Genomic DNA, 57,671 nt, shown 5'->3' with positions numbered 1-57,671 from the left:
TTATTCCAGAAGGCGGACATAATGAAGTAGGTATTCAGATGTTATCCATCCTCACCGAGAAATATCTCACCGGGGAAAATTGGAACGGCGCTTAATATGCTGCAAAGCAATAGAACAGAAATCCAGGTTACGATACCGCGTAATCTGGATTTTTTGTTGATTCTTCATTTATAATAATCCCATAATTGAAAGGAGATCTCTCCCTATGGCTACTTTTGAAGAGTTCATGCAGCATGATATCCGGGTTGGTACAGTGGTGGAAGCCGAACCCTTCCCCAAGGCTCGCATACCCGCTATTAAAATGACGATCGACTTCGGACCACTTGGTCTTAAACGCTCTAGTGCTCAGATTACCCAACGATACACGCCTGACATGATCATCGGCAAACAGGTCGTTGCGGTAGTTAATTTTCCACCCCGGCGGATTGCCGGTTTTGTCTCTGAAGTACTCGTGCTAGGCGGTGTGCCTGGTGAAGGCGATGTTGTCTTGCTTACACCGGATAGCCCATTGCCTAATGGAACACCGATAGCCTGACTTTATGTTGAGTAAAAAGAATATGGGCTTTTCAAATGTTTGGAAATCGAGTATTCTTGATGTATTGATTATTGATGAAGGAACTACATATGTTGGAGACCTTAAAGCATAAGGCTATGAATCTGCGGATTCGTGGCCTTTTTTTGTGTTTTTTTGAGGGAATATAGGTCTAGAGAATTAGTGAGAGTTGTGTGGAGAGGAGAAAACATATTGATAAATCATACCAACAGCCTAGTATTACATGGTAGAATATTCATTAATATTACAAATTTAGTATCTAGTAACCTAACTCGTACATATCAAAAACAACAAACTACAATGGAGAGGAGTAAGATTCATGAAAAAAATGATGATTTCCGGCGCAACGGCATTGGCTATATTAACAGGGGGGATCGTAGGTTTTGGAGGCATTGGCAATCCTGTAGAAGCTGCACAAGCTACAACTAAATTCAAAGACGTTCCGGCTACACACTGGGCATCCTCAGCAATTAATTTGGCCGTGGAACAAGGTTATTTCAAGGGGTATGCTGACGGGACATTTAAACCAAGTTCACCGGTTACCAAAGCTGAAATGGCAAGTATCCTTGGCCGTTTAACCGACCAGCCTAATGCATCGACACAGGAACAAAATAATTTCACGGACATACCTGAGTGGGCAAAAAGTGGTGTCTCTACTGCTATTGCAAAAGGTTTTATCAGCCCTTCTAATTACAAGGGAAAATTGGATGCACAAGGTGCTCTTCAACGAGGGGAGATGGCTACTTGGCTGACGCAAGGGCTAACCGTGGTTGATCCTGAGTACAAACAAGCACTCTCTGATGTAACCAACACCGTTGTGCCTGCAAAGGAATATTTCACAGGTAAGCTCGCAAGCACTCAAAAAAATGCAGTCGCTGTTGCCCTGGGAACGGGACTGATGAGTGTAGCCAACGATAAAACATTTGGTGTAGATCGTAGGACAACACGAGCTGAAGTAGCTGTATTGATCGCCCGTTATGCAGCAGTTGCCAAGACAAAACCTGCTGATTTTCAGGGGCTGAATGAGCTGCGAGCGGTGGGTTTGACGGGGACGAATTTGAGTATTATTGCGCCATCGTACAAAAAAACACCAGAAAGAAAAATTATTCTATCTGGCAATCAGAAGTACGATGAAGTTGTGACTAATGACTTTTCGAAAGTTAGAAACAAAGAAATCGTTACAGATACTAATTATGCTGATCTTAAAGTTTTGAATTGGATTATTGTAGATACTAATGTTGCTAGCAATAACCGTAGTATTTATTATCCCGTTTTTGTAGATGAAGGAGTAAAGCTGCAAAATGATAGATACTTTTCTTTCGTTGAGTTTGCTTTAAATATTAAATCGGCATCCATGAACCAACCACAAGCCGGAAGTCTCCTTAATTCAGCTACCTTTAATCCTATGACTTCCCCTCAATCAAAATCATTTTTGTCATACGAAGCTCCAAAAACAGGAGATTACACTTTGAACAGAGGAGTTTTTGGAGTTACAAATCCTGTATATTGGGCACAAGGAATGTTACATTTTAATCAATCTGTGACAAGAGCTGTAACCTTAGAAACCAAAGAGGGGGCAATCTTTAGTGTCATCGATACAAAATAAGATAAAAGATTTAAGGTTGAAGCCAGCTATCAGTAAATTACTGATAGCCTTTCTAACCATCTGCTCTTTATTAACACCTTATTCTTTTGTGCACGCCGGTGGCGGACCTGGTACTAAACCTGTAATAAAGCCTCAATATATGGTGCCTGAAACACCGGCGAAATCTCAACTTAAAGTTATACCTGTTGAAGGACAGAAGATGACCAATCTCGGTATTTATATTTATCAAATTGATGATTTAAGATGGAGTGTTGATGGCGGATGTAGTGGGCCTAATGATCATATTTTGCTAACTAACGACCCCTCAACGAATCGTCCTGTTTCTTCGACAGTTTGTGTGGATCTTGATCTTGATAAGGAAGTATACAAACCTGCAGTATACATGGATAAAAACAGCGATCCTTATCCACGTTCAGAATTAACCGAGGTTTCCCTAACGCCTCATTATATGGACGACAACCAATATTACAATGCAGATTTAAATATGCCTAAACTTGTTTCTGTTGAATCCTTCAATGGTAGAAGAACAAAGTTTACAATGAAAATAGGCGGCGTTATTAATGCAACAGATGCTAGAGAATATAACTCCCCTAAATGGTCCGCAGATTACATCTTCAACACAGATCTTTACTGGAAAGGTCTCGTTGAAATAACCAAAGAGATCAACCTTACCGCTGGCGGGCAACTTAGCTTGAACCAGTCCAAACAATTGAATGCAACGGTCAAAACGAAAAATGGAGATGGGAACTTTGGAGCGGAGACCAATGTAAACACTGGCAGCGGGGGTACAACGACATGGGAATCTTCCAATCCTGGTGTCGCTACCGTGAGTAACTCCGGAGTAGTTCAAGCCGTTAGCAGAGGAACCACAACCATCACCGTATTATGGAAGAAGGATGATTTTGAGCTAACTACCACAACAAACATCGGTGTCGAAGAGAGCCCAGGTACTGGCGAGGGCGACGGTAACGGAGGCGGTGGAGGTTGCACACCAACGATTGGACCACCTTCTGCTGGAACCATCATGAGCATGAATGATCTGGATCCAAATACCAACGGTGTTATCAAGTCAGATAACAGGGACAATGAGACATTCAATGTGTTAAAAGGAATACCTACTTCCGAATCACTCTACACAAATGCCTTTGCTGACAATTATCTGTTTAAACAAGCCTGGGCGAAAATGAGCGGTAAAGTTACATACAACTGTAATGTTACAATCTCGTACGACAGAGAGTGGACAGTACCTGGACCAGAGGAATGTGATGAAGATGGTTGTAGACCAGGGACACCTGTACCTGCGAACGACACGGTACCCAAGCCATACAACTTCCAAATCACAAGAGACTACTCCTACTGGAAAATTAATAACCTGGAAGTATATAAGATCGCTAAAGCAACCATGAACAATTACGCTTTGCCCGGTGAGACCGTTACGATGAATCCATCAGGATACACACCACCAACACTGGAGTCTAAAAATGATGAATCCGTAGAAAGCCATGTACGACCAGGGCAAACCACTTCAATCTCATATACTCCACCCAAATTAACAGGTGGTTTGAACCAACCTCCCAGTGTGCCTGATGATACATCACGGTTAAAAGGGATGGCTGAATCCAACACACCTCAAAGTAAAGTGAATAATGATCTAGTGAAATTTAACAACACAACCATTATGAATGATGTAGAAGCAACCAAAGATGGCCCAACACCATCCAACATCCCTAATCCAACGACGATCGGTCGCGATGTGCTGTACAAACCGGGTAATATGATCAGCAATTCCCTGCTGAATAAAGCAAACACCACAAGCTCTGGTGAGATCTATTATGATTTGCTACCAGGCAACGTGAATGGCGGCGCCAATAAGCTATTACCGATTAACGGCATCAACACCGTCACGGTACATACCCCTGTCGTCAATTACGCCTGGGTATCGGATGATCAGCGGCATAATCAGAAAACCGTGCCGGACCCAACAAGCGCTGCACTTATTCTGGAACGTCCGTTCATTGTACGAATCCCCACATCGGGACAGCACTTGGACGCAGCAAGTTATCCTGGATATGGGAGTCGGGACTATGCCAAATATTTTCGAACCAAACAGGTGCAATTCCCGTTTGATGTCTACAACGCAGACCGGAGTCAGTTTATCCCTGCCAAGACATGGGTCGATATTCCGGTCAATCAACTGGATACCACATTTTATCTCCCTGTATGGGTAGACGAGGGGAAATACCATATTACATTCCGCAATATTGCAGAGAATGCACCTGCAAACTATACCGAGCAACAGGACGCCAATACCAATCTGGCCCATCATGTTGCAGCAGACACCGTACCGATAGATGTCATCGGAAGGTTATATGATTTTCACGTCACGGATATCTCTGATTACAACTGGGAAAATGTATTTCGCAAACGGCTGGGCAGTCCCGAACCAACGGGCCTTAGCTACTGGGCTGGAATGAATAGCATCGATAGTGATCCACGGGGTAATCTGGCTCCATTTGTATTACCCATTCGACCAGGAAGCCATCCGGTGCAGGGATTCGCTAACGCGACTGTAAAGACAGGGTACCATTTCAAGTTTGATCTGAAGACCAAGGGCAATATGTTTGGCAAACAGGATGGTATTCGAATTACACCCACTTTTGCTTTTGTGAGTAACGACGGTTCTTCCCGGCAAGAAGTAGATCTGTACTACCATCGAGGCCAGGAACGCCTGATTCGCATCGGATCGGTGCAGGATCTGGAGAAACGATTTGTTGTCCTGAACTCACGCCTTCGGAATATACCAGGCACAGAGTTAGGCGATACCGCGCGTTATCAGTATACTTATGAACTGTCAGCGGAAGAACGCAACCAACGTACGTTGGCGGAACATATGGTTCGCCTGGTCGATCAGACTTCCCATCAAAAAACATGGGTGGGTCGTTATGATTGGATGATCCTGTCTGCTCCGATTCGGACACTCATTGGACCCAAAACGGGCATTCCTTCCGGGGTCAATGTAGACCGGGCTAATGCAGCAATCCAGCGCTGGTACGGGGAGTACAGCTTGCCTGCGGATGTATATGCCGTACCAAAAGGTACGGATCTAGTGCCCCTCGCCCGACAGAATCAGCTGGATGAGAAATCGAATATTTTTCTGAAGAATGGTTACATCGTGGTGAACTTCAATATGGAGAGCTTGCGGAATGGAAATACAGAGACACCCCATCTGCAATACATTCATGCACCATTGATGAATCAATGGCAGATGGAAGGTTTCAACAAAACGCCATCAGACGTCCAGGGCAGAACCTGGCCTCTGAAGGATGGTGATATTGTCTTTTACCATGCCGATCAGTCCAGCAGGAACGATTTCCAATCCCAGGTACCACACTAGTACTACACTGCTCATGTCAATGAACTGGCTAAGCAGAGGTAGACAACTACATGTGGACAGAAGATCTATGTAGAGAGTTAATCTCCAAATTAGACCGACTGTGCATATAGAGATAACACCCAATTAAACAACAATTATCGATGCTGATGAAATAAGTATGAAATACGAGACAAAGTACTATCCGGCCTAAGCAAAACTATGATGAACTGAATGACATACGATGAGGCATTAATAAGCCCCTCCGGTATTACGGCCCAGCTACACACAACATACGTGTCATACAACATACCTGTTATCAACAAAAAGGTTACCCTGAAAGTCATCTATAGACTTCCGGGGAAACCCTTTTTTGTGTCTTTCTATTGGTATAATCTGCCCATAACGAAAAGCCGCCATCGGTTTCATCCTGACAGACTTTCCTGAAAAACCTCCACCTGCTCTTGTTCTTGCTCCTGCTCCCGCTGCTGCATCTTATGTTTCATTTCTCTCACGGACAACACCGAGGCCATCAGGCTCCGGGTATAGGGATGATTCGCTGAACTTGTCAGCTGTGAACTCTCCACAACCTCAACCACTTCACCCTGGTACATCACGGCAATCCGATCACTGATCTGTTGCACTACTGCAAGATCATGCGATATGAAAATAGATGAGATCCCTGTTTCTTTTCTCAACTCCACCAACAGATCCAGGATCTGCTGCTGAATGGAAACATCCAATGCGGAGGTGGCCTCATCGAACAGGATGATGTCTGGCTCTACTCCAATCGCACGAGCAATGACTGCTCTTTGCTGCTCTCCCCCGCTCAGTTCATGCGGATATTTATCCGCCGTAGCGGCAGACAATCCTACCCGTTCCAACAGCCTCAGCACTTCCCGATCCGCTTGTTGGCCCTTCATTACTTTATAATTAATGAGTGGCTCCCGAATAAAAGCTCCAATCTTCATTCGCGGATTAAAGATAGCCGAAGGCTCCTGAAAGACCATCTGAATCTGCTTTCGTTGCTGGCGTAGCGCCTTCCCATGCAATCGGGTAATATCCTGCTGACGATATCGAATCTTTCCTGAAGTCACTCGATCCAAATGGGTTACACATCTGGCCAGTGTGCTCTTTCCGCTACCACTCTCACCGACAATCCCCAGACATTCTCCCGGATATAGCTCCAAATGAACAGCTTTCAGTGCATCCACTGCCCTGTGCCCCTTTAACTCATAGGTTTTGCACAGATTTCTCAGTTCCAGAATGGGTAACCCCTCAAGAGCCATGATCATTTCCCTCCAATTCAGGTACAGCACTCAGTAGCTTGCGTGTGTACTCATGCTGAGGATCGGATATGACGCGGAAAGTATCTCCCATCTCAACCAATGTACCATTCTGCATCACACCAATTCGGTCTGCCATATGAGCTGCAACGGCAATGTTGTGCGTTACGATAATCATGCCTGTCCCTTGACGGGAACGAAGCTCGCTCAATCGGTTCATCACTTCATTCTGTGTCGTCACATCCAGCGAACTCGTCGGCTCGTCCGCAAGCAGAAGCTCTGGTTCCATCGTAACCGCCATGGCAATCGCTGTTCGCTGTTTCATGCCGCCACTGAGCTGCGAGGGGTAGGAACGCATAATTCGTTCGGGATCATCCAGTCCCATGTCCGTGAGCATATTCACAGCCATAGCTTGAGCTACTTTTCTGGACACGTTGAAATGAGTACGAATCGCTTCAATATACTGACTACCGATGCTGCGAATCGGATTAAGATACGATCCACTGTCTTGAAACACCATGGCGATCCGCTTCCCGCGCACTCCAGCCCAATCCAACCGCGACTCACGTAGAAGCCCTTTTTCCTGAAAAGAAATCTCTCCCCCCGTGTATTGACCACCTTCTGGTAACAGGCCAAGCAAAGCCCGAATAAGGGTCGACTTTCCGCTGCCACTTTCACCTACAATCCCGATAATCTCTCCCTTATTCATGGAGAAGGACAAGTCCCGTAGAGCCAGAGAATGCCCCTTGTAGGTTACGGACAGATGATTGACACGAAGCAAGGGCTTCATTACTGCCCAACCTTAATATTACGATCCAGCAGGTAGAAGTCGATGGGATACATCGTCGCGCCTTGCACGGTACTTTTACTTACGATATTAATCGGGGTATAGGTCAAAAACATATAGGCTGCGTCATCCAGAATCATCTGCTGGGCCTCTGCTGCAAGGGCATATCTTTTCTCCACGTCAAACTCGGAATGAAGGCGAGTAATTACCTCATCCAGCTTCGGATTGCTATATCCGCCCACATTCCATTCCGCACCCGTCATAAAGTAGAAATCCAGAATATACTGCGGGTCACCCGTGATGCCTGTATTAATACTTGTTAAAGCGAGGTCGTAATTTCCGCTCTTCTGATGATCGGTTAGATCCTCATAGGAGGTCATCTCCACTTGAACGCCAATCTCTTTAAGCTGGGACTGCATTGCAGCAGCCACAATCGAATCAGACTCGTAAGCGGAGTTGAGAATCAGCTGTAGCGACAGCTTCTTGCCGTCTTTTTCGCGAATGCCATCTCCATCTGCATCCTTGTAGCCAGCCCCATCCAGCAGCTGTTTGGCTTTCTCCGGTTCGTAATCATATCCTTTGATCTTGTCATAGCCGAAAGGCAGAGCTGATGTGAATGGTCCTTTGGCAGCCTGACCGCCCACCAGTGTATTGGCATACATCTCACGGTCAATACCATAAGAGATCGCCCGGCGAACCTCCGGATCACTCAGCAGCGGATTGGTCGTGTTAAACCACACGAACTGGGTACGCAGGCTAGGAATTTCATCTATGGTGTATTGACTCTTGTCCTGGAATAACGTCAAATTGCTACGTCCCACGTTACTGGCTACATCAATCTCTCCAGACTGCAGGGCAAGGGCACGTGTGCTATCATCCTTGATATATTTCAACGTCAATGTGTCTACATCTGCCGCGCTGCCCCAGTACCCGTCATACTTTTTCACCTGGATCTCCTGATCCGGCGTATAACCTGTCACCATAAATGGTCCCGTAGCGATAGGCTCGCTCTTGAATTTGGATGTATCTGCACTCGTATCCACAATGACAAACAGTGGCTCGGCAATATTACCAAGCAGGGACGCATAAGGCTCTGTCGTCTTAATCGTCAGATCTTGTCCTTCAGCAGTCATCGAGGCTACGGGTACAGTCGCTTGTCCTCTCTCGTTTAACTCAATGGAGCGTTCAATCGATTTTTTCACCGCATCTGCGGTTACTTTGTTTCCGTTATGGAAAGTTACACCTTCCCGAATATGAAAGTGCCAAGTCGTGTCATCCACTCGTTTCCAAGAATCTGCAATTTTAGGGACCAGCTTCATATCCTCGTCAAACTGGATCAGTGTCTCACCAATCGCTGCACGCGTCAGCGTCCAGCCATTCCATTCTTCTGCCGGGTCCAGACTGCTGCCAAGCCAGAACAGGGCCACATTCAGATGAGTTGGTACACTTGTCGTGCCCTTGTCCGCACCCGCCGACTTCTCCGTTGCATCAGACGAGGTCGATGGATTATTGGCAGTGCCACAAGCTGCAAGCAAGAACACAACCAACATGGATATGAGGGTGAGCAGCATTGATTTTTGAAAATTCCTCTTCATTCTGGTTCCTCCAGTTAAGCTGTATTTTTCTTGGGATCAAGCACATCTCGCAGGCTGTCTCCCAGTAAATTAAAAATAATGACGGTGCTAAATATCGCCAAGCCCGGATATATCAACAGCCATGGTGCAGTCTGCAGATATCTTCTGCCTTCATTTAACATGGCCCCCCACTCGGGGTTCGGAGGCTGCGCGCCAAGCCCAAGAAAGGACAACCCCGAGATGGACAGCATCATACCACCCACATCCATCATCGCCATGACGATGATTGGAGACATCATATTGGGCAGGATCGTCCTGCCGATAATCTGTAACTTACGTGCTCCGCTGAAAGCAGCGGCAGCGACATATTCCTTTTGCTGAAGGGAAATCACCAGGCTTCTCGCCATCCGTGCATACTTCGCCCACCAGACAACCGACAGTGCCAGCACCGTATTGAACAATCCCGGCCCCAGCATCCCCACCACAGCGATCGCAAAAATCAGGCCCGGAAATGCCATTAATGTATCAGACAGGCGCATGAGCACCATATCCGTCACACCCCGAGCAAAACCGGCGATGACTCCAATCGCTATACCTAGCACAAACACGATGCCAATCATCATAAAAGTGAGCAGCAGCGAGGTACGTGCACCGTACAGAAGACGAGATAATACACAGCGGCCTAGTTGATCGGTTCCAAGAGGATACTCGGCGCTGGATGGCTGCAACACTTTGGCAAAGTTCGTTGCAAGTGGATCGTGTGGTGCAAGCAGCGGTGCAACCATGGCAAGAATAATCCAGAAGGCGGTCAGAGACAGCAGGAAGGTGAACCAGCGATTCTGCAGTAATACAAGTCTGAAGGCTCTCATCTATATATCCACTTCCAGTCGGATTCGGGGATCACGAAGATGAGTCCATATATCCACCAGCAGATTCAGGGTGACATATATGATCGCCATCCAGATGACATACCCCTGAATCAGAGGATAATCCCTTGTGAAAATCGCATCTACAGCCATCTGTCCAACGCCCGGCCACACAAATAAACTTTCCACAATCGCTGCACCACCTAACAAAGCACCTGTTGTCATGCCCATAAGGGTAACGATCGGCAGCAGGGCATTCGGGAGAATATGACGCAAAATAATGATCGACTCCTTCACACCTCTGGATCTGGCTCCGATCACATAGTTCTGGCTTGTCTCCTCAAGCAGGACCGCACGAATCTGTCTGCTGTACTGGGCAACAAGTGGAATCGCGAGTGTACATGCAGGCAGAATCAGGCTATACCAACCGGAATTACCCATTACCGGCAGCAGCTTCAGCTGTACACCGAAGACCAACATGAGCAGCATACCCAACCAGAAGCTGGGCATCGATAATCCGGCAAAAGAGAACAGACGAATGACGTGATCAAGCCATTGGTTACGATAGACAGCCGACAGCATCCCCAGTGGAAAGGAAATCAGAATAACCAGAAGCATGGCACTTCCTGTTAGCAAAAGCGTTGCCGGGAGCCGTGCCATCAACACGTCCAGTACTGGACGATTGTATTTATATGATGTACCGAAGTCTCCAGTCACCACCTGTCCCAACCATGTCCCGTATCGGTAGAGAAAGGGCTCGTCCAACCCAAGCTCCGACCTCACCTGCCTGACCAGCTCATCGGATGGCGTTACCCCTGTAGACATAAGCATAAGTCTGGCTGGATCTCCAGGAGACAGATAGGTTAGCAGGAACGTCAGGAACGTGATGCCGAACAATACGACTACCAGTTGTATTAATCGTTTAACGATATATCTGCTCAAGTGCTCTAACGTCCTTCCCCAAAACTCTATGTATGTGTCATGATGTTCTTCGTCCATAACAAAAAAAGCGTCCCTCTCCGTGTACTGGATGAGGACGCCTTAAATAAACAGATTTTCAGAAAAAATCATGCTCTCTAAACACCTTCCTATCTCCCGTAGGGTACTACTGTGTTTGTTAAACCTGGCAGGTCTCCTGGCTCCAGAATCATCGTCACTTGCAGCTCCTTCCCGGCTTAAACCAGTGGATTATCGCTACCTGACTCCTCTGTTACAGTGGCGGGACCGCGCCGGTATTACACCGGACTTCCCTATTAAGCTTCCACCCTGACGGGCAAAGCACCAAGTTCCACATATTCAATTACACTTCTGTATCAGTATAGCGGGACAACGTTTAATGATCAAAACTTTTCTTTTAAATTTGAAACACCAGGTGCGTCTAATCGCGAATTCTCGACCCCTTCGGAGATACGCCCGTCACACGCTTAAACATCTTGGAAAACAATAATGGGTCCGTATAACCGACAGAATGGGCCACTTCACTGACCGACAGCCCTGGATTCTGAAGAAGTTCGGCAGCACGATTCATACGGTACTCCAGAAAAAATGACTGTAGCGACATGCCATATCGCTCTTTGAACAATCCCGATAGATACGTACGATCCAGCCCCACAGCTTGGGCAATATCCAGAATGGAAGTTCGCTGACTGTACCTGTTCTCCATAAACTGCACCGCCTGCCGGATGTACGTTTCTTTGTTCGAAAGGAGCTGCCCTATCTCTTCCTCCACAGGTGAAGAAGAGATTAGTTCTGCCATCAAGCGGTACAATAGACTCTGGTTCAACACATCGCCTTCCGGTCGCGTGGAAGCTTGGACCATCTCCGTATACAACCGTTCCATCGAAATCGTATCATGGGCATCATATATCGGGCGCTCCGGGCTCAGTTGGGCACGTTGCATGAATGCTTTGGCTTGTACACCTTTGAAGCCGAACCACGAATACGTCCAGGGTTCCTTCGGATCTGCCTCATAATGAATAAGCGTGTCCGGGAAAATGATAAAACCCTGTCCCTCGCTAAGCTTGTATTCCTGATCCCCCATGTACACGATGCCCCGTCCTTCATGGATGTAATGCACAATATAGGAATCACGTACACCCGGTCCCCAGTAATGGGCGGGTTCACACGCCTCCCACCCGAAGAACAACAAGACCAGTTCCATCTGTGTCCAGTCCGTGGGAACCACATTCATCTCTATTTTTCTCATTTTATGCCCTCCCTCCTTGTTTCCTTCCGAGGTTCACCATCTGTATGTCTAATTAAATTATAACAGCTAAAGCACAACATTATTAGTTGAAAACGGAAACAAAAATGGGATTATGCCATGTTTGAGAGGGGTTGAGCCATAGTTATATGTGCCGAATCGGCCTATAGTTGGGGTACAACATTTTTCAGGGAGGCTGAAGTTAAGATGAACAAAATTACGTTTCTCGGTGCAGGAAGCACCGTCTTTGTCAAAAATGTATTGGGTGATGTCATGATGACCGAAGCACTGCAGGATTTTGAGCTGGCATTGTTTGATATCGATGCTGAACGTTTGAGCGATTCAGAGCGTTTGCTGACCAGTCTGGCCCGTTCACTCGGAAGTCGTTGCGTCGTGAACGTATATCAGGACCGCAAAGAAGCGCTGCGCGGGGCCAAATATGTCATCAACGCCATCCAGGTCGGTGGATATGATCCATGTACCATTACGGACTTCGAGATTCCGAAGAAATACGGACTACGTCAAACGATTGCAGATACCCTAGGTATCGGTGGAATTTTCCGTAATTTGCGGACGATTCCGGTTATGCTGGATTTTGCCCGGGATATGCAGGAAGTGTGTCCGGATGCATGGTTCCTGAACTACACCAACCCGATGGCCGTGCTTACCAACGTCATGAATGTGCATGGTGGGATCAAAACCGTAGGTTTGTGTCATAGTGTACAGGTATGTGTACCACATCTGTTCGATGCACTGGGGATCGATCAGACAGGTGTTGTCGCTAAAATTGCAGGGATCAACCACATGGCGTGGCTGCTCGAAGTTACAAAAGACGGGCAGGATCTGTACCCCGAGATTAAACGTCTGGCGAAGGAAAAGCAGAAAGAACAGCATGACGACATGGTCCGTTTTGAGTTGATGCAGCGATTTGGCTATTATGTAACGGAATCGTCCGAGCATAATGCCGAGTACCACCCTTACTTCATCAAGCGGAATTACCCGGAGCTGATTGAACGCTTCAACATTCCACTGGATGAGTATCCACGCCGCTGTGTGAACCAGATTGAAGGCTGGAAAGAAATGCGTACCAAGCTGTTTGCCAGCGAAAATATTGAACATACCCGCAGCCGTGAATACGCATCGCATATTATTGAAGCGATGGAGACGAATAACCCGTACAAGATTGGCGGAAACGTTATGAACAACGGACTGATCACCAACCTGCCTCGCGAGGCTTGTGTTGAGGTACCTTGTTTGGTGGATGGATCAGGAATCAGCCCTACGTACATCGGGGATCTGCCTCCACAACTCGCAGCACTGAACCGGACAAACATCAATACGCAACTGCTGACAATTGAAGCGGCAATTACCGGCAAAAAAGAACATATCTATCACGCGGCCATGCTTGATCCACACACGGCTGCCGAGCTGTCTATCGATGACATCGTAGCGATGTGTGATGAGTTGATTGAGGCTCACGGCGACTGGTTGCCAAAATACACGTCATAATACAAAAGCACCGTTCCTTTGCAGCCAAAGGGGACGGTGTTTTGCTCTTCAATAACGCTCACCCGCTGAGGCGTGCATCACATCACTATTAAGAAATGTCTCGCTGCTCCCTTAAACCTTATTCGGCAGGGAGCAAAAAGCGATAACCAATGCCAGGCTCCGTCTGAATATATCGTGGCTTGGTTGGATCTTCATTTAATTTCTTGCGCAGATGTCCCACATATACCCGAAGATAATGGCTGTCGGACTCATGATGATGCCCTCCCCATACTTGCTGCAAAAGCTGACGCTGGGTGATGATCTTACCCGCATTCGAGGCGAGCACCTTCAGCATCTCATATTCCGTTGGGGTTAATTTGACCAAATTCCCCTCCAGTTCGACCTGCCTTTGGGCCAGATCAACCGTCAGTGCTCCGAAGCGCAGTATTGGCTCATCCGTCGTTTTGGCTACATGACGCAGCGCCACCCGAATACGGGCGACCAACTCACCCATTCCGAATGGTTTGGTCACATAATCATCTGCACCACCATCCAATGCGGCAATTTTGTCTCCCTCCTGATCCTTCGCTGTCAGCACAATGATCGGGACTTGCGACCATTCGCGAATGCGGCGAAGTACCTCCATGCCAGACATGCCTGGCAAACCAAGATCAAGGATGATCAGATCCGGATGTACAATACTCGCCTGAATAACACCCTCTTCGCCCTCTCCACACTCGTGGAGTTCGAATTGGTGTGCCTGAAGAGTGACCTTGAGCAATTTGCGAATCTGCGGCTCATCATCGATCACCAGTATACGAGCCCCTAGTGGTGCGTTCATGTTATTCTTCAACCTCTCCTTGTTCTGAATAGGGAAACCGCGATCCGTGAGCCTCCATGGGGAGTTCTATGCGCATTCTCGTTCCCCCGCCCGGATTCGACTCTGCCACAATGGTACCTCTGTGGACTTCCACAATGCCTTTGCAGATCGCCAGACCAAGCCCTGTTCCTGTGACATGCTGAGTAGACTCTGAGCGATAGAACTTATCAAATATACGCAATCTTTCCGCTTCCGGTATACCGACACCTTGATCAGCTACCCAGATGGTCAATTGACTTGGACTCTTATTACTCGTCACAGTGATGACAATCTGGCTCTCATCAGACGAATATTTGATGGCGTTGCTGACGATATTGACCAGCACCTGCTCCAGCAATACTTCATCTCCGTAGATGAAGGCCGGATCATCAGGCAGTTCAACTTGAACTTTGCGATGCGGACTGAATTCCCGAACTTGTGTCAGTACAGCGCTAATTATGTCTCCCACGTCACACCATTTCCGGTTCAGTTGCAACATGCCGCTCTCCAGCCGAACCATGCCCAACAGATTTGTGACGAGACGATTCATGCGCAAGGCTCCATCCCGAATATTGCCTGTTAATTCTCTCCGATCCTCGGGTGTAAAAAGAGTATCATTCTCCAACAATCCCGTAGCCGAGCCGATAATGGCAGTTAGGGGCGTACGCAATTCATGAGAGACAGAGTCCAGCAGCGCTGTGCGTATACGCTCTGATTCAGCAGTGATCTGCGCCAATCGTGCCTTCTCCGCCAGCTTGACTCGTGCAATGGCACCTGCCGCCAGTCCACCACATGCCTCCAACAGACGAAGCTGTTCTTGCTGCTCATGAGACTCGCCAGCGTCCATACTCACGGCAAGCACGCCATGTATCTGCTCCTCTGTGCGCAGCGGCACATATAGTCCGGGAGATTCCCGTAAAGCGGATGATCCCTTACCTGCGATCTGTCCGTGATGATACACCCATTTGGCAATGGCAATCTCCGACTCTCCATTCCCCCAGTTATCCTTTTCCCCTTCTGATGCGGGTGAAGAAGAGCTTGTAACCAGTAGATCCCCCTGACCATCGGGAAGATACACCGCTGCTGGTTTGCCCAAGGTGAGCGAAACCTGGGTTGCAATGTTAACCAGCAACGTATTCAGATCCGTAATGGCTGTCATCTGACGACTCAATGCGTACAGGGAGTTAGTTGTGGCTTCACGTGCTTTTACCATCTCCAGTTGTTGTCGCAACCGACCTGCAAGACTTGCTGTCAGGATTGCCACCGCAAGATACACAACAAAGGAGATGAGATATCTCAAATCCTCAACCGTAAAGCTCAGATATGGCGGTACAAAAAAGAAGTCAAACATAATGACACTAAAACTCGCGGCATATACAGCTGGACCCATTCCCCAATACACAGCACTCACCAGAACGGGAAACAGGTATACAAGCGCTACGTTAACCTGATCACCACTCATGCCAATAGCATGAAGCAGCAAAGTTAGCAGCGTCACCCCAAGCGTCACCCACACATATGACGGAACCCGTTTCCCGTGGGATGCCCGCGTTTCTTTTTTTATTCGTTCAGACAACATCCATTCACATCCCGCTCAGTTCATAATCGTAATCTGCAACGATCAATATATCCAGATGCCGCGACAAGCGTACAAGTCGGTTGACCACCGACCCTGAGCCGCGGTAGCCATTCAGCCACCACACCCGTTTTGCCTGCCCGACCACCAACTGGGTTGCTCTCGCCTCCGATGCTTTTCTTGCCAAAATTTCAGGTACATCGCGCAGCCTTGGACTATGATGAATATGAAATTGACCACCAAGCCGAATCGTCAGCTGCTCCAATACTTCCAGATGACACTTCACTTCGTCACTCATGGACTCACCGATGTGGATATGATGTACGTGCCAGATGGCTTTTAGACGGAAAGCCATGCGGAATCCCCGCCGGATCAGCCGCTCGGCATGACGATCACTGCTTACACATACAAAGACCGCTTCCTGTCTGCGCCAAGGTCCTCGAAGTGTAATTTTAGCCTGCTGTGTTTCAAGCCGTTCATCGACATCGTCCGCCAGTTCGCGCAGGGCAAGTTCTCGCAAGGCAATCAGATTACCGATTTTGAAGAAATTCGCAAGGGCTTGCTCGACCTTGGCAGTTGCATAGATTTTACCCTCCCTCATGCGCTGCCGCAAGGCCTGGGGCGCCACATCAATCAGCTGCACCTCATCCGCCATCTGAATGATCCGATCGGGTACGGTCTCGCGGACACGAACACCTGTAATATGTTCAACGGCATCATTCAGACTTTCGAGATGCTGTACATTCATTGTGGTAATCACCGAGATGCCTGCATTCAGCAGTAGCAGAACATCTTCATAACGCTTTTGCCGAACACTCCCGGGTACATTCGTATGCGCCAGCTCATCCACAAGCACCACTTCCGGACAAAGATGCAGAATGGCCTCCGTGTCCATCTCTTCCAGACGAGTTCCCTGATAAACGCGTTGTGCGCGAGGGATCACAGAGAGGTGGCCAATCTGCTCCACGGTTTCCGCCCGCCCATGGGTCTCCAGCAAGCCGATCTGCACATCAATGCCCTTACGGAGCAAATCATTGCCTTCCCGCAGCATCATGTAGGTTTTGCCTACACCTGGTGCGGCTCCGATATATATTTTGAATGTGCCGCGCTGAATCTGACCAATCTGTTCCTTCATTTCCTGCTCGCTTAGTCTGCGGTATGTCAGCGACTCCACATCGTTTACCTTGGCCGGAACCACTTGTTTACCTTCCCGGGCCGCTCGATCAGCAACCAGAAACAGATCAACACCACGTAATCTGCGTAGCAGCGAGTTCACAACGGACCCTTGCCACAATTCCTGCCAGCGCGTACGCCGGGAGTGTCCCATCACAATCCGGGTAATCTGATGCTCCATGGCGTAACGCGCCAGTGTAGACGGGATGTTGCGACGGTGTAATATAGACAGCTCCTCCATATGGCCGCCAAACTTCTCTACCAACTTGATCATATTGCGCCGAAATACGGTTGCCTCCTTGGTTAACGGTTGCTTCATATTCCGAAAAACCACGGCGCACAAATCACCATTCAGCCGTTTGGCAATCTGTTGTCCGCGCCGGATATAGATCGAGCCGTTCCAATGATATTGCGTGGACACCAGAATTCGTTCCATGATGCCTGTTGTGACGGTAATTCCCATCTCCTCCCGATGCTCACGCAGGGATTCATTCACCCCTTCTGCAACCAATCTCAGGGCCAGTTCGCGCAGAATACCCAGATTGCCTTGACGAAATACTGCTTCTCCCTCATGCCCCTTCAGATGACCTTCTGCCAGACGGCTCAGTATAGTTTCCGGCGTGACGTCAATCAGCTTGACTTCATCCGCAAGTTCCAGTGTATCCGCAGGTACCGTATGTTCTGCTGCGATACCGGTGAGCTGCCGTGCCAGCTCGGTATAGCCTTCCAGCTCATACACATTCACCGTTGTCATGACACTGATGTTGTTTCGGAGCAAAAACTGAATGTCCTCCAGCCGGGTAGCATACCGAGCACCTTCTCTGTTGCGATGTGCCAAACCATCCACCAGCACAACCTCCGGATTACGCGCCAGCAGCGCATCCAAGTTCAGATCTTTCATCTCTGCATCATCACTCTCGCGTAACCAGTGAATACTTGGGATCCGTTCGAGTGCGCCAAGCTGTTCCACCGTTTCCGGTCTGCGCATTGTGGAGACGGCGCAGATGACCACATCAATGCCCTGCTCGCGCAACGTATTCCCTTCTCGTAACATGTGATACGTTTTGCCTGATCCGCTGACTGGGCCGATGTAGATTTTGAGCGTACCCTGCTGCAGCTTCGTAATCATCTTCAGCATCTCTTCCGGTGACTTACGCTTGAAGCTGTCTTCCATCCGTCCCTCTCCCCCTTTCCTTTAAAAATAGGATGAAACAAATGGAGAAAGCCCCTCCCGATATATCGTGAGCAGGCTAATATGTTCGTTCGTTAGTTCATTTCTGCTGTCAGCGCCAGATTCAGAGCCGTTACATTCACACGTGGTTCCCCGAATATACCCATCTGACGACCTTCCGTATGCTCATTTACAAGTTGCACAAGCTGCTGTTCACTAAGCCCCGTAGCTTCGCTAATGCGTGGGATCTGTGCCTCAGCGGCTTCTGGAGAGAGATCCGGATCAAGTCCAGAGCCTGAACCCGTCACGAGATCAGCAGGGATCTGCTTCAATCCCGGATTTTCCTGCTGGAGCTGAGCAATCTTTTCCTTCATCTCGCTGATATACTCATCCGAAGCTACGGCACGATTCGAACCGGCTGAAGCCGTTGGGTCATAACCGGCATTGGATGCCCGGGGCTGGAACAGCCCCGGCGATTGAATTTCCTGCGCCAGCAGTGACGAGCCGATGATTTTCTCATCTTGCGTAATCAGACTGCCATTCGCCTGCGCAGGGAAGAGAAGTTGGGCTACGCCAGTCGTTACAAGCGGGTAGATTAAACCGCATATCAGCATAAGCACAACGGATAGCCTTACGGCGGGTAAGAACATGTTCATACAGATCACTTCCTGAATTCATTAGGATAAAAGGACAATTTCACTAAACGTTGCAGTCTATCACGCTTTAGTTCAAAGTTTCGAGATCACATCGTTTTCTCAAAGAATCCCCGACAGAACCATATCAATGAGCTTAATGCCGATAAAAGGTACCATCACACCACCTACGCCATAGATGAACACATTGCGCCCAAGCAGCCGTTCGGCTGACATCGCCCGATACTTGACCCCTTTCATTGCGATAGGAATGAGTAGCGGAATGATAATGGCGTTGAAGATGAGCGCCGACAGGATCGCAGACTGCGGTGAAGCCAGATTCATAATATTCAGCGCCTGAAGTTGCGGCATGGCGAGGATAAACATGGCTGGGATGATGGCAAAATATTTCGCGATATCATTGGATATCGAAAAGGTTGTGAGCGCACCGCGTGTAATCAGCAGCTGTTTGCCAATGGAGACGACCGACAATAGCTTGGTCGGGTCGGAATCCAAGTCAATCATGTTGGCCGCTTCCTTGGCCGCCATGGTGCCCGAATTCATCGCCAGGCCCACATCGGCCTGTGCCAGAGCAGGAGCATCGTTGGTACCGTCGCCCGTCATAGCGACGAGTTTGCCCTCCTGCTGCTCTTTTTTGATCGCCGCAATCTTGTCCTCGGGCTTCGCTTCGGCAATAAAATCATCCACGCCCGCTTCCAGCGCGATGGTCGCTGCGGTTAACGGATTGTCGCCTGTACACATAATGGTCTTGATACCCATGGCGCGCATCTCAGCGAACTTCTCTTTCAGCCCTGGCTTCACAGTGTCTTTCAGATAGATCACACCGTAGATGCGTTCATCGATAGCTACAGCAAGCGGCGTACCCCCAGCCTTTGCAATTCGATTTGCGATCTCATCCAGATCCCCCGGTATACGGCCTCCTTCGGAAGCGATATATCTTTTGATCGCATCTACCGCACCTTTGCGGATCTTCATTCCGCTGCTCAGATTGAGACCGGACATCCGGGTCTCTGCCGTGAATTCCACATTTTCCGCATGTGCATACTCCCTCTCAGCCCAGCTCTGACCTTGTTTGCCTGCCAGTTCCACCACAGAACGCCCTTCCGGGGTCTCATCTCGCACAGAAGCCTGTAAAGCAGCTTGCGTCATCTCTGACGAAGTAATGCCCTGAACGGGAATAAACTCAGATGCCATGCGGTTTCCGTATGTGATCGTTCCTGTTTTGTCCAGAATCAACGTGTCGATATCCCCGGCTGCTTCCACCGCTTTACCTGACATGGCGAGCACATTGAACTGCGTAACACGGTCCATCCCGGCAATACCAATGGCAGACAGTAATCCACCAATGGTGGTTGGGATCAGGCAGACGAGCAGTGCGATCAGGGTCGCCAGATCCAGTCGAATACCCAGGTAATTCGCCATCGGAACCATCGTGAGTATGACGATCAGAAAGATCAGCGTTAATACGGCGAGAAGGGTTGTCAGTGCTATTTCATTGGGTGTTTTCTGGCGCTGTGCACCCTCAACCAGAGAGATCATCCGGTCAAGGAATGACTCCCCCGGATCGGTCTGTACACGCATGACGATATAATCGGACACGACGCGTGTGCCCCCGGTAACCGATGAAAAATCGCCTCCCGCTTCCTTGATGACCGGGGCAGATTCTCCCGTAATGGCCGATTCATCAATAGAGGCCAAGCCTTCTATAATCTCACCGTCCGTTGGGATCAGTTCACCAACTTCCACACGTACCATATCGCCTTTTTTCAATTGGGTCGAAGACACGTGTCGGATTATTCCGTCCTTCTGTACCAGATTGGCCATGGTGTCTGACTTCGTCTTGCGTAACGTATCCGCCTGCGCTTTACCTCTACCTTCTGCAAGTGCCTCCGCGAAGTTGGCAAATAGCAGCGTGAACAGCAAAATGAAAAACACGGCAATGTTGTACCCGCGCCCAGCTTCCGATGCGGTGAAAAGATCTGGATTGATGCACAGTAAAAGCGTAATGAATGTTCCTACCTCGACAATAAACATGACCGGATTTTTGATCATGACCACTGGATTAAGCTTCTTGAACGCATCCAGTGAAGCCTGAAGTATCATATCCTTGCTTAACGACCTTTTCGATCCGGGATCACGTTGAATATAACCTCGATTGTTATCCGGCTCATTGCCCTTCGTTCTAAACATTTCTGTATCCATGTGTTGCATCGGCTGCTCCTTCTTTCGTTCGACTGCATTCATCGTGCACTGCCACCTCCATACGTTACGTCGATACACCAATTACCCTGTAGAGCCCCTGTCGTATCCCTCATTGAATCATTGCCAAGTGTTCTGCGATCGGTCCAAGGGCAAGTGAAGGGAAGAATGTAAGTGCGCCGACAACAACAATCATCATGACCAGAATGCCAGCAAAGAGAGGTGTGTGTGTCCGCAATGTACCTGTGGTTACAGGTACAACCCGTTTCGTAGCAAGTGAACCCGCGATAGCGAGCATGGCGATCATGGAAACGTACCTTCCCAGCAGCATAACGATACCAATCGCGATGTTGTAAAAGTCTGTATTGGCATTCAGTCCGGCAAAGGCCGATCCATTATTGGCTGCACCCGAAGCAAAAGCATAGAGAACTTCGGTCAGGCCATGCATGCCCCCGTTCGAAATGGACGCAACTGCTTCAGGCCGCATAAGTGCGAGTGCCGTTGGCGCAAGAATAATCAAAGGATGAATGAGCAAGGCGATGGATGCGAGCTTCACTTCTTTGCCCTCGATTTTTTTGCCCAGGAACTCAGGTGTTCGTCCCACCATCAATCCACAGATAAACACAGCCAGAATCACATACAACAGTCCGTTGATCAGCCCTACCCCTTTGCCACCAAACACATTATTGAGCATCATCTGGGCCAGTGATACCATGCCTCCAAGTGGAGTGAGCGACTCGTGCATATTGTTGACTGAACCTGTTGTGGCTGCCGTCGTGACTGCTGTGAATAAAGCAGACTCGGGTATGCCGAACCTGACCTCTTTCCCTTCCATATTGCCCTGCAGACCTGCTGCATCCAGCGCAGGTACACCGCGATATTCGGAGACAAATACCGTGGTCAACATCACAAGGAAAAGAAAACTCATCGCTGCGAACAAGGCCCAACCTTGCTTCCGGTTATTGACCATCAAGCCGAAGGCGTAGACTAACGCAGTTGGCAACAGCATCATGCAGACGATATGCACCAGATTGCTCAGGGCTGTTGGATTCTCGAATGGATGTGCAGCATTGGTTCCAAACCAGCCACCACCGTTGGTGCCAATGTGTTTGATCGACTCCAGTGAGGCGACCAATCCACGTGTAATGGTCTGCTGCGCGCCTTCGAGCGTCGTTGCGTTAACCGCTCCCGCGAGCGTCTGAGGCACACCCTGGAACACGAGGAACAGGGCCACGATGAAGCTCAGCGGTAAAAAAATCCTCGTAATCGACCGTACAAGGTCGACGTAAAAGTTCCCCAGTTCATCCCGGCGGCCTATCAGCCCGCGAATGAACGCAATGGCTACCGCGAACCCCGTCGCTGCCGACGTAAACATCGGGAATGTCACTGCCAGCATCTGTGACAGGTACGACAGGGCGTTCTCGCCCGTATAAGACTGCCAGTTTGTATTGGTCATGAACGAAACAGCCGTATTAAATGCCTGCGCCGCTGGCATATTGTCAATCCCATCCGGATTGAGCGGTAAATATTTTTGCAGTCGCAGCACCAGAAACATCAATACCAACATTACAAAGTTCGAGAGGAGAACCGCCGTGAGGTACTTTTTCCACCCCATGGATTCATTCTCGCGTACGCCCATTACTCGATAGAGCAGTCGCTCCGGTCCGCCAAAAATCCGATTCAGCCCCGTTCGCTGTCCATCGAACACGTTCACTACATATTTCCCCACCGGTTTCACCAGCAGCAGGATGATAAGCAGCGTCACCGCTACTTGCACTACACCGATACCCATATCCGCATTGCCTCCCTATTCGACTTTCCCTTGTTCCCGCATTACGCACATCGTCAGCATCAGAATTTCTCCGGCTTCACCAGCACATAACCGAGATAAATCACCAGTGCGAGTACAATCATGCCGATGGCAATCATTCCGCTCCCCCTCTCTACCCTCAAGCCTTTTCGCAGAATTTCACAAATCCCCAAAACACCGCAAACAGCAGCACAACCAATCCAATCATCGTGGTATCATTCACCATGCGCCCTTCCTCCCTCTCTCTACCGTTCTCTGCACCTGCTACATGTAAAATCGTAATATGAAACGCTGTAAAAAAGGGGTAAAGAAATGCCACCACAGGTGTAAAAAAAGCGTAAAAAAGACCTGTTTTCCTCAGCCATGGGCTGAAAAAAACAGGTCTATAATCGTTTTATACGGAGCAATCCTTTACCTACCAGTAATTTCAAGAACTACGTGTAGGCATTTCCCTAACATTTTGAATGCTAGTTTCAGGCTTCTTCGTCATGTACTTGTTAAAAAAGTCCGTGTTTATTCCTGTCATATGATGAAAGAAGGAAGTTTCCACTTTCCAATCCTCCTCAATCATATAACGGATATCCACAAGACCTTTATTGGAAAGCAGGTCAATAATGGTTTTAATTCGCATCGGCTTTTGAAGTGGAATCTCCCTGTCGAAAGGCTCCTTTTCCAGATATCCTCTTCGGTGCATCGCCGCATAGAAATTACGATGATCCTTAGCTTCCATCATTCCTAGATGTGCTGCTCTGTATCCCAACACTTGTAGGGAAGTCTTCCATTTATTTTTCAAATCAAGATATTGATCGGGATTCGTCTTATAAGTGATTTCATTCATGTCCGATGAAAACTCTTCTTCGGGCAATAAAAATGCACCCGCAAACAGATTAGCTTCATTTTCAATCAATTTGTGTTCTTTTCGGTCCAGATTGACAAATTCAAGACGATAATGAAGCAACAAATGACCAAGCTCATGTGCAATATCGAAATTCCTACGAACCGCAGAACGTTTGATGTTGCCCAGTATGATAAACGGACGATCATTTCTTGTCCAAAGGCTGTACGCATCAATTTCTTCACCAATCGCTTTTTCAAAAACATATACACCACTTTTTTCAATCCGGAACATCAGGTTCTCATTCGTGGATGGCTCCATATTCAGCCGTTGTCTCGCAAGATGGGCAACATAATGGATCTGAGTCGTACGGTCATCGTCTGTATGGTTCATATACTCAATTGCCTCTTCCCGCAATTGGATAATATTCAGTGTGGGGAGGCTGATCTGAGCGGTAATATAATTAATGAACGTGTCCAGATATTCTACATGCTTTGCTTCTGTCTGTGTCTTGGATATCACATTCATCACTTTCGAACGATAGGCAATGTTCATAACATCAATGTTGGCTGCATTATTACGCTGTGTAAGCATATCTTTCGTATAAAAATACTTGCTTTTCACACTGAAAATGCGTTTCAACTCATTCACGATTGGAACTTTGGGAGAGGTATAAGCATTTTCATATTGCCAGACTGCTTGTTCTGTCACACCTAATTGTTCGGAGAGTTGCTTTCTCGAATACCCATGCATGATCCGTAAATTGGTCAAATTTTCACCAACGAACATGCTGCTCCCTCCTTACTGGACTGCGAACTACCAAGGAATCAACCCCGCTGTTCTTCTTCCAAAATCTCAATATCATAAGCCGCCGGATCAACGATATCTTCCATATCTGGTGCAAGTACCTCACGGTCACTCTCATTTAACTCAGCACCTGAGATCAGATCCGACAAATCTTCTATAAAATAAGCTATATTATCATGCGGATTGGGCAGATAATGCTGAACCTTCGAAATTTGGTATGCATCATCAATGGCATAAGTGAGTATATGAAATTCATTATACGTAGATGCAAGATGTTCAAGTTCTTCTTTCACACGACTAACCTGACTCTCTGAGAGGGGAAAAGACAGTTGCTCAACCCTCTCCAACTCACCATGTTCATTACGGCGTTGTTGAATCAAAGAAAATTCCAGATCGTTATTAATCTTAGAGAGATCGTGTAAATAGGTACGGAAAGCACCTTTGTTGTCAACGCCCGTAGGTAGCTTGGCACTGGAAAAACTATTCTCATTAAAGTAGGCTGCGTTCTTGATCAGAAACAGAACTTTTGATTCTTCATGTGTGAACTGGAGATAATCCCATGTTAAACCTGCTTTGGATTTCTTGTGAGTGAATCCTTGTTCACCGCAATAATCTGCGATTTTGCTCTCAATAAAATTACCCTTAGTCCAGGCAAAGGCTGAACTAATCTTCATGTTTCTCTTCCGATCTTTACGGTGATCAATATATTCGCGGTATCCTTCAACAATAGCATCAACAAGCATCTGACTATGTTCCGACTTGAACTTATATTGTTCCATATAGATCACTCCGATTCATAAATATGAAGACAAGTTATATTTTAATCGAAGTTCGTGTGCAAAGATATGATTTTTTTTGATATTTTTAAAGTAAACCTATCTCATACACTTCATCCAAACGGATGCTGTGCCCACTGCAATAATCTCTTTTTCGTGATTTTGCCATGGGAGGTATGTTTGACAACTTGCCCCTGATCGAGCAGAAGTACCTGTGGTGACTCATGGTGAATCTCTGTCTCTTCCGCAATATGGCGGGACAAAGAGCGATTTTCAATCACTTTGACGATGCGGTAATCCATGGGATGTTTCGAATCGGAAGCATTGGTACCTACAAACGCGATAAACTCTCTGTAGGCTCTCGCACTTATCGGACACGTTGTGCTGTGCTTCAGGATAAGCACCGGATGATCCTGTGAGCGTTGAAGCGCGTCTTCCCAGTCACCCGTTTTGTGCAATTCATGGACATGTTCGCTGAGCATATGTTCCGAGTCTGAACCCGTACGTTTACTAACCACCGAACCAATGACAATGCCAAGCGCCAAGCCAAAAGCAATCCCGAGTCCAAGTTGCTGTGTAGCTGCGCCAATACTGACCCCCATGGCAACACCTATAGCCAGCCATACGGCTTGATGATTCACCTTTTTTTCCATACAGATCTTCCCTTCCTGAAATATGTATATCCATGCTATATAACAACTTCTACCCTTATATTCTGATCAAATTATAGCACAGGCCTCTGTGAGCAAGCTTTGATAATCTTCATCTCCGAGTACAGATTTCAGTGATTGGATTTAAGCAAAATGCCCATTTGTGATACACTGGTTGTAATTTGGAAACGATGAACATGAAGAATGGATTGGAAGGGCGGAAATTCCATATGACATACGCGTTTATGATTGAACCACAGGATTTTATTACGCTGGATAACGAAGATGAGCTGATTGAGAAATGTCAGGAGTGGGGCCTGCTTTCTGGTAAAGCGACCAAACTCAAAACGTTCTATTATAAAGGAAACGGATTAAACATGCCGTGCACCATCATTGGATATGTCGATCACATGGCGGCCGTTATTCAACTGGATAATGGACAAAAACATTGCATTCACCCGTCGTATCTGAAGGAAATGCAAGCGTCCAGTTACAGCGCCAGAAGCATAAGTAATGCGGGGCCAGATCGCAGCACAGAATCGTCAACTTCGGATACAGTCGCACCAGTCTCTGCTGATGTTACGCCAACTCCAGATGCCCTGGTTAACCCGGATGAAATTCCGGCGGATCTGGATGATTCAGACGACACGGACACAGATGAATTCTCCTCGGGGATGAAGGGTGATCCGGATGGGCTAGTAGAAGCGTATGTTGGACCTCAGTCCGGGGCAGCCAGTGAAGCCAAACCCAAAGCCAAAACAGCGAGCAAGGCCAAGGCCGTTAAGATTGATCTGCCAGAAGGCAAAGTGAAGATGAGCGCCGTTGTCAAAGAGTTCACTACCGTACCGAATCACTTCTCTGACAATGACGATGAAGTCATCATCTATGAAGCAGTTACCATCACGGAGCCAGACGTCATCGACGTTGGGGAAGCGTGGTCGAGCCACAGTGCTACTGTTAAGAAACAAGAACTGGAAGTGGGAGACGTTATCACGTTTGAAGCCAAAATCATCAAGAAGAAGCTGACACGTAACCCGGTTCCTTATAAAATCAACAACCCTTCCAAGATTCAGAAGGAAGGGTAATCCCACGCCGTATAGGGAAAAACAAAAAACCTCCAGAACTGCTCAAAGCAGATCGTGGAGGTTTTGCCGTTTGTAGGCTATATTAGCGAAGAGTACGCTCTTAAGCTTGTCCCGGTTTAGCACTGATCTGAAAATGTACGCCGAATTTGTCGACTACCGAGCCGTAGGCTGGACTCCAGAACGTCTCTTGTATCGCCATTTCCACTACGCCGCCATCTTCCAGTTGGCTGAAAATAGCTTTGGCTTCATCGACAGTATCCGTGTTCACAGTAATACTAACATGATTACCTATGGTGTACGGCATGCCTGGAAATGTGTCGGACAACATTAATACCGAGCTGCCAATCTGCAAAGAAGCATGCATAATACGGTCTTTCGCTTCTGGCGGGATGGGATGATTCGGGTCAGATGGACCGTCACCAAATGTTTGAAGCGCGAGCACTTCCGCTCCAAATGCCTTTTGATAAAAATCTACCGCTTCACGTCCATTACCGTCTGTTATCAGATACACATTCAAGCTGATCGACATGCATTCTTCATCTCCTTGGGCTCATGTAATTATACGATTCACGCCACTTGCGACATGAGTATATATGAACAGGTTGTCCTTTGACAAGCATATATTTCTGCACTCATCTCTGCGGACTTTTACACGATTAGGGTTACCAACATATTCTCAATCCATCCCTCTCTCCACTAGTTCTTTCGCTTGCGTATATCGTAGAGAATACTGATCAGAACACCCGGAACCAGTGCTGCAAAACTGGCATAGATCAGACACCATTTCAACAAGGTAAATATCGGAGTGAGTTCAGCAAGCACAGGCGTACGTTCAGGATAACGATACATGATCAGAGACGCGGCAGTATAAATGCAATAAAACATGCAAATACAATAACCGCAGCTACAACCCATCTCCAATTTACCCTTTGATAGAACCAGTCTGACGCTTTATTCAGCACGTTCTGTCCCCTTTCCGATAAAAAAAAGACCACTCTCCCGAATCCTGTCGGTCAAATGGTTGTGTTCAATCCTATGAAGTTATCGAGCTTGAACGATGTTATCTATTTCACTTTTCAATAAGAGGTATCGGTGAACACTTCTCATGATCGGGACCTTCGTTAGTTTGTTCTTGTCCACGTACAGTTTCATCTGGTCTTTGGTCAAACCAAGCAAACTTCCAGCTTCCGATACCGTCAACACTACCTCTGGGTTCGTAGCATTAAACGTCTTCTTTACTTTCTGATTCCAGTCCTCGAATACCTGCATAGATCAGTGACATCTCCTATCCATAGCCAGTTATTATCAGGCTGAATATATCCATTATACCACACTTGTGATGCTCGTAACTTAATCCTTGCACAGAACCATATTCTGATAGGCTTTTTCGCTTGCTGTAGTATGAGAAAAAGAGCCACGTCTGGACGCGGCCCTTAATTATCTCCCCATGATGTTCGTTACGCTTCTTCCCAGAAGCGGCGCAGGTTATCCATGGCGATTTTGGATGCGGATTTGCATTCCTCCATGCCTTCGAACTCCACTGTAATGTGACCATCATAGCCGGAGTCTTTGATCAGCTTTACAATTTTACGGATCGGAATATCCCCTTGCCCAACGATGGCCCCACGCAGGAAGTTGCCGTAGGCCGTCGTAAACCATTCACCCTCACCTGGGTGCTCATCATAAGGACGGAAGTAGAAATCTTTGAAGTGGACCAGAGAAGCGTACGGCAGACTTTTCATGACGCCAATGATCGGATTCTCATCCACGCACATGAAGTTGCCAATATCGAGTGTTGTTCTGAAGTTAGGACGATCCACAGCATGCAGCACACGTTGCACCCGGTCACTCGCCTGCACACTGAAGCCGTGATTTTCAATGGTTGTCGTGATGCCAAACTGCGCAGCATAGTCCGCAATGATCTGGCTTCCCCGTACCATTAGAGGCAGATGTTCCTCGAACCAAGCGATGGTCATCTTCTCCTTTGGCAGGGTAAACGCCGTGACGTCATGACGCATATGTTTTACACCCATAAGGTGTACCACATCCACATGTCTTTTGACCCGGGCCATCTCTTCTTCAAACGCCTCTTCCGTCTCCTGTACGAAATTGGCTGGCATCGAATAGTTGGACAGTTCAATACCCGCAGACGCTGCCCGTTCCCGAATCTCATCCGCCAGATCGTGATTATCCTCCACGGTATAGCCGTAAGGTACCATCTCCATATGCTCACCGCCGTTTGCCGCAATCCAGTCGATTACATCCAGCACCGTCATCTCACCGGAATTCAAATCGTTCAACAAACTATACGTACTCAGGCCCACTTTCATCTGCTCAGCTCCCTATCGATATTGTTGAATGAATCGAACTGCCTTGCGAATATCCTCCTCCGGCTGATGACCAACCTCGCGTTCAATCGTCAGATAACCGGTGTAGCCAATCTCCTGAAGCGCTGCAAAGTATCCGTCAAAATCAACACCACCTTCGCCCAGTGGCACCTCACGAAAGAACGTTCCGGACGAGACCATCTCGGCAATTTTTTCGTGATCCATAGGCGCATAACCGACCGCTCCGTATACGTCTCGTGGGTCGACTTCCTTCAACCGCACACCATCCTTCACATGGGTATGTACGATGTAATCCTTAAGCAGACGAACGCCCTGCGCCGGATCATCTCCAGTCACCATCACCATATTTGCCGGGTCAAAATTCACCGATACCCCGTTGGTCGACAGTGTATCCAGGAATCCTTTCAATTCAGCTGCCGTTTCCGGTCCTGTCTCAATGGCAAAATATGCGCCAACACTTTTGGCGTATTGGCCCAGTTCCTCACAAGAAGCATGCAACGTGGCATAAACCTCCGATGAAGGGTCATGTGGAACAATGCCGATATGTGTTGTGACGATGTTGGTACCCAGATCAAGGGCCAGATCCACAATCCGCTTCGATTTCTCCACTTTCCACGGATTATCTTCCTTGACCTGAAAACCATGTCCGCCAAGGTCACCAACCAGTGCTGAAATTTCGAGACCCAGCGAATCGATGTAACTCTTCAGCTCCTTGCGCGCCGCAGGTGACAAATTTTCAGGGTCCATCTCTCCCTTGACGGCGTATATCTGCACACCTTCTGCACCTACGTCCTTCGCCTTGTTTAACCCTTCCCGCACACCTACGCCAAAGCTATCCACGATGACACCGATCTTATTCGTTAATTTCATGTCATACCTCCTGAAGATTACGTATTTGGATTCACTGGAACAAGTTTCACTGACTTAATTTCATACGGTTTGAATGTCAGTTCGAATGTGCCGTTCGGACAAGCCAACGGATGGATCTCATCCTCCAGCAGATTAATGACAGACGCCTTGATTTCCTTTTTAACCCATTCGACATGTACCGTTTCCCGACCTCCTGAAGATTCGTAGAAACGCAGCACCGTTCCCGAGCCATCTTCCGCGGGCTTGATTGCATCCAGAATGACATGCTCACTATGGAACTGAACCCAAGCGTGTTCAGATGGCAAGTGCCCCGAAGATGGACTCGCTGTTACAACCTCCACCGGATGATTAAGCTCCATCGCGCGGCGAACGACAGCTGCTTGTCGCCAATCTCCCTGATGTGGCAGGAACGAATATGTGAATTCATGGTCGCCCTGATCGGCATGTTCATCCGGCCATTTCGGGGCGCGAAGCAGGGACAGGCGGATCGTCCGATCCTTGATGTCATACCCGTATTTGCAATCATTCAGCAAACTCACACCACTGTTACCCTCTGAGATATTCGCCCAGCGATGCCCACAGACCTCGAACTGCGCCTGTTCCCAACTGGTATTGTTATGGGTTGGACGCTCCAACGCTCCAAACGGGATTTCATAGGCTGCTTTGGCTGCCACCAGATCCACCGGAAATGCCACCTTGAGTAGCTTATGACTCTCATTCCAGTTCACTTTCGTATGGAAATCAACACGCCGCTGGTGGTGATGCAAAATGATATCCTGGCTGATCTCCGATTGATTCAGCTTCCACACATAACGCAGCACATCTCGCGTAGCTCCGCGCTGTACAACCTCTCTGGAGACCAACTGCACCGCACCTGCCCGCTGGGATTCAAACCGTGGATCGATATCCCAGGCATCCCAGTACGTCGGTTTGTCATGGAAAAACTGCCACTCATTCGCCCGATCACCGGGCTTCAGCCAGTCGCGTCCTACCGTTTTGTCATACCACTTGGTGATCTCTCCCAAGTCATTGAACTCAAGCGTGTAAAATTCGGTTTCCCATGTGGAAGGGAAAGATTCTTCTTCCCTTACTGGAAGGTTAACATCCGATGCCTCGCGTAGCCATATGGTTGTATACCCAAAAGCAGGAATCGATGGAACATGCACAAGCAGCGTACACTTGTCTTCCTTTTGCTCCAGGTCAATAGCCAGACGGTTTCCTTGACGATCGAATGCAGCCATCCCGGCGAGGTGGGCCCCTCCTGTAATGGTGATATTTTCTCCACGTTCCCAGCCGAGGCTGTTAAATATAATGTAGGGAAGACCATCAACATCATCGGTTGCAATGTTCTCCGCAAGGATATGCAGCGTTTCCCGCAGTGCGGATGTACCTAATGTAAATACCTTCGTGTACTCCTCCGTGGACGTTACGTATACTTCAGGAATCGATGTTCCCGGAATAATGTCATGGAATTGGTTGAGCATGATCAGCTTCCAGCCTTCATCCAGATCATTCTTCGTGTGTGCAGCACAAGCTCCGGCAAATTGCCCCCAGATCTCCGCTTCCCGGTACAATACCTCTGCCTTTCGATTACTACGTTTGTTCCTCGCATGAGTCGTATAGGTTCCCCGGTGTAACTCCAGGTACAAGTCCCCGTGCCACTTTGGCAACGTTGAATTATTGGACGATATGTCTTCAAAAAAAGCGCCTGCCGTGCTGAATTTGCTGATTGGCTGCCCCACCATCAAGTGAGATCGCTCTGCAAACTCCACCATCTCATTCGTCACACCGCCACCACCATCGCCGTGTCCGTAGAGCAACATCTGCTCGGGATGCACATCCTTCTGTTTGTACGATTGCCAATGTTCATCCACATCTTTGGGCCGCGTATGCTCATTCACCCCATGATTCAGATACGCCAGCACTGAAGTACCGTCAATGCCTACCCAGTCGAAGAGGTCATAAGGAAACGCGTTGGTGTCATTCCAATTCAGCTTGGTGGTCACAAAATAAGGAATATTCGCAAGCTTCAGCATCTGCGGCAAGGAAGCACAGTAGCCGAAGGTATCGGGCAGCCACTCGATATTGGAGCGTTTGCCAAACTCTGCCTGGTAGAAGTTCTGTCCATACAGAATCTGCCGGACCAAAGACTCGCCACTCGGAATATTCAGATCTGGCTCCACCCACATGCCCCCGACCAACTCCCAGCGCCCTTCAGTAATGCGTGCTTTAACTCGCTCGTACAGCTCCGGGTAATGCTCTTTCACGAAGGCATACAGCTGCGGCTGGCTCTGGGAATACACAAAATCCGGATACGTATCCATCAGGGTACACATGGTCGAGAACGTGCGACTGGACTTGCGCACCGTCTCTCGCACAGGCCACAGCCAGGCAATATCAATGTGGGATTGTCCAACCAGATGCATGAAGCCACTTCGATATTCCTCCGGGTCTTCCTGCTGCACTGACTGTACCAGTCCATGTTCAAAATTCTGTATCCATGCTGCATCCGTCCAGCGGTCCGGATTATTGTACATCTCATCCATCACCTGGTGAATGGCCTGAACAAGTGCCATCCGCTTGGGCTCCTTCTCGTTATATGCCCGGAGCGACTCGGCGAGTACCGTCACGCTGTACATCAGGCTCTGCAAAGGCTGATTGATATGAACCAATGCTGCCCGAATGCCCTGAATAGGCGGCTGAATAACAGCTTGTCGGTTGAGTGGGTCATGCGGCTCCGGGATCGGGTCGTAGAGTTCAATCTCCAACTGCGGCGCATTGCCTACTCGACTTCTCGGAAGAGGTACGAATCCGTGATTCCGATCCAGTCCGTGATAAGGCACGCCATTCACCTTCAGCAGCCCTTCTCCTCCAGTCTCAAAAATTAACCCAATGGCTTGATCCTGCCAACTGTCCGGAATCTCCACACGTTTACTCAGAAAATACGTCGTTCCGTGTACACTGTTCAGCGGATTCAAGCTTTGCATTGCCTTGTCCGCCTGCTCATACTCGTATTCCCCTGGCCGAATGTATCTGGCCTTCTGCATCTCCCACGCTGGAAGCTCGATCGTATCCAGCCACTGCGACCGGTTCATATCCTCAATGAATCGTTGAATTCGAATCATACCTCCACCCCCACCTTCTGAATGTGCAGACTGCAAGCGGTCCAGTCAGCAGAATTGCGGCCAACCATGAGTATGAATTCACCTGGTTCCACAACAGACTGGAGACGGGAGTCGATCAGTGCGAGGTGTTCTTTTTGCACAGGGAATGTAACGGTCTGGGTCTCTCCTGGCTCCAGATGGATTTTACGAAAACCCTTCAAAGACATTTCAGCCCGGGTGACTGAAGCCGACACATCCGTGATGTACAACTGCACAACTTCACTTCCCGCAACCGCTCCAGTATTCGTGACTTCAACCATCACCTGCGCTTCATCTTCTGGCCCGATCACTTTCGGTACTACCTTTACATTCTCGTATTTGAATTCGGTGTAGCTCAGTCCATAGCCGAACGGATACTGCGGCGCAAGATCCATCTCCAGATACCGCTTGCCACGCGTACGCTTGGCATGATAGTAGACGGGAAGTTGCCCAACATGCTTGGGAATGGAAACGGTCAGACGACCGGATGGATTCACGTCGCCAAACAGAATATCTGCGATGGCGTTACCACCTTCCTGCCCTGGGTACCACGCCTCCACAATGGCCTGAACATGCTCATCAATCCAAGGTTCGGCAATGGGACGGCCATTAATATAGACCACGATAACCGGTTTACCCAGCTTATGTAGCTCCTGCACCAGCTCCAATTGAACACCCATGAGATTCAGGGAAGCCCGGTCAATACCCTCGCCGCACTCCATATCATTCCATGGGTCATCGGTTACCACAGACGCTCCTGTCCGCAAGTCGATCGTGCCTACACCAAAATCGCGGGCGCTGGAACCACCCATCACCATCACGATGACATCGGCCTGTTCCGCACAGGCGAGCGCTTGCGCAAAGCCCTCTCTGGAATCGCCTTTAATCCGGCAACCAGGTGCGTACAATACCTGACCCGAATCCACGCCAAGCTTGCGCGTAATACCATCCAGTACGGTGACGATCTGTTCTCGCGGCTGTGGCGAGGTATAGTCCCCGAGCTGGTTATAGATATGGTTCGCATTCGGACCAATGACAGCTAACTTCGTACCTGTTTTGGCAAGCGGAAGAGTATTCCCCTCATTTTTCAGTAAAATAATCCCCTCCTGTGCAACTTCTCTCGCCAGCTGCATATGATCTACACATCCGATGACCTGCTCTGCAAAGTCAGGATCAACGAAGGGTTGCTCGAATAACCCCAGTCTGAATTTCATCTCCAGCACCCGCGACACAGCCAAGTCCAGATCTTTCTCTTCAATCAGCCCCTGTTCAAGTGCCTGACCGAGATGTTTGCGATACATGTACCCGGACATCTCCATGTCTACTCCTGCCTGAAGAGACTGCGCTACGGCCTGCTCCCCGTTCTCCGCGGTGTTATGTCCATGAACGAGCATCTGAATGGCGCCAAAATCAGTAATCACAAACCCATCAAATCCCCACTGCTCGCGCAGCAGGTCATTCAGCAGATACGTACTGGACGTACACGGTACGCCATCAATCTCGTTATAAGCAGTCATCACGGAACAAGCCCCGGCTTCCACTGCTTTTTTGAACGGCAACAGATCTATTTCATGCAATTCACGTAATCCCATATGCACAGGTGCAGCATTGCGCCCACCCTCCGAACTGCCATAAGCTGCAAAATGCTTGAGTGTCGCCACAATTGTCTGGTTGGAATCAAGGTGGTCACCCTGTAGTCCCTTCATGGCTTCTACTGCGAATTCACTAATTAGGTATGGATCTTCGGCAAAACATTCCTCCGTTCGCCCCCATCTCGGGTCACGCACGACATCAAGCACCGGGGAATATGTTGCCGCTCCCCCCTGGCTCCGGGTCTCCACAGCGATGGCTTCACACATCTTGCGGTATAATTCCATATTCCACGTGCTGCCCACCGTTAACGGAACGGGAAATACAGTCGCCCCAATCGCCATATGACCGTGGGAGCACTCTTCCCCGAACAAAATGGGAATGCCCAGCCGGGAATGCTCCATGGCATACTGCTGAATGACATTTGTGGCAACGGCTCCCTGCCGTGGTGTCAGACCTGTCTCCAGCGTTACTTCAGTCCATGGATCGGCCCGAAGCACACCATACAGAGAACCGACACCGCCCTGTTCCATGTCCGCTTTGAACTCTTCCGTCACCCGTACTGTACCATCAGCTGCTTTATCATACGTCTTCCAGCCCATCGGCTGGATGAGTTGTCCAATCTTCTCGGCTGTTGTCATCCGTCCGATCAGATCCTGAACCCGCTCCTGAATGGGAAGCGAAGCATCTTTATAGTCCATATGCACATTCTCCTTATACGTTCGGAATTAGTTAGGCTCGTGCACTTACATCACATGGCCTTACGGTAGTCACTTGGCGCTACACCCACCACGTTCTTGAAAGCCCGATTGAAGGAATTATAGTTGGTATATCCCACTTCTTCACTGATCTCCTGAATGGCCTTATCCGTCTCCTGCATGAGCAGTTTGGCTTTTTCGATGCGATGACTAATGAGCAGATCCACAAACTTCTCCCCAATCTCATCCTTGAAAAGCTTGCTCAGATACTTCGGATTAATATCGAATCGATCACTAAGGTAGTTCAGCGACAGATCGGGATTATTGTAATGCTCTTCGATGTATTTTCGAATCTCTAGAATATGAGATCTGTGTTTACGCGAACATTGCAGCGTCTTCATCTGCAGGGCCAGTTCCCGGAAACCTTCCCAGCACAGCTCACGCAGATCATCCAACGTCTCCCAGCCCTCAAGCCTTGGGAGAAGCGGGGTGAATATCGCAGCCCACGAATCCTGGTACTCACGTGGAAGTTCGGCAAATTCGCGATTGTAATGTTGAAATAACAATTGGATCGTATTCATAATCTCCTGACGGGACAGGACGGACTCACTGATTTGTTCAAACAGTCTCTCAAAATGCTTTTCCCAGACATCGTCCGATAAACGCATCGCCTGTACCAGCAGTGAGATGGTCTTCAGGAACTCATACACATCATTGGTCGAATTCGGTACATCGCTACACGGAATGATGCGATTTATCCCCAGTACAGCCTTGTACTCCAGCGCATGCACAGCTTCTTTCAATGAAGCTCTCAGCCCCCGAATATCGACAGCAACCCGACCCACACCAATGGTCACGGTGAAGTTCAGATACTGATCGATCCTGTCCAGATAACCAGCCAGCAATCGATGCTCCGTCTCCTCGGCCTGTTCCATGTCCGGCATCCAGAGGATGGCGTATAGACGCTGATCGGAGATCCATTCAGCCCATACTTCCGTTCCTTCATGACGCGCACTCTCCTGCAGAATACTGGATAACACGAATTTCAGGAGGGATTGGTCCTGATGATGATACTCCGTCACAAATGCATCATACCGATCCATTTCAATTACCATGACGGCCCAACGATGCTCCAGCTCAGGCAGTTTGAACTTCTTCATCTCTGCTGTCAGCTCCGTGCTCGTAAAGTCTCGTGTGCCTTCAAGCAATTCCTGAAAGAACATTCTTTTCTGCAAAATCAGATTCTCTTCATGCTCCTCCTGATATTGTCTCGTCTGATCAATCATGCGTTCCAGCGTGGTATGGATGAAACGGAACTCATTCTCTTTGCCATAGTTCAGTCCGGATTGCTTCTGCGAGGAGACGGTCTGAATTAACGTAACAATCTGCTGAATCGGCTTGTAGTTTCTGCGGGTCACATAGATCACCCACACCACGCCAATCAGCACAACCACCACAGCAAAGGCAAACCAGATATTATAAAATTGCAGAGCCCATTTGACGATTTTGCCGTTATTGAGACCTGTCTGCACCTTCCAACCGCTATAACTCGACGTAAATTCAGAGAAAACTTCTCCCGACGTAGTTTTAGTGGAGGCTGTAACCCCTTCGGGCATACTGCTATCCCACAGATTACCGCCTGAACGGTTGAAGATGTTCACAAACGTGAATTCCGGATCATACATCTGCATGATGGACTTCCTCAGGGTACTCAGGTCTACGTTCGTGACTACAAGTCCCTTGCCGTTCCCTACACTTCGCACAATTGTAATTACCTGCTCCGTTGCTTGTGAAGGGAAAGCCCGGAATGCTCGTGCCCCTGCCCACTTTTGTTCATCCCTCGTCCGGCTATCTGCAATAAAGTCTGCATCCGGGAACTCTTCAATCGGAACAGCCTTCCCGTTACTGAAGACCGTGCCATCTCCATATCGAACGAGATATATCGAATCGATCAGCGGATACTCTATTTTCAATTCATCAACCACCTGGACCGCCTGAATGCCGGCATACACATCATCGCTGCCAGATACCGAGAAATAATTCTTCAAGTTAGGGTTGGTCAAAATCTCACGCAGTACCTTGAAGTCAATGGAACGCAAAGAGTTGTCCAGATATTGCGTGACCTGTGAGGCCAGGAATTCATTGGCCTTAAGCGCTTCTCTACGGTTCTGTTCATTGAAGACCTGGAAAAAAATAAAGAATAGAATGGTCGTCACAATAAAGAAAACAGGCAGATACGATAACAGCAAACGTCTAAACCAATTGTTGTTCATCTCCGAGATCCCCCCACCGTTACTGTTCATGCTGAATGACGACAAACATTTGTGCTGATCACTAATTTTCCATAAATATTCAGTACATTATATCGGATGACGTGGGGTTGTCATAGGAGAAGACCGTCCCGGTCACGGGTGACAGACGGGACAGCCTCTATATGGAATCCTTCAATTATTGATTCTTCTCAATGGCACGCTGGTAGATCTCAAGGTAATTACTCAACCCCAGACCATCAAAGCCTTTAACATACGAATCCCATTCCTTATCAATGCTCTTGCTACCAATAATGAACTGCGCCATATTCGTCTGCACATAATCCTTGATGGCAGTAGTCAATTGTGCAGCTGATTCCGTATCCTCTGGACGGATAAACACGTTCGCAGGATATACTTCTTTTGGTGCATAGGGTTCATACACATTGGTCGCTTGAGCCAGACGTGTACCATAACCCTCTGCTTCCAAAGGGTTCTGCCCTTCGGCAAACAGATTACGGAATGTGTTGGACAAGTCATGCGCTCCGATCTGTGACCAGCTCTCATTCACAACAACGTTCGGATCACGCTCAGGCAGGTTGTAGTAACTGTATTTGGCAGGCTCGCCATTGATGTTTTTCTCATCGGCATCTGCCTTTTTCCAGCCCTTGCCTTCGGTTGGTCCATACTCCGCGTACAGTGCACCTTCTTCACTGAACATGTAGTCGACAATTTTGATGGCGGCAATCTGCTGTGCTTCTGTCGCTTTGTTGGTAATGGCAAACTCAAACTCACCGACGCTCTGTGTGGCACCTGTTGTCTGCACGCCATCCGGCCCTTTCAATGGAGGGACAATATCCCAGTGTTGGTGACGAGTGATGTCTTTGTCATAGGTATTTACGAGATAACTGACCAGCGCCGTTGTAATGGAGCCAACCACTTCATCGCCTTCTTTGTTCCCCAGTTGTCCAATCGCCTGATCGTTCTGCGTGAAGGAAGCTGGATCAATCAAGCCATCTGCATAGAGCTTGTTCATGTACTCCAGCCCTTTCTTCCAGCCTTCCTGATTGGCGGCAAAACTCACCTTGCCATCGTTCACAATCAGGTATTTGTCGTTATCATTGTATATAAAACTATTCATCAGGTAGGCATCAATGTTGCCATTCCATACATACTTGTTCGGTGCGCCCGTAAGTGGAATCTCGTCGGCTTTCCCGTTACCGTTTGGATCTTGTGTCTTAAACGCCTTCAGAACGGTATACAGTTCATCAGTTGTGGTTGGCATTTTCAGACCCAGATTATCGAGCCACTCTGTGTTGATCCAGTATTTCTGTGCATACGTGCAGTGGTAACATTCATTGAAGATCGGCAGTGCATAGATGTTGCCATCCGGTGCCGTAATGGCTTCTTTGAAGTATGGCTTCTCTTCCATAATCTTGGTCAGGTTCGGACCATACTCCTTAATCAGATCTTGTAGCGGAAGGAACACGCCCTGTTTTCCATAGGTTTGAAGGTCTGAAGTGGTGAACTTGCCGTGAAGAAACACTTCCGGATAATCACCACTGGCCAGCAGCAATTGTCTGCGATCCTGCAAGGCATCCGTTGGGGCCAGATCCCATTTCAGGGTAACGTCGAACTTGTCTTCGATAAATTGGGTAAATTCATTCTCTTCCATGGACGCTTTGCCTTGCGGAGCAAAGAAGGTCATAGTTACAGGACCACCGCTCTCCCCGCTACCGTCGCTACTTCCACCCGACTCCTCGGATGAACTGCATGCGGACAACAAAGCCATCGAAGCAAAGACCAGAAACAACATCGAAATCCAAGATTTTCTCAATCTGACTCCTCCTTTTGTTCATAACGGCAAATTATTGAGTTGTACAGCACGTATATAAAATCGATCCCGGAAGCCGGCGTGTTCCTTCCACCTCCTCTCAAGAGGCATCCGGGCTTAATTCACAAGGATTAACCTTTGAGGGAACCCACCATGACCCCTTTGACAAAATGCTTCTGTACAAATGGATACATGATCAGAATTGGAATACTCGCTACAACGATCAGCGCATATTTCAACACCTGCTCGAACCCTTGGTCCCGCATCTGTTGGCTGGTATTGGCAAGCATCGCCGGATCAGCCGCGTTCAGGATGAGCAGATTGCGAAGCACGTATTGCAGAGGGAACAATTTCTCAGAGCGCAGGTAGATCAGTGCATCAAAGTACGCATTCCAATGACCTACGGCATACATGAGTGTCATAACCGCCAGAATGGGCTTTGATAAGGGAAGAACCACGCTGATCAGATACCGGATATCCCGGCAACCATCCATCTCTGCGGCCTCTCCAAGCTCTTCCGGGATGGAAGATTGGAAGAAAGTCCTTGCCACGATGACTTGGAACACCGCGAGCGCCCCGGGCAACCACATCGCCCAACGTGTATCCAGCAGGTGTAAATCCTTCATCAGGAGGTAGGTGGGTATCAGACCGCCATCAAAGAACATCGTGATCATCATGAAAATGATAATGGCTCCTCGTCCATAGAACGACTTGCGTGACAAGGGATACGCCAGCATGACAGTCAGTGCCACGTTAATGAACGTGCCCACCACGGTGTAAATGATCGTGTTATAGAAACCGAGCATAAGCTGTTGGCTTTTGAATATGGAGATATAAGCCTTGATGTTAAAATCGACCGGGAACAGCCACACCTGACCGGATGTGACGGCACGGGAAGAGCTGAACGAAGAACTGATGATATACAAGAGCGGGTAAAACACCGTTAGCAGTATGGCAAACAGAAAGATATAGTTAAATGTCATGAAAATGCGATCACCGAGCGGGTCCTTGATCCGGTTACGATTAATCAGGTTGAACATGGATAAGCTCCTCCTTTACCACAAGCTGTTCTGGGATACTTTGCGGGATATGCCGTTGACGATAACCAGCAGGATCAGGTTGATAATGGAGTTGAATAACCCTACTGCCGAGGAGAAACTGAAATTCGCACCAATCAGACCCACCTTGTACACATACGTGGAGATAACTTCCGAAGCGCTTGTGTTCAGCGGATTCTGCATTAGGTATATTTTTTCGAAGCCCACGCCCATAATGCTGCCCAGACTCAGAATCAGCATGATGACGGTGACTGGAACGAGTGTTGGAAGGTCAATGTGCCAGATTTTCCGTAGTCGTGATGCGCCGTCCATCTTCGCTGCCTCATACAGGGATGGGTCAACACCAGCAAGAGCTGCGATATATATGATGGATGAATATCCCATGCCCTGCCACACACCTGACCAGACATAGATCGATTTGAAATATTCCGGAATGCCCATGAAGTTGGTCATTGGGAAGCCGAGCAGTGTGAACAGCTTGTCTACCACGCCCACATGTGGGGAGAGCATCAGAATGATAATGGATACCATGACAACGGTGGAGATAAAATGCGGAGCGTAAGTGACCATCTGCACGGTCTTCTTGAAGTAACCCGTTCGAATCTCATTCAGCGCCAGCGCCAGCAGGATGGGAATGGGGAAACCCGCAATTAAGGAATAGAAGCTTATGCCTATCGTGTTTTTGATTAACAGCCAGAAATTTGGAGATTGGAAGAAGGCTTCAAAGTGTTTGAATCCGACCCACGGGCTTCCCCAGATTCCTTTAACCACACTGAAGTCCTTGAAGGCGATCTGAACACCCACCATAGGAATGTACTTGAAGATCAACAGATACAACACCGGGGGCAGCACGAGCAGGTAGAGCTCCCAGTGCTTCTTGAGGCTTCTGATGAATGGATGCTGCCGCTTGGGCTCCACATGTTTCCTCTGCTGGAGTTCCATCTTGGCGGGTATGCTTTCCGTAGCTCGACTCATTTGCGTCACTCCTTCTACACCTCAAGTGTAATAATACATTACATTTACATCCCTTAAACAACCTTTTTCCGGTTTCATTTTGCTTGTGAATCATAAATGATGTAAACATTCATATCAGGTAGCGCTTTCTTGATTTGATAGTACATCGCACGGTAAACTTTTTTCAATTTGCAATTTTCTCCGACTTCTCTTTATTCCATAAACCCTTGTGTGGCAAGCGATTACGAGCTGTTTTTGGTGGGAATTTTGTTCCTTATGTATGAATAAAAAAATCCCGGAGGCGGTTATACCTCCCCCGGAATTGACATGGCGTTCTATGCATGCATGTTCAAAAAGTTAACGATTCAGCACCGAGAAGGGGAACACACTGGAACAATCTCTATGCGCTTGTGATCAATCTGAACGTATGTGTGATGGGTAATGCACTGGTTGTAACCGATTGTGGAAGTTCCACGAGAAGTCCATCTTCCGTATGCTGATACGTAAGTACGTCATCGCTACCGATGAGTTCGACCCGCTCTACCTTTTCCAGATAAGGAATGACTAACTGTGGTTGTACGCTCTCATGTTCGTTTCGGTATAAACGGAAGGCATATACGGTGTTGATCTCTTCCTTCTGCGTGAAGGCCCAATCTTTCGTAAAATATGGCCCGCAGATCCGGGTTCCATAGACCCCTTCTCCATGAATACCCAGCCATTCACCGAGGCCCTTGATGCCTCGAATTGCCCCTTTGGGCAGACGCCCATCGGGTTGTGGTCCTACATTCAGCGCCAGGTTACCACCCTTGGACACCACTTCGAGTAGAATATGTGCCAGCTGTCTTCCCGTTTTATACTGATCATCGAATCCGAAGGCAAAGGAGTTCCCCACGGTAATACAGCTCTCCCATGGAATGTTCATCGGATGTTCCGGTATGGTCTGCTCGGGGGTAACGATATTCTCATACGGCCCACCGACGGTACGATCTGCGGACAGGAGCCAAGGTTGTGTGGTCTGACGCGCCCGTTCCACAACTTCTCCGAGCCTGATATCCTGACCATGGCGACCTTCGCGCACCCAGCCGGCATCCAGCCACAGACATTCGATCCGTCCGTAATTCGTCAGCAGCTCCATGATCTGCTCATGTGTGAACTCTACGAATTGCTCCCACAGCCATGGATACTTATGGGGATCATACGAGGGCCCGCGCCACATATGGCGTCCACGCTCCATACCGGGTGCCCAATAATACGGGGTATGCCAGTCCGCTTTGGAGAAATACGCCGAGATGCCCAGTCCTTTAGCCCGAAAAGCGTCAAATAGTGCTCGACAGATGTCCGCATACTTATGGGTATGAAAAGGGGTATCCTTGCCCGTAATCCGGTAATCCGTCGTCTTGGTATCCCACATGCAGAAACCGTCATGGTGCTTGGTGGTGAACAGGAAATATTTGAATCCGTTATCTGCCGCCATCTGCGCCCACTCCTCGGGCTGGAAACGAATCGGATTGAAGGTTTTGTTGAGATCGAAATATTCCCGTTTGAAGTCTTCCATGTCATCCGTCCAGTCGATGTCATCACGCGACCAATCGCCATCCTCGTCGCTCAGCGCCCAGGACTCCACGAGGCCAAGCTGGGAGTACGGCCCCCAGTGCATCATCAGCCCCAGCTTCTGGTCCTTGAACCACTCCAGCCGTTCATTCAGCAGCGGGTTCTCCGGTCTGATCCACTCTTCCTCTTTGCTAAAATTGTGCACCCCGGCTTCGACAATCTGCTCTTCCTGCTCCAGTACGGTTTCTTTGGTTTCGCTCATCCTGATTCATCTCCTCGGATTAGAATAAAAGATAAACCTTTCATGTTACGCCTGGTCACTCCGAGTGCAGTACCATCTTTCGATCGCTGTTATCCCCAGATTTTTTGATTATTGTCCTAAAGGGAAAATCCGGGGATAAAGGCGAGCGCTTCGCTTCTTCAGATTGGTTCTGCACTCTCCGTTTTGGCGTAAACGGTATGTTTAACTATTATGGGGCGTAGTAACTTTGTTATTTTGATTGCGGTGCCATCTCCAATTCCTATGAAACCCTTATTTCCTCCTTTTTCCTCTGGAAAATCGGGAGGAGAAGAATGAGTTCTTCGCTGCTTCGGATTGGTTCTGCACTCTCCGTTTTGGCGTAAACGGTAAGTTTATCTATTAAGGGGCGTAGTAACTTTGTTATTTTGATTGCGGTGGCATCTTCAATCACTATGAACACCTTATTTCCCCCTCATTTCTATAGGGAAATCCAATGGCGGAAGGGGCAAGCTTTGCTGCTTCGGACTTGGCTTTGTGTTCTCCGTTTTGCTGTAAACGGTAAGTTCCGACATATAAAGGGCGTAGTCCGTCCATCGGTCCGATTATTTTGCCGGCTCCAATTACTATGAGTCCCACATTCTCCTCTTGCCTCTAGGGGAATGTAAACTGGCTGATCCTGGCGAATGGAAAGAAAATTTTCTAAGGAACTCAGGGCGTCTTATTTAGCCTTTTGGTCCTCTTTTTAAATTGTAAGGAACAACAGACAACTTATTTCCCGAAATTAGCTGTTAATAACGCTGTAAACTGCTGTTTATTCTCATATAGCGTGTGTCAGGTTCCTTAGATTTCTGCTAGCGCTTCGAATCCTTCAATAAGACGCCTCAGATTCGTTAGCGCTCGCTCCATGCTCTGCTCCGACCGCAAGGCGGGAAGGACGACTCCAAATCCCGCCTGAAGCGGAGCTTTTCATTGAAAAGGAACGAAGTGCTCATAACTTTTAATGCCACGGTAGTCGTAAAATATCAACGTAGTGTATCAACGCCATACAATTCTACCTTTACAGTGTGATTTCGCGGCCCTGACGGGCTGATTCGTAGATGGCACAGAGCATTTTCATTACTTCGACACCATCTTCGACGGGGCTAAGTGTTTCTTTGCGGCCCTGTGTACTATCGATAAAATGGTTGATTTCATTGCGGAACGAGCCCATAAAGTCGAATGATTTGAAATCCACCTGTGGGGTCATGTTCAAAATAGTGTTGAATTTCTCACCAATGATCGAAATTTCCGGCTCCAGCTCGGCTCCGCCTTTGTCGCCATATAGTTTGACTGAAGTCTCATCCGCTTTGGCATGAAGCGTGAAACTGACATCCACGAGTAGGCTCGCGCCGTTCTCAAAACGAATCAAGGCATTTGCCATATCCTCAACGGTGTTCTGATCTGCGTCATAGTCTGCTGCTTTGTAGAATGACAGGTTGTTAATGTTCGAGCGGTTCCCCAATCGGTTAGACACTTTGGCGGAGACGGATTTCACCTTCGGTCTGCCCATCAGATACCAACAAATGTCGATCACATGCACCCCGATATCGATCAGCGGACCGCCGCCGGAGCGGTTGATATCGGAGAACCAGCCACCCGGATTGCCCAGACGACGCAGACTGGAGGCTTTGGCATAATAGATCTCACCCAGTTCACCCTCATCGATAAACTTCTTCAGAATCTGTGCATTGTCACTATAGCGGCGAACAAAACCAACCTGCAGCAGCTTCCCACTGCGATGAACGGCCTTCTCTACCTCGAGCGCATCCTCCACCGTTTGGCAAAGTGGTTTCTCACATAACACGTTTTTGCCTGCGTCCAGCGCAGCAATGCTAATCTCGGCATGAGAATCGTTCCATGTACAGATGCTGACGGAGTGAATCTCGGGCATTGCGAGAAGTTCTTTGTAATCGGTAAACACATGAGGTGCATTATATTGCTTCGCCACTTCTGTGGCACGTTCTGCATTCAGGTCGCAGATGGCATATATTTCAACGTCCGGGTTACTGGCATAGGCTTGCAAATGGCAATCGGATATGGATCCGGCACCGATGACGGCGACTTTCAATTTGGACATAGTGCTGATTCCTCCATAAATAAAATAAATAAAGTTCTGCAGAGTAGACGTTACGGTTGCGAATCGTTCTTCCGATCGCTCTTATCCCCAGATTTCTTCAATTCCCTTCTTCCAAAGGGGAAATCCGGTGATAAAGGCGAACACTTCGTTTCTTCAGAATCGATTTCGCCCCCTCCACTACTTTTTCTGACTGAACTAACTTTCTGTTTGAGCCATACATAACAAGTCATATTTCATTTAAAACAAGCACTCAGCCCTATGCCTCTTCCCATAGGCGGCGGACGTTATCCATAGCAATGCGTGAGGCGGTTTTGCAATCCTCCATGCCTTCAAATTCAACCGAGATATATCCGTCATACCCGGATTGTTTCAACACCCGGAATACCTCAGGCATGTCGATATCGCCTTGGCCCACAATGGCACCGCGCAGGTAGTTGCCATGCGAGGTTTGGAACCAGCCTTCACCGGGGTTCCGGTAGGAAGGTCTCCAGTAGAAGTCTTTGGCGTGCACGATCGACGCGTGCGAAATATTATTTTTCACAGCACTCACCGGGTCTTCGTCCACACAAAGGAAATTGCCGACATCCAGCGTGGTCTTGAAGTTATTCCGCGCCGTTTCGTGTAACAAACGCTGAATTCGCTCACTCGACTGCACGTAGTACCCATGGTTCTCCACGCTTGTTGTAATTCCAAAATCGGCTGCATAATCGGCTATCCGCTGACAAGCCTTCACCAGTACCGGCAGGTCGATCTCGAACTGTGCTACTGTTCCTTCTGGTGCAGGCCGGAAAGCCACGTCATGACGCATCAGCTTAACACCCAGTGCAGCAGCCACATCCACATGTCGCATCACATTCTGGATCTCTTGCTCCAACGCTTCGGCGTCCTCCTGCACAGCAAAGTTAGTGCCGATGGCATAATTGGAAATATCGATTCCGACCTCTTTTGCCACAGCTTTAATCTCATCAATCAACTCCGGATGTTCGATCAGACTGAATCCCATCGGCACAATCTCCACATGTTCCCCGCCCTGATCAGCAATCCAGCGAATGGCATCTGGTACGGTTAATTCTTTGCGATCCAATGCTTGTTGCAGACTGTAGGTGCTGAGTCCAACTTTCATTTTTCCTCATCCTCTCCTGTAGTCAGTCAATGTCCATACCCAACGTATACCTTTTTCCAGCGGACACGACAATTGCCAATAATCGTTTGGCTCACCTATTTTCCTTTTCCTAGCCCAAATCCGGTGTATCCACCAACGTTACGGCCAGTTCAGACGTCTGATGAAGCTCAAATACCATGATTTCATTATCACCTTCATGAAGGAGCGGGGCAGGCACATACCATGTTTTTTGCGGTCCTTTATTCCAGTAGCGCCCCAGATTGAATCCGTTTACAAATGCAACCCCCTTGGTCCAGCTATCCAGACGCAGAAAAGTATCTCTGACATCCGTGATCTGAAGATTTCCCCTATAAAAAGCAGGCCCCTGTGCTTCGCTAATCGCATTGCTAAATTGTAAACCCGACAGATCGGTTAATGGCAGACAATGAATCGTCCAATCGAATAAAAATTGAAAGCCATGTCGCACCCCCTCCGTAATGCCCTTTGGATCTCTCAGGTACGGACCATAGTTGATTCGCCCCATATTTTCAACAAGGATCAATAGATCTGCGCCCTCTGGCGGTACTTCAAACGAAATCGATACTGCTGTATTCCCCCGTTCCAACACGCCCTGAAATTGACCATCAACAAACACAAGCGCACGGTCACGCACCTCCTGAACCACCAGTTCCTGTCGCTCCCTTGGCCCGGATATCCGGGATTGATAACAAATAAATCCATAATCCTGACCCAGCTTCTCCATCGTTTCTGGATTCGTACGTTGCACCGGAGCTGATATCAAGTCCAATTGTGTAAGTAATGACGCCTGCTGGTTCAACTCCACTCGCCCATAGGCGACGGTCCCCTTCGATTCTGGCAGCACAAGCTCACCCAGATCTTCATCGCTATGGCGAGCAATAAGATCACGTACGGCATGAAATTTTGCTGTTGGCTCCCCGGATTCACTGAGCAGTGAATCGTAGTCGTAACTTGTAATGGTGGGTTCGTATTGATCCTTCTGCTGACAGTTCGCTCCGTTGTAAAATCCAAAGTTCGTTCCCCCATGGAACATATAAAAGTTAACCGAAGCTCCTAACCGAAGCATCTCCTCAAACACACCAGCCACATCTGCGGCTTCCCGGGTATGATGCGACTCACCCCAGTGATCGAACCAGCCGTTCCAATATTCCATGCACATCAAAGGTTCTTCTGCCTGATACTCACGCAGCTTGGTGAACGATCCTTGCGTCCCTGATCCAAAATTGACTGTAGCCAGATGCCTTGGTACCGATCCTGCCTGTAGCATGTGATCTGTCGGTCCATCCGAAGTAAACAGAAGCACATCCACACCCCGCTCTACCATGCCATCCCGTAAATATTGCAGGTAACTCGCGTCATTGCCGAAACTGCCGTACTCATTTTCAATCTGCATCGCGATGATCGGCCCACCATGCGTGCTAAGAAGGGGTTTCAATTTGGGCAAAAGCACATCGTAATAACGATCCACATTCGCCAGAAATGTTGCATCATTACACCGAAGACGGATATCATCAGCTGCAAGCAGCCAGGAAGGCAATCCGCCAAACTCCCACTCCGCACATATATAAGGACTTGGGCGTACAATCACATGCAGACCCACATCATCCGCAATGCGAATAAAACGTTCCAGATCAGCCATGCCTTCAAAACAGTACTGCCCCGGCTGCGGCTCATGGACATTCCACGGCACATACGTTTCCACTGTATTGAAACCGCAGGCTTTCAGCTTGAGTAACCGATCCTCCCAATATTCGGGGACCACTCTGAAATAATGGATGGCACCCGACAGAATCCGAATGGGCTCGCCATCATACATGAATTGTGAACCTTTATACGTTAGCAACGCCATTTTACAACCCTCCCCGCTCGCTCAGATATATGCCTAACCCCGACAACGTAGGATACCATCTGGATTCATGAATGGTTAATCGCATCCTTCTCGATGTGACCTGGGGGAAATAGCAAATTCGTTTATACCCCACCACCGTCCCTGTGTAGAATTCTTTCCAACCCCCATCTGCCCTCTGTGACTCCAGTGTAAATCGCTCAATCCGTTGGCCTATCTCGATATGTTCCATCAGCACCACCCGGTCAAATGATCGTTCTTCCTGTAAATCCAGCTCGATCCAAGCCTGCTCCGTTCCTTCGTGAGGACACCAATACGTATCCCGTCGTTCCGTCAGCACCTCCAATACGGTATGCTGTTCATCCATCGTCTCCGATGCTGTTACCAGCGCCTGCAAGGCCAAATTTTCCTGGAAAATAGCACGAAGCGAATCTCCCAATTCCTGTAGTCGCTCCACATCCCGTTCGTGAATGAGACCACGCGTATCCGGTGGCAGATTGAGCAAAAAGGTGGCATTGCCCCCTACTGCACCGTAATAGACGGCGAGCAGTTCTTCCAATGTTTTGACCTGATCATCCTCACTGGCATGATAAAACCATCCCGGACGAATTGAGGTATTCACCTCGGCAGGGTACCAGATCAATTGCTCACCTTGGGAACGAATGACCTCTCGGCTTCCCAAATCACGGTCCTGCGTATTAATCCTTGTGGCAAACTCGCCATCATCCACCTGCTGCGATTGCTCCTGAATCTTCTCATTATCCTGCATATGCGCGGGCACAACGCTCCATTCCGATTCCCGCGTATGCCCCGCTTCATTGCCACACCAGCGAACATCCGGGCCACATACCGAGATAACAGCTTCGGGCTGGAGTTCACGAATAAGCGCATAATAGGCGTCCCAGTCATAGATCTGTCTTTTGCCATTCGGACCCTCACCACACGCGCCGTCAAACCATACACAGAAGATGTCGCCATAATTCGTAAGCAGCTCGCGTAACTGATGGAGGAAAAACTCGTTATACCTCTCGGAATCTCCATAAGTGGCTTCATGCCGATCCCAAGGAGACAGGTACACGCCAAACTTTAATCCGCCCTCACGGCAGGCATCGGCGACTTCCTGCACCAAATCCCCCGCACCGTTCCTCCATGGACTGGCCGCGACCGTATGCGCTGTAAACTGGCTTGGCCACAAACAAAATCCATCATGATGCTTACACGTCAAAATCAGCCCCTTCATCCCCGCAGCCTTGCACGCCTGCACCCATTGTACTGCGCTCAGTTCAGAAGGATTGAAGATCGACGGGTCTTCCTCTCCAGTACCCCATTCTCGATCCGTGAATGTATTTACCGTAAAATGAATAAACCCGTAAAACTCCATCTCCTGCCATCTCAACTGGCGTTCGGATGGGCGGATCTGCGCTGCGGTTGTAATCCATTCGGCTGATTGCAGTTCATGATTCATGGTGTTATCCCTCCTTTTATTTCGTGCATTCCTATGTCACTGGACCACCCTTGCTTGGACCGCTACTCAGTGCACTACTGTCCATGAAATGGCTGTGATGCAAGCAATAACTGCTGCTTGGCTTCTTCAACCAAATGTGGATCAATGGGATATTTAAAGCTGCCTTCGTACCTCACGCCTGATCCCATATGGATTTCCGTGATACCTGTCTGACTCACTAGCGTTTGAATTCCCTCTATGGTGACCCCCGACCCTGCCATGACAGCGATGTTCAAGGTTTGCCCCAATTGCTGAAGCTGTTTCAGTTCCAGTATGCCTTCAGGCGCTGTCTGTTTCCCTCCCGATGTAAGCACACGCTCCACGTTGCCCAATGTGTTAATGGCCTTGAGCGCCTCAGTCAGGCTTGTGCTCACATCAATTGCACGATGAAACGTAACACCCAAACCCTGAGATTCGGTCATACATGATTGCAAGGATATGAGATCGACTTCACCATTTCCGGTGAGGGCGCCGATCACGATGCCAGCGGCTCCAAGTTCCTTCGCCACGCGAATATCACGGGTCATGGCGTGGATGTCCTCTGTGCTATAGCGAAACGAGCGGCTATGGGGACGAATCATGACATAGACCGGGATGGAGACTTGGGATACTACTTGCTCCATGACACCATAACTGGGGGTAAGGCCACCCTCGATCATCGCAGATACCAGCTCAATCCGATCGGCCCCTCCCTCCTCAGCTGCCTTGGCATCTTCCACATCCACAGCAATGACTTCCAATACAGGCTGTCTTTCCATAAGGATCGCTCCCTTCACTTCATCGTAGATTATTCCAGCACCGTTAACCCGTATCGATACCCATCACTCGAACTTCACACAGCCTGATCCATGACATAAAGGACCGACTGAACGCTGCATCAGCGCTCCTGCGGTCCTTCTTCATCATTGTGGGCAACGGTCAGCTTCCAGAACGCAATCCGAAAAGGCTGACCTTCCTGAAAGATATATTGTTTGTCGGCAATGATCTTCATGAATGGATTCTCCTTTGGGGACCGGAATGGGCTAGCAAATAGAGAGTGCAACGTGTTTTATGTGCTTTGTTGAATCATTTTGTTATTTTTGTTATCTACAATGTTATCATCAATTAGCAATAGTCTAAAACGTTAGGTTCAGAACGTCAATACAAAAAAAGACACCCTAAGGGTGTCTTCATGTCTCGGATAAACTTAAGATTATCCGAGCTTTTTCTATTTTCTACGCCGAGCCTTCGTCATTCGATTAAACATAATCAGTGCCGCAATGATCATGGCAATCATGGCAATATTACTTGCCACTTCTTGTGATAAGCCAAAAAGAACTCCCAGGTTAGTCACCAGACCTCTTACAATCAGCGCCACCACAACCAGCAGGATTGGACTCATAAAATTATAATTTCTCATTCTTCGCAACACCCCTGACCCCATTGTTCAGAACTCCAAAATCCCATAACACTATCATAACAGCAGCTATTCCGTGTTACAACAAAGGACACCCGCAAACAGTGTCCTTTGTCATGTACCCACGTATTCTACTTTTGATGAAGAACAACCTTATGATTGCTGCTATCACAAAATATTTCTGATTATCTCTACACCTGCTTGAATTCGATCCAATCAATCTGGAGACCTGGTTTGGTGAAGTCCAGTTTCACTTCATACAGTCCTGCTTCAAGGTCTACTTTGACAAGCTTCTGTCTGATCCATTTGCCTTCCGTACCATTCGTTTGAATGGTGGTTACCAACTGGTCATTCAGGAGCAGGTTACATGCACTTTGAGCCAGTTCCGGCTCAGGGGACATGATCTGTACAATAATTCGATAATGGCCAGCCTCGTCCACTTTCATGTAAACAGGTTCAGCTACCGCAGGTTTCACCTGTGCATTCTCAACCAGAACCTGGGCCTGTTCAGCCGATAGGGATGCATTCGCATGGAACGAAGCTACGTTCTCCACGATCTCGTGTTTTCTACCGGACACCGGTGCATTCATGATGAACTTGCAGATGTTGATTGCAGAGCGTTGCAGCTCTCCGCGAGTCAATGTTCCATTTTCCAAGGATTCAATCGTGTTGTCGTCCCAGCCATTGATCTCTGCGCCGTAGTTCGGTACAACCATGTAGAGATCATTCTGTGCACGAATCATCCAGTTCGTGTATTTGCGATCCGCCTCTCCACCTTCGGTGACATCGTTCATAATTGCCCACCAGTCGGTCATGACGATACCCTCGAAATTCCATTCACCGCGCAAAATTGTGGTGTTCAGGTCGTAGTTGGATGCCGCCCAGTGTCCGTTAATCGGGTTGTAGGAGGTCATGATGGAGTTCGCTCCGCCTTCTTTTACAGCGATTTCGAACCCTTTCAGGTAAATTTCACGCAGTGCACGCTCAGAGACAACAGCATCTACTTTACTGCGGTGTTTCTCTTGGTTGTTGCAGGCAAAGTGTTTCAGTGTGGCATTGGAACCACCCTTCATAATGCCTTTCGTACATGCTGCCGCAAATACACCCGAGATCAGTGGATCTTCAGAGAAGTACTCAAAGTTCCGGCCATTAAGCGGGCTCCGGCGGATATTCAGTCCAGGTCCGAGCAGGGTATCTACCTGATTTCTCAACAGTTCCTGTCCTTCCATCACATACAGCTCTTCTACGAGATCTTGGTTCCATGTTGCGGCAAGCAACGTTCCGATGGATACCTGTGTTGCTTTCTCTCCACTATCCATACGAATACCCGACGGGCCATCTGCCGTACAAGCTACCGGAATACCATAGTTGAACAGGCTATCGCTGACACCCCCAAATGCAGATGCCGTTCCCGAAGTAACGAGTGGACTGCTCATGCCTTCGCCACGGACAATTGCCGCCAGATCCTGATCACTCAGTTGAGCGATGAAGGCTTCCAGACTCACTTTGCCAGCTTTAACGTCACTCAGCTTGTAGCCCTGGTTCCCCGTCTGCTCCAGCGTTTGCGGGAGATTCTGCTCAATCCGGTTCGCCATGGATATCTTACGTTTCGGCACTTCTGCATAAGTCAGTTCATAAGATCCATCTTCCTTGCGCGTACCTGGTTTCATCCGTGTAAAATCTTCCGTTGGAGCCATCGCTTCTTGCAGTTGCTCCACCAATTGAAGAGATTCAATAATATAGCCATCCTGGCCATCAACACTGATGTGCTGCACTTGTTTCACACTGGTTCCTACATGCAGTCGGTATGTGCCTTCTTCCAGAACGTATGCGGAAGTATGGCCCGTAACACCTGCATCATCGTAAGATGCCATGGCATGGATCGGGAAACTGATCGTCAGAAGTTCTGACTCGCCCGGCTGCAACAATCCTGTTTTGCCAAAAGCCACCAAAGCCTTCACCGGTTGTCCCAGTTTGCCTTGCGGGGCTTCATAATAGACTTGCACAACCTCTTTGCCCGCATATGTTGTACCTGAGTTGGTCACATTGACACGAACTTCGATGTAGGTTTCGCCGTCTTTGGATACAGATTTCGCTTCTTCATGCTGGGCCAAAAACGTCGTATAAGACAGGCCATAACCGAATTCAAACTGAACACGCTCAGGTCGAAACGTTTCGAAATAACGATAACCTACATAGATATCTTCCTGATACAGGTTCTTGAACTCATTGCCGTAGTTGCTTGTCGAAGGATAATCTTCGATGGAATATGCAATCGTATCTGTCAGTTTACCGCTTGGTGTAACGTCTCCCGCCAGCACATCAGCAATCGCGTTGCCACCCTCCATACCGCCATGCCAGGAGTAAATCACACCTTGAATTGGATGTAGATACGTTTCGTTTAACCAGCTCATGTCGATGATATTCGAGACATTCAGTACTACGATTGTGTGTTCAAACTGCGCAGTGACTTTCTTCAGCATCGCTTTCTCATCTTCTGTCAGTTGGTAACTTCCTGGCGCATCCGCATTATCCTGATCTTCTCCTGCTGTACGTCCAATCACGATAATGGCTTTGCTGGATTTGCTTCTAGCCTGTGCAACCAGTTCATCTGTCAAAGGCATTTCTTTCTGATTCCATGGCTCGGCCGCCCATACTTTTCCGCCATCATCAAATGGATTTTCTTCAATCCACTTCTCATAGACAGCTGCCAGTTCTTCGTTCACCGTTATATTCTTTTTGCTGCGCAGACCATCGAGCAGATTCGTTGTGTAGGCTACATGAACACTACCGCCCGAACCCGTGCCGCTGCGATAATAATTCACTTGAATCCGTCCAAAAACTGAAACGTTTTCGTTTTCACGAAGTGGAAGCACTTGGCCTTCATTTCTGACTAAAACGGCTCCTTCAGCGGCAACCGTACGACTAAACTCTGCAAACCCTTCCAATGGAACTCCGATTTGATGTGTGCTCAATGATTTCCCTCCTGATTGTCATCCCCATACCTACGAATCGCTATATATAAAATGAACTAACAAAACGTACACTCGGCCACTACTATGACAGAACAACCCTTCGATCACTCTTATCCCCCGATTTCTTGATTCCCTTTTCCTAAGGGAGAAATCCGTTGATAAAGGCGAACGCTTATGCTTCTTCAGGTTATTTCTGTCCTCTCCGTTTTCATGTTTGTTTCTTACGCTCATTTTATAAAAAGATATTCTATGATCTGGTAGATTCACTTGTACATAGTCTCATATTAACAGATTCTATAGAAGAAATTAAATTAGATTTGTGCTTTATTTATATTATTAAGTCTTGTCCAGAATTTGCTGCATAATAAAAAGCCACGGACGCCTGTTGTCCGTGACTTTTCTTCATTTGAGATGACTCGTATCAAGTCGTAAGTTTCGCATACACCAGGAAGAATAACATGTCTTCGCCCATGATGACATAACCCGGAACCTGGTAAACCAGATCCACAAGGACAAATGCAACCAGTAACCCTACCATGAACGCCAGATGGCGCGGACCCAGTCGCAGATGTGCGTGTCTGTAACGATGAAACACAAGTGAAGTCGACAAGAAATACAGTAGCGCCGATCCAAACACAAACCCTAGCATGAACACATAGTTTAACTGATTCTGATATAACAGCTGAATGGAAGCCGCAATCATACTCATGGAGATGTAGATGAACAGATGGCCGTATATGATCGCTTGTCCGGCAGTCTGAATCTCTTTGCTGACCTTTTTCTCCACGTTGTCGAAGTACTGCCACCACATCGCAATGACAAAGATGGACGTAAATGCGGCAAACAGGATGGATTTCATATCCCATTGATCGGCTTGCAGTACAGCGATAATACTAACTACCGATTCGCCCAGCAGGATGAGTGTAAATAACGCAAAACGTTCCAACAAATGATGAGTCTGAACCGGTACTTTCACCAGATTTTTACGTCCGATCAACGGAAGCACGATGTCCACCGCAATTCCTGCATACAAAATCAAGTAGCGCAGCCAGGAATCGAAGAATAGTGAACCTGATGAGATCAATATACCAATGAGGAAACAGGTGCCCAAGTAACGGGCCGCTTGCTGTTGATGCTCACTTTTTGACTTATGAACCGTCAGATACTGTATCGCCGTAAATGCCCGTGAACCGATATAACCCACGAAGAAGGACAGGTAGTATTGGTCAAAATGGGTAGAGAGGCTCGCCGTCATGACCATCACGGACAGGAGCTGAAGGATGAGAAATATTCTATGGATCAGGATGTCTTGACCATAGCGGTTAATAAACAAGGTCTGACCAACCCATGCCCACCAAACAGGGATGAAAATAAGCACAAACTTCATTAAGTATTCAAACGTAATTACTCCGTGTTCGGCATGTAACAAGACATGACCTGCTTTGGAAACCGCTGCTACGAAGAGTAGATCGTAAAATAGCTCCAGCCAGGTAACCTTTTTCTCCATCATCCTTCGTTGCTCCTTTGATTTTATAGTAATAGTACTCCTTATTTCGCAGTTGTAGCAGGTTCGAGTGTTCTTACCACGATTGGTTGCAGATTGTCCTCAATTTGAGGGCGGTATTTCTCAAACCACTCTGGCAGCATCAATTTTTGTCCGAGCGAATCCGCAGGTTCATCTTTGGCAAAGCCCGGAGGATCGGTAGCAATCTCAAACAGAATGCCGCCAGCTTCTCTGAAGTAAATTGCGTTAAAGTACTGACGATCCCGAACTGGAGTCGGTTGATACCCGTAATCACGTACAGCTTCGCTCCATTGTGCATGTTCCACGTCATCTGTGGCGCGCCATGCAATATGATGCACCGTTCCAGCTCCACCCATGCCCAGAGGTATACGGGTTACCGGAACATCCACAACATTACCGATGTCTCCACTCGACCGGAAACGGGCATACTCTTCATTTTCACCCACTTTGACAAATCCCAAAATTTTCTCAAGCGCATCCATCGTTCTTTGCGGATTAACACTGAACAGGACAGCACCACCGAAGCCTTTGATCGCTTGATCTGTTGGAATTCCTTCGTGTGCCCAAGTACTGGTTGCTCCCTCTTCCCGTTCCACAAGCTCAAGCCGCAAGCCTTCGCTATCTTCGAATTGAAGCAGCTCTTCATTGAAGCGACTTGTGTGAGTTACATCAATATTATACTGCTCCAGACGATTCTGCCAGAAGCCAATCGACCCAGGAGGAATGACATAGGAAGTGATGCCGACCTGACCTCCGCCAATTTTGCCCCGTGGTGATCCAGCGGATGGGAAGAAGGTAATGATGGTACCTGGGCTTCCGTGTTCGTCTCCAAAATACAGGTGGTATACATCAGGTGCATCGAAATTGATTGTTTTTTTCACGAGACGCAATCCCAGAACTCCGGCATAAAAGTCAACGTTGGCCTGTGGATCTCCTGCGAAAGCTGTAATATGGTGGATACCTGCTGTTTGAATAGTCATGATTAATTCCTCCTTGGTTTGGTAAGCATGTTTTGGATTTGATAGGTGTTTACAAAATTCAGTAACGTGATTTATATAAATTTGTTTTATCTTTAAATTAAGATATATGGTGTGGTGAATGATATTCTAGTTGTTGTTTTGATTGGCTTGTTCTTGTTTCAATTTATCAGGAGTCACGTCATCGCCGTTCGGATCATAGATGGTTGCATTCAAGAGAATGTCGTTGACCGAACCGCGAAAAGTTTGCAGATATTCCTGGCGAAGATTAACCCGTTCCTCTTTCTCCATCTCCGTCAATCCGCCCTCTTTGGCTTTTCTTGCAAGT

Annotated in this window: 44 protein-coding genes and 1 riboswitch (2 of these 45 cut by a window edge); of the genes, 6 read left to right on the top strand and 38 right to left on the bottom strand. The window is 48.2% G+C overall.

Annotated features, from left to right (window positions below; genetic code table 11):
• The 4 genes from udk to NKT06_RS01295 form a co-directional block, all read left to right on the top strand.
• Positions 1–95 carry the 3' end of a uridine kinase gene (gene udk / locus NKT06_RS01310; protein ID WP_017691162.1) on the top strand. Its footprint begins 538 nt before the window's first position, so the window shows 95 of its 633 coding nt (coding positions 539–633); the start codon falls outside the window, past its left edge; it ends in the stop codon at positions 93–95.
• A 110-nt stretch (positions 96–205) separates the two neighbouring features.
• Positions 206–535 (top strand): chaperone CsaA, encoded by a 330-nt coding sequence (gene csaA, locus NKT06_RS01305; RefSeq protein ID WP_062837691.1) that lies wholly within the window; start codon positions 206–208, stop codon positions 533–535.
• A gap of 337 nt (positions 536–872) precedes the next feature.
• On the top strand, positions 873–2,159 hold the full coding sequence (locus NKT06_RS01300; RefSeq protein ID WP_253429179.1) for an S-layer homology domain-containing protein: 1,287 nt from the start codon (positions 873–875) through the stop codon (positions 2,157–2,159).
• Positions 2,160–2,358: 199 nt separating this feature from the next.
• The gene (locus NKT06_RS01295) at positions 2,359–5,553 is read left to right on the top strand and encodes a DUF5704 domain-containing protein (protein WP_253429177.1); all 3,195 of its coding nucleotides are present in this window, start codon (positions 2,359–2,361) and stop codon (positions 5,551–5,553) included.
• A gap of 401 nt (positions 5,554–5,954) precedes the next feature.
• On the opposite strand, the gene NKT06_RS01290 is transcribed toward NKT06_RS01295, so the two are convergent.
• From NKT06_RS01290 to NKT06_RS01265, 6 genes are all read right to left on the bottom strand, one after another.
• A complete protein-coding gene (locus NKT06_RS01290; protein ID WP_253429175.1) occupies positions 5,955–6,818 on the bottom strand; it encodes an ABC transporter ATP-binding protein in 864 nt (287 codons plus the stop codon).
• Entirely contained in the window at positions 6,808–7,605 is a 798-nt protein-coding gene (locus tag NKT06_RS01285) for an ABC transporter ATP-binding protein (RefSeq protein WP_253429173.1), read from the bottom strand. The genes NKT06_RS01290 and NKT06_RS01285 overlap by 11 nt, the downstream gene beginning before the upstream one ends.
• The gene (locus NKT06_RS01280; protein WP_253429171.1) at positions 7,605–9,197 is read right to left on the bottom strand and encodes an ABC transporter substrate-binding protein; all 1,593 of its coding nucleotides are present in this window, start codon (positions 9,195–9,197) and stop codon (positions 7,605–7,607) included. Before NKT06_RS01280 ends, NKT06_RS01285 begins: the two co-directional genes overlap by 1 nt.
• 14 nt (positions 9,198–9,211) lie before the next feature.
• On the bottom strand, positions 9,212–10,045 hold the full coding sequence (nikC, locus tag NKT06_RS01275; RefSeq protein WP_253429169.1) for a nickel transporter permease: 834 nt from the start codon (positions 10,043–10,045) through the stop codon (positions 9,212–9,214).
• The gene (gene nikB, locus NKT06_RS01270) at positions 10,046–10,984 is read right to left on the bottom strand and encodes a nickel ABC transporter permease (RefSeq protein ID WP_253429167.1); all 939 of its coding nucleotides are present in this window, start codon (positions 10,982–10,984) and stop codon (positions 10,046–10,048) included. It lies immediately after the preceding gene.
• A 166-nt stretch (positions 10,985–11,150) separates the two neighbouring features.
• Positions 11,151–11,343: riboswitch (cobalamin riboswitch) on the bottom strand.
• A gap of 77 nt (positions 11,344–11,420) precedes the next feature.
• Positions 11,421–12,248, bottom strand: coding sequence for an AraC family ligand binding domain-containing protein (locus tag NKT06_RS01265; RefSeq protein ID WP_253429165.1), 828 nt, complete (start codon positions 12,246–12,248; stop codon positions 11,421–11,423).
• Positions 12,249–12,452: 204 nt separating this feature from the next.
• On the opposite strand from NKT06_RS01265, the gene melA reads away from it, so the two are divergent.
• A complete protein-coding gene (melA, locus tag NKT06_RS01260; RefSeq protein ID WP_253429163.1) occupies positions 12,453–13,754 on the top strand; it encodes an alpha-glucosidase/alpha-galactosidase in 1,302 nt (433 codons plus the stop codon).
• Positions 13,755–13,872: 118 nt separating this feature from the next.
• Here the strand turns inward: melA and NKT06_RS01255 are convergent, their stop codons facing one another.
• The 10 genes from NKT06_RS01255 to ytxJ form a co-directional block, all read right to left on the bottom strand.
• Complete coding sequence (locus NKT06_RS01255) at positions 13,873–14,574, bottom strand: response regulator (protein WP_253429161.1); 702 nt, start codon at positions 14,572–14,574, stop codon at positions 13,873–13,875.
• Position 14,575: 1 nt separating this feature from the next.
• Positions 14,576–16,171 carry an ATP-binding protein gene (locus tag NKT06_RS01250; protein WP_253429159.1) on the bottom strand — a complete coding sequence of 532 codons (1,596 nt, stop codon included), beginning with the start codon at positions 16,169–16,171 and terminating at the stop codon, positions 14,576–14,578.
• A 4-nt stretch (positions 16,172–16,175) separates the two neighbouring features.
• Complete coding sequence (locus tag NKT06_RS01245; protein ID WP_253429157.1) at positions 16,176–18,515, bottom strand: histidine kinase; 2,340 nt, start codon at positions 18,513–18,515, stop codon at positions 16,176–16,178.
• Between the two features lie 92 nt (positions 18,516–18,607).
• Positions 18,608–19,168 carry a potassium-transporting ATPase subunit KdpC gene (gene kdpC, locus NKT06_RS01240; RefSeq protein ID WP_253429155.1) on the bottom strand — a complete coding sequence of 187 codons (561 nt, stop codon included), beginning with the start codon at positions 19,166–19,168 and terminating at the stop codon, positions 18,608–18,610.
• Between the two features lie 99 nt (positions 19,169–19,267).
• Positions 19,268–21,268 (bottom strand): potassium-transporting ATPase subunit KdpB, encoded by a 2,001-nt coding sequence (gene kdpB / locus NKT06_RS01235; protein ID WP_253442325.1) that lies wholly within the window; start codon positions 21,266–21,268, stop codon positions 19,268–19,270.
• A 208-nt stretch (positions 21,269–21,476) separates the two neighbouring features.
• Complete coding sequence (gene kdpA, locus NKT06_RS01230; RefSeq protein WP_301289671.1) at positions 21,477–23,156, bottom strand: potassium-transporting ATPase subunit KdpA; 1,680 nt, start codon at positions 23,154–23,156, stop codon at positions 21,477–21,479.
• A 59-nt stretch (positions 23,157–23,215) separates the two neighbouring features.
• Complete coding sequence (locus NKT06_RS31830; RefSeq protein WP_353884092.1) at positions 23,216–23,278, bottom strand: potassium-transporting ATPase subunit F; 63 nt, start codon at positions 23,276–23,278, stop codon at positions 23,216–23,218.
• 323 nt (positions 23,279–23,601) lie between these two features.
• Positions 23,602–24,798 (bottom strand): spr1629 family repressor/antitoxin, encoded by a 1,197-nt coding sequence (locus NKT06_RS01225; RefSeq protein WP_253429147.1) that lies wholly within the window; start codon positions 24,796–24,798, stop codon positions 23,602–23,604.
• A 38-nt stretch (positions 24,799–24,836) separates the two neighbouring features.
• Positions 24,837–25,595 (bottom strand): spr1630 family ClpXP-sensitive toxin, encoded by a 759-nt coding sequence (locus NKT06_RS01220; RefSeq protein WP_253429145.1) that lies wholly within the window; start codon positions 25,593–25,595, stop codon positions 24,837–24,839.
• 110 nt (positions 25,596–25,705) lie between these two features.
• Positions 25,706–26,245 carry a bacillithiol system redox-active protein YtxJ gene (ytxJ, locus tag NKT06_RS01215; RefSeq protein WP_253429143.1) on the bottom strand — a complete coding sequence of 180 codons (540 nt, stop codon included), beginning with the start codon at positions 26,243–26,245 and terminating at the stop codon, positions 25,706–25,708.
• A gap of 227 nt (positions 26,246–26,472) precedes the next feature.
• On the opposite strand from ytxJ, the gene NKT06_RS01210 reads away from it, so the two are divergent.
• Positions 26,473–27,327 (top strand): hypothetical protein, encoded by an 855-nt coding sequence (locus NKT06_RS01210; protein ID WP_253429141.1) that lies wholly within the window; start codon positions 26,473–26,475, stop codon positions 27,325–27,327.
• A 100-nt stretch (positions 27,328–27,427) separates the two neighbouring features.
• On the opposite strand, the gene NKT06_RS01205 is transcribed toward NKT06_RS01210, so the two are convergent.
• The 22 genes from NKT06_RS01205 to NKT06_RS01100 all read right to left on the bottom strand — a co-directional run.
• A complete protein-coding gene (locus tag NKT06_RS01205; protein WP_253429139.1) occupies positions 27,428–27,856 on the bottom strand; it encodes a VOC family protein in 429 nt (142 codons plus the stop codon).
• 167 nt (positions 27,857–28,023) lie between these two features.
• Positions 28,024–28,212 (bottom strand): hypothetical protein, encoded by a 189-nt coding sequence (locus NKT06_RS01200; RefSeq protein WP_253429137.1) that lies wholly within the window; start codon positions 28,210–28,212, stop codon positions 28,024–28,026.
• Positions 28,213–28,368: 156 nt separating this feature from the next.
• Complete coding sequence (locus NKT06_RS01195; protein WP_062837704.1) at positions 28,369–28,596, bottom strand: hypothetical protein; 228 nt, start codon at positions 28,594–28,596, stop codon at positions 28,369–28,371.
• A gap of 188 nt (positions 28,597–28,784) precedes the next feature.
• A complete protein-coding gene (locus NKT06_RS01190; protein ID WP_253429135.1) occupies positions 28,785–29,657 on the bottom strand; it encodes a sugar phosphate isomerase/epimerase family protein in 873 nt (290 codons plus the stop codon).
• 12 nt (positions 29,658–29,669) lie between these two features.
• Entirely contained in the window at positions 29,670–30,545 is an 876-nt protein-coding gene (locus NKT06_RS01185) for a sugar phosphate isomerase/epimerase family protein (RefSeq protein ID WP_253429133.1), read from the bottom strand.
• Positions 30,546–30,562: 17 nt separating this feature from the next.
• Entirely contained in the window at positions 30,563–33,670 is a 3,108-nt protein-coding gene (locus NKT06_RS01180) for an alpha-mannosidase (RefSeq protein WP_253429131.1), read from the bottom strand.
• Positions 33,667–35,979, bottom strand: coding sequence for a glycoside hydrolase family 3 N-terminal domain-containing protein (locus NKT06_RS01175; protein WP_253429129.1), 2,313 nt, complete (start codon positions 35,977–35,979; stop codon positions 33,667–33,669). The genes NKT06_RS01180 and NKT06_RS01175 overlap by 4 nt, the downstream gene beginning before the upstream one ends.
• A gap of 50 nt (positions 35,980–36,029) precedes the next feature.
• Entirely contained in the window at positions 36,030–38,249 is a 2,220-nt protein-coding gene (locus tag NKT06_RS01170) for a helix-turn-helix domain-containing protein (protein ID WP_253429127.1), read from the bottom strand.
• Positions 38,250–38,424: 175 nt separating this feature from the next.
• Positions 38,425–40,062, bottom strand: coding sequence for a type 2 periplasmic-binding domain-containing protein (locus NKT06_RS01165; RefSeq protein WP_253429125.1), 1,638 nt, complete (start codon positions 40,060–40,062; stop codon positions 38,425–38,427).
• Positions 40,063–40,190: 128 nt separating this feature from the next.
• Positions 40,191–41,099, bottom strand: coding sequence for a carbohydrate ABC transporter permease (locus NKT06_RS01160; RefSeq protein ID WP_253429122.1), 909 nt, complete (start codon positions 41,097–41,099; stop codon positions 40,191–40,193).
• Between the two features lie 15 nt (positions 41,100–41,114).
• Positions 41,115–42,092 (bottom strand): ABC transporter permease, encoded by a 978-nt coding sequence (locus NKT06_RS01155; RefSeq protein ID WP_483311555.1) that lies wholly within the window; start codon positions 42,090–42,092, stop codon positions 41,115–41,117.
• A 379-nt stretch (positions 42,093–42,471) separates the two neighbouring features.
• On the bottom strand, positions 42,472–43,884 hold the full coding sequence (locus NKT06_RS01150) for an alpha-L-fucosidase (protein ID WP_253429120.1): 1,413 nt from the start codon (positions 43,882–43,884) through the stop codon (positions 42,472–42,474).
• 1,036 nt (positions 43,885–44,920) lie between these two features.
• Complete coding sequence (locus NKT06_RS01145; protein WP_253429117.1) at positions 44,921–45,979, bottom strand: Gfo/Idh/MocA family protein; 1,059 nt, start codon at positions 45,977–45,979, stop codon at positions 44,921–44,923.
• A gap of 256 nt (positions 45,980–46,235) precedes the next feature.
• Positions 46,236–47,102 (bottom strand): sugar phosphate isomerase/epimerase family protein, encoded by an 867-nt coding sequence (locus NKT06_RS01140; RefSeq protein WP_253429115.1) that lies wholly within the window; start codon positions 47,100–47,102, stop codon positions 46,236–46,238.
• Positions 47,103–47,211: 109 nt separating this feature from the next.
• Positions 47,212–48,969, bottom strand: coding sequence for a glycoside hydrolase family 35 protein (locus NKT06_RS01135; RefSeq protein ID WP_253429114.1), 1,758 nt, complete (start codon positions 48,967–48,969; stop codon positions 47,212–47,214).
• A gap of 1 nt (position 48,970) precedes the next feature.
• Positions 48,971–50,431: an alpha-L-fucosidase gene (locus NKT06_RS01130; protein ID WP_253429112.1), complete on the bottom strand. Its 1,461-nt coding sequence runs from the start codon at positions 50,429–50,431 to the stop codon at positions 48,971–48,973.
• A 74-nt stretch (positions 50,432–50,505) separates the two neighbouring features.
• Positions 50,506–51,228, bottom strand: coding sequence for a copper homeostasis protein CutC (locus tag NKT06_RS01125; protein ID WP_253429110.1), 723 nt, complete (start codon positions 51,226–51,228; stop codon positions 50,506–50,508).
• 449 nt (positions 51,229–51,677) lie between these two features.
• On the bottom strand, positions 51,678–51,869 hold the full coding sequence (locus NKT06_RS01120) for a hypothetical protein (protein ID WP_105602251.1): 192 nt from the start codon (positions 51,867–51,869) through the stop codon (positions 51,678–51,680).
• A gap of 188 nt (positions 51,870–52,057) precedes the next feature.
• Positions 52,058–54,841, bottom strand: coding sequence for a glycoside hydrolase family 3 C-terminal domain-containing protein (locus tag NKT06_RS01115; protein ID WP_253429108.1), 2,784 nt, complete (start codon positions 54,839–54,841; stop codon positions 52,058–52,060).
• A 421-nt stretch (positions 54,842–55,262) separates the two neighbouring features.
• Positions 55,263–56,351, bottom strand: coding sequence for a low temperature requirement protein A (locus NKT06_RS01110; protein WP_253429107.1), 1,089 nt, complete (start codon positions 56,349–56,351; stop codon positions 55,263–55,265).
• A 38-nt stretch (positions 56,352–56,389) separates the two neighbouring features.
• Positions 56,390–57,346 (bottom strand): ring-cleaving dioxygenase, encoded by a 957-nt coding sequence (locus NKT06_RS01105; protein ID WP_253429105.1) that lies wholly within the window; start codon positions 57,344–57,346, stop codon positions 56,390–56,392.
• A 126-nt stretch (positions 57,347–57,472) separates the two neighbouring features.
• On the bottom strand, positions 57,473–57,671 hold the 3' portion of the coding sequence (locus NKT06_RS01100; protein WP_091012171.1) for a DUF896 domain-containing protein. The gene runs 29 nt beyond the window's last position; 199 of the gene's 228 nt are visible here — the last part of the coding sequence; the start codon falls outside the window, past its right edge — the gene reads right to left on this strand; its stop codon occupies positions 57,473–57,475.

The sequence above is a fragment of the Paenibacillus sp. 1781tsa1 genome, assembly GCF_024159265.1.
GTDB lineage: Bacteria > Bacillota > Bacilli > Paenibacillales > Paenibacillaceae > Paenibacillus.
This window is presented reverse-complemented; position numbering and strand designations above follow the sequence as displayed.

Bases quoted from the DNA above. Each gene is read 5' to 3' on its own strand.
- csaA (WP_062837691.1), top strand. From the start codon at position 206: ATGGCTACTTTTGAAGAGTTCATGCAGCATGATATCCGGGTTGGTACA.
- NKT06_RS01300 (WP_253429179.1), top strand. From the start codon at position 873: ATGAAAAAAATGATGATTTCCGGCGCAACGGCATTGGCTATATTAACA.
- NKT06_RS01295 (WP_253429177.1), top strand. From the start codon at position 2,359: ATGACCAATCTCGGTATTTATATTTATCAAATTGATGATTTAAGATGG.
- NKT06_RS01290 (WP_253429175.1), bottom strand. From the start codon at position 6,818: ATGGCTCTTGAGGGGTTACCCATTCTGGAACTGAGAAATCTGTGCAAA.
- NKT06_RS01285 (WP_253429173.1), bottom strand. From the start codon at position 7,605: ATGAAGCCCTTGCTTCGTGTCAATCATCTGTCCGTAACCTACAAGGGG.
- NKT06_RS01280 (WP_253429171.1), bottom strand. From the start codon at position 9,197: ATGAAGAGGAATTTTCAAAAATCAATGCTGCTCACCCTCATATCCATG.
- nikC (WP_253429169.1), bottom strand. From the start codon at position 10,045: ATGAGAGCCTTCAGACTTGTATTACTGCAGAATCGCTGGTTCACCTTC.
- NKT06_RS01265 (WP_253429165.1), bottom strand. From the start codon at position 12,248: ATGAGAAAAATAGAGATGAATGTGGTTCCCACGGACTGGACACAGATG.
- melA (WP_253429163.1), top strand. From the start codon at position 12,453: ATGAACAAAATTACGTTTCTCGGTGCAGGAAGCACCGTCTTTGTCAAA.
- NKT06_RS01255 (WP_253429161.1), bottom strand. From the start codon at position 14,574: ATGAACGCACCACTAGGGGCTCGTATACTGGTGATCGATGATGAGCCG.
- NKT06_RS01250 (WP_253429159.1), bottom strand. From the start codon at position 16,171: ATGTTGTCTGAACGAATAAAAAAAGAAACGCGGGCATCCCACGGGAAA.
- NKT06_RS01245 (WP_253429157.1), bottom strand. From the start codon at position 18,515: ATGGAAGACAGCTTCAAGCGTAAGTCACCGGAAGAGATGCTGAAGATG.
- kdpC (WP_253429155.1), bottom strand. From the start codon at position 19,168: ATGAACATGTTCTTACCCGCCGTAAGGCTATCCGTTGTGCTTATGCTG.
- kdpB (WP_253442325.1), bottom strand. From the start codon at position 21,268: ATGATACTTCAGGCTTCACTGGATGCGTTCAAGAAGCTTAATCCAGTG.
- kdpA (WP_301289671.1), bottom strand. From the start codon at position 23,156: ATGGGTATCGGTGTAGTGCAAGTAGCGGTGACGCTGCTTATCATCCTG.
- NKT06_RS01225 (WP_253429147.1), bottom strand. From the start codon at position 24,798: ATGTTCGTTGGTGAAAATTTGACCAATTTACGGATCATGCATGGGTAT.
- NKT06_RS01220 (WP_253429145.1), bottom strand. From the start codon at position 25,595: ATGGAACAATATAAGTTCAAGTCGGAACATAGTCAGATGCTTGTTGAT.
- ytxJ (WP_253429143.1), bottom strand. From the start codon at position 26,245: ATGGAAAAAAAGGTGAATCATCAAGCCGTATGGCTGGCTATAGGTGTT.
- NKT06_RS01210 (WP_253429141.1), top strand. From the start codon at position 26,473: ATGACATACGCGTTTATGATTGAACCACAGGATTTTATTACGCTGGAT.
- NKT06_RS01205 (WP_253429139.1), bottom strand. From the start codon at position 27,856: ATGTCGATCAGCTTGAATGTGTATCTGATAACAGACGGTAATGGACGT.
- NKT06_RS01200 (WP_253429137.1), bottom strand. From the start codon at position 28,212: ATGTTTTATTGCATTTATACTGCCGCGTCTCTGATCATGTATCGTTAT.
- NKT06_RS01195 (WP_062837704.1), bottom strand. From the start codon at position 28,596: ATGCAGGTATTCGAGGACTGGAATCAGAAAGTAAAGAAGACGTTTAAT.
- NKT06_RS01190 (WP_253429135.1), bottom strand. From the start codon at position 29,657: ATGAAAGTGGGCCTGAGTACGTATAGTTTGTTGAACGATTTGAATTCC.
- NKT06_RS01185 (WP_253429133.1), bottom strand. From the start codon at position 30,545: ATGAAATTAACGAATAAGATCGGTGTCATCGTGGATAGCTTTGGCGTA.
- NKT06_RS01180 (WP_253429131.1), bottom strand. From the start codon at position 33,670: ATGATTCGAATTCAACGATTCATTGAGGATATGAACCGGTCGCAGTGG.
- NKT06_RS01175 (WP_253429129.1), bottom strand. From the start codon at position 35,979: ATGGACTATAAAGATGCTTCGCTTCCCATTCAGGAGCGGGTTCAGGAT.
- NKT06_RS01170 (WP_253429127.1), bottom strand. From the start codon at position 38,249: ATGAACAACAATTGGTTTAGACGTTTGCTGTTATCGTATCTGCCTGTT.
- NKT06_RS01160 (WP_253429122.1), bottom strand. From the start codon at position 41,099: ATGTTCAACCTGATTAATCGTAACCGGATCAAGGACCCGCTCGGTGAT.
- NKT06_RS01155 (WP_483311555.1), bottom strand. From the start codon at position 42,092: ATGAGTCGAGCTACGGAAAGCATACCCGCCAAGATGGAACTCCAGCAG.
- NKT06_RS01150 (WP_253429120.1), bottom strand. From the start codon at position 43,884: ATGAGCGAAACCAAAGAAACCGTACTGGAGCAGGAAGAGCAGATTGTC.
- NKT06_RS01145 (WP_253429117.1), bottom strand. From the start codon at position 45,979: ATGTCCAAATTGAAAGTCGCCGTCATCGGTGCCGGATCCATATCCGAT.
- NKT06_RS01140 (WP_253429115.1), bottom strand. From the start codon at position 47,102: ATGAAAGTTGGACTCAGCACCTACAGTCTGCAACAAGCATTGGATCGC.
- NKT06_RS01135 (WP_253429114.1), bottom strand. From the start codon at position 48,969: ATGGCGTTGCTAACGTATAAAGGTTCACAATTCATGTATGATGGCGAG.
- NKT06_RS01130 (WP_253429112.1), bottom strand. From the start codon at position 50,431: ATGAATCATGAACTGCAATCAGCCGAATGGATTACAACCGCAGCGCAG.
- NKT06_RS01125 (WP_253429110.1), bottom strand. From the start codon at position 51,228: ATGGAAAGACAGCCTGTATTGGAAGTCATTGCTGTGGATGTGGAAGAT.
- NKT06_RS01120 (WP_105602251.1), bottom strand. From the start codon at position 51,869: ATGAGAAATTATAATTTTATGAGTCCAATCCTGCTGGTTGTGGTGGCG.
- NKT06_RS01110 (WP_253429107.1), bottom strand. From the start codon at position 56,351: ATGATGGAGAAAAAGGTTACCTGGCTGGAGCTATTTTACGATCTACTC.
- NKT06_RS01105 (WP_253429105.1), bottom strand. From the start codon at position 57,346: ATGACTATTCAAACAGCAGGTATCCACCATATTACAGCTTTCGCAGGA.